The organism is Spirillospora sp. NPDC049024 (assembly GCF_040649235.1).
Taxonomy (GTDB): domain Bacteria; phylum Actinomycetota; class Actinomycetes; order Streptosporangiales; family Streptosporangiaceae; genus Spirillospora.
The window spans coordinates 111,906-167,811 of the sequence record NZ_JBEZFD010000021.1 but is presented as its reverse complement, the minus strand read 5'-3'; the positions used below and the strand labels follow the sequence as shown (position 1 = coordinate 167,811).

Here is a 55,906-nt window from a genome sequence, read left to right as displayed (position 1 = left end):
TCCAGCTCTGCAACGCCCAGACGGGCCGTCCCCTGACCGACGACGAGCTCCGCCTCATCGCCGCCTACCCGCGGGAGCTGGCGCTGCTCTTCCCCGGTCAGCTCCCCTGATCGCGGATCCGCTCTGATTTGTCGGTACTTAGCCCTACGTTTCCCGGCATGGCGAGCAGCACGGTGGCGGCAGGGGCCGCGCAGTCGTACCGGTACACGAGGCCGTCCGGCCTGGACGAGGGGCTCCTGGGGCTCTCCACGTCCGGCGGGACGACGAGCAGCGGGCCGCAGGCGAACCCGCACTTCTTCAGCGGCGTGCTGACGCAGGCGGCGCCCGCGGCGGCCGGCCTGCTCGCGCTGGCCGACGTCGCCCAGACGAGGTACCACCAGCCGCGTCCCACCGCGTTCCGGGATCCGGTCGTCACGTGCAGCGGCGACCGGATCCGGATGGAGTCCTTCTCCGCCTGCGGCGGCGTGTACGCGCGGCTGGACGTCCTCCAACCGGCACTGGACGGCGAGGTCCACGAGCGCGGCACGACGAACGTGGACGTGAACGGGCCCCTGCGCGAGGCGCTCGCCCGGGTGGGCGGGTCCGATCCGCTGCACCTGGCGGTCGGCGCCGGGGAGATGGCCGTCACCACGCTGGACGGGGCCGTGGTGGAGAAGAAGGTCCCGCTGCCCGACCGCTGGCTCCGGGGCTTCGCCGAGGTCCAGGTCATCACGGCCGGGTTCGACCCGCGCGGGGAGCTGAGCGCGGCCGACGCGGTGCGGTTCCTGCGGTCGCTGCCGCGCGGGGGGCGCGAGCCGCTGTGGGCGGTCCCGGCGGGCCGGACGCTGCGGGTCGCGGCGCGCCCGTCCCCCGGCGCGGTCTGCCTGGCCGGACCCGACCGGCTCCGGACGATGCAGCCGCTGCTGCGCTTCGCGAAGGCGCTGCGCGTCTACGGGCCGCCCGTCACCGCCCGGAGCGGACCGGTGACGAGCGTCTGGGAGCTGGAGCTGCCCGGCATGCGGTACGTCCTGACGCTGTCGCCGCAGCACTCGCGCGGCTTCTCCGGGGAGGGCGCCGTGCTGGACGCCGTCTCGACCGACGAGGCGGCGGCGGACGCCGACCTGCTCGGCGCGCTGCTGTCCTTCGAGCCGCGGGTGGAGCCGGGCCTGCTGGCCGAGCGGTCGGGGCTCACCCCCGCGCGGACGAAGGCGGCGCTGGTCCAGCTCGGGACGTCCGGCCGCGTCGGCTTCGACGCCGCCGAGGCCGCGTTCTTCCATCGCGAACTGCCCTACGACCCGGCGCGGGTGGCCGACCTCAACCCGCGGCTGCGTTCGGCGCGCGCGCTGGTCGCGGAGGGCGCGGTGCGGTTCACCGCCGAGGACGCGGCGGTCGTCCTCAGCAACGGAGGCGAGCGCCGGGTCCGCTTCGACGGCGACCGTGCCACCTGCACATGCCCGTGGTGGTACGACCATCGGGGCGAGCGCGGCCCGTGCAAGCACGTCCTCGCCGCCCGGATCGTCCGCCGCGAGAGCGCTGTGGAGGCCGTCCGATGAGGGCCCCGGACGACTTCCAGAAGGCGATCGACGCCGGCGACCTGGCGCAGACGGTGCGCCTGGTCGGCGAGCTCGACGAAGCCGGCCGCCGCGCCGTCGCGAAGGACCTGCCCGACCGGCTGAAGGCGATGCGCGCCGCGACGGAGTACGGCTGGCTGGACCGCGAGACGTTCGGGCCGCTGCTGGTCCTCGGGGCGGGCACGTTCGGCGGTGCCGCGGCCGCGGCCGCGTGGCTGTGCCGCCGGGAGCTGCGGCTGTGGTGGACCCGGGACGACTTCGCCGACTTCCGCGGGGCCCTGTGCGCGGTCACCGCCGCGCGCCCGGACGAATGGCGCGCCGACGTCGCCCACCGCGTCGCCGCCCGCATCCGCGTGTCCGGCGGCGAGCGGGCACAGTGGCACATCGCGGCGGCCCTGGCCGAATCGGCCGGGACCGTACCGGACTCAGACGGTTTCGTCGTCGGCTGGGTGACCGGGCGCGCCCTTCCCCGGGCCGACGACCCGTTCCTCGACGTGCTCGCCCCGAGGCTGTTCGAGGTCGATGCCGTTGGCGGCGCCCTCGCCGAGGACGAGGCGAGACTCCGGTGGGACAAGGCGCGCAAGGTCACCTGGGCCGGCACCCTTGCCGCCATGGCCCGAGCCGGGCGGCTTGACCGCACCAGCCTGCTGGACGGCTGCGTCAGCCGCTTCCTTCGCGGCGGCACCGCCCGCGACCTGCGCTGGTTCATCGCGCTGCACGACGCCCTGGAGCCGACCGACGACGAGACGGCCGCCCGCGCGCGCGACTACGTCCGCCTGCTCCCGGCCGCGCCCTCGACCGTCGCCGGCCTCGCCCTGCGCCAGGTCCGCCGGGCCGACGACCTGGGGCGCCTCGACGCCGGGCTGTTCGACGAGGCCGCGGGCGCGCTGCTGTTCCGGCCCGAGAAGAAGCTCGTCCAGGCCGCGCTGACCTGGCTCGACCGCACGGCCCGCAAGCGCGGCCGGGTCGACGCCACGCTGCGCGCCGTCCCGGCCGTCTTCGCCTCGGACACGCTCGACCTGCGCGAACGCGCCATGGCGATCGCGGTCAGGCACGCGGGCCACGCGAGCGAGGCCGTCCACGAGGAGATCCGCGCCGCCGCCGTCGACCTGCCGGCCGTGCTGCGCGAGCCGATCGCGGGGGCGTTCGGCGAGGTCGAGGCGGCGGCCGCTCCCGAGCCGTTCCCCGGCCCGCCGCCCTTCACCCCGCGCGAGGCACCGGCCCCCATCGGCTCCCTCGCCGAACTGGCCGAGGAGTTCGCGGTCCTGTCGCGGGCCGGCGAGGAGTGGCGCACGTCCGAACGCTTCCTGGCCGCGCTCGTCGAGTTCGCCTACCGCGACCCGGAGGGGACGCGCGCGGCGCTCCGGAAAACCGCCGCCGACCTCGCGCACTGGATCCTGGACGGCGATGACCACGGGTATTGGCGCACCCATGTCCGGGCGAGCTGGATCGCGTTCCCGGTGCAGAGCCTCCTGCGTCCGCCGAGGTCGCACGGCCTTGTCGAGGCGCTCGCCTCCCTGCTGAAGGGGCGGTCGCGCAAGGCCGGGACGGTCTTCGAGCCGCAGATCGAGCGCTTCCTCACCCTGCGCAGGCACGAGATCGCGTCCGCGGTGGGGAAGGTGCCCGTCCTCCTCGCGACCCCGACCGAGGGCAGCGGCCACGTCGACCCCGGCGTCCTGGTCGCGCGGCTCGAGAGGATCGAGGCGGCGGGCGCCGAGCCGGGGCGCGCCGACCTGATGCAGGCGATGCTGCGCGTGCCCCGCGAGATCGACCCGGCCGCCGCGGCGCGCGCGGGACGGCTGGAGTCCAAGGCCGGCCAGACCCTCGCGGCGTGGCTGGCGGGCGGCGGGCTCGCCGACCCCGCCGTCGAGTGCGCGGTCCTCGACGAGCCCCTCGCGAGCGTCCGCGGCCGGACGATGCGGCTGCCGAGCCGGGTCCTGTCCACGGTGGAGGTCGCCGGCGACTCCGACATCGCCCACCTGTGCGCCTTCCCCGAAGCCGGCTGGACGGACTTCGGGACGCCCGGCCGCTTCAAGTCCAGGGTCTTCTGGCCGTCGGTCCTGCCGTCCCACCGCGAGGTGGCCGCCGCGCATCTCGTCCCCCACCTGCCGGGAACGGACGAGATCGACCTGGACCAGGGCGCCGTCATGCTCGACCTGGCGGAGGCCGACGGGCCCACGGGCGCGGCCACCGGGACGCTGCTCGCCCACGTGCTCGCCCACCGGAGCGAGAACGAGCGCGCCGACGCGGTCGAGGCGCTCCTCGTCCTCAGCGCCCGGGGCGCCCTGCCCGCCGCCGAGACGGGAACGGCCCTCGGACGCCTCGCCGCGCTGAAGCGCCTCGTCCTCCCCCGAGCCGTCAAGGCCCTCACGGCCGCCGCCGACGGCGGCGGGCACTCCGACGTCTGGACGATCCTCGCCGCGGCGCTCCCGCACGCGCTGCCCGCCCCCGGCGAGCGCGCCGCGACCGGCATGCCCGACCTCCTCGCCCTGGCGACCCGCCTGGCGGAGGCGACCGGCGCCAGGGGCGTGATCCCGGCCGTCCAGGACGTCGCGGCGCGCGGCGGCTCCAGCCGCCTGGTGAAGGAGTCCGCCCGCCTGCACCGCACGCTCGCAACGTGAGGGCCCGCGGCGGTGTTGACCCGAGTACCGGTGTTGACGGAAGCGCCGGTCCGATATGGGACGCTGAGCCCGGCGGGAAGGAGCGCTGAACAATGACCGAGACCCTTGCGTTCGGCACGGTCGACACCGTGCTCGGCCGCCTGCTCGTCGCCGAGACCGAGACGGGCGTCGTCGCGCTCCACTTCCACGACACCCCGGCCGCCCGAGCCCGCACCGCCAAGGCGGCCGGGCTGCCGGTCGTGGACGCCCCCGGCCGCCTGGCCCCCGCCCTGGCGGCGCTGCGCGACTACTTCGCCGGCGACCTGAAGCACTTCGAACTGCCCATCGACTGGCGGCTCACGTCCGACGTCCAGCGGCAGGTGCTCTCGACGCTGTACGAGACCGTCCCGTACGGGCGGGTCCTGACCTACGGCGAGCTGGGAGAGCGCAGCGGCACCGGCGTCCACGCCCAGGTCATCGGCCAGGTGATGGGAAGCAACCCGATCCCCCTGATCGTCCCGTGCCACCGCGTCGTCGCCTCGAACGGCCTCGGCGGCTACAGCGGCGGCTCCGGCGTGGAGGTCAAGCGCTGGCTCCTCACCCTCGAAGGCTCCGTCCCCGCCACCCTCGACTGGGACATCACCCGGGGTCCGTGACCACCTGCCGCGCTAGGCGGGCGTCTCGGCGTAGGTGACGCCCGTGAGGGCCTCGGACACCTCCCAGAGGCGCTCGCCCAGGCCGGGCTGGTCCGCCTGCTTGGGCGTGGCGACCTTGGCCGGGGCGCCGCGGTACTGGAACAGGCGGGGCCCGTAGCAGGCGCCGCCGCGCACGTCCGGCGCCGTCGCGGCGTAGAGGGACGGGAGCGCGCCCGCGGCGGCGGACTGCGCGAACACCGCGTTGCCGAGTCCCGTGGCCTTCTCCATGAGGCTGCTGCCCTGCATGCGCGGCCCCGTCTGCTGGAGGTTCGTCGCGGCGTACCCGGGGTGGGCGGCGACGCTGGTCACCTCGGGGACGCGCCGGTCCAGTTCCTTGGCGAAGACGAGGTTGGCGAGCTTGGCCTGGCCGTAGGCCGCCCACTTGCGGTACCGGCGCTCGCCCTGCAGGTCGTCGAAGTCGAGGCGGCCCGTCCAGGCGAAGGCCGAGGTGACGGTCACGACGCGGGCGGACGGGGCGGCGCGCAGCGCGGGAAGCAGGAGCCCGGTCAGCGCGAAGTGGCCCAGGTGGTTGGTGCCGAACTGCATCTCGAAGCCGTCGGCGGTGGGGCGGCGCGGGATCGCCATGACCCCGGCGTTGTTGACCAGGATGTCGAGCGGGGCCTCGCCGTGCCGGGACGCGAAGTCCCGGACGGACGCCAGGTCGGCGAGGTCCAGGGAGGCGAGGACGAGATCGGAGTCCGGCGCGGCGGCCTTCATCCGCTCGACGGCGGCCTGGCCGCGCTCGGCGCTGCGGCAGGCCAGCACCACGGAGGCGCCGTGCCGCGCGAGCTGGAGCGCGGTGTGGTAGCCGATGCCGCTGTTGGCGCCGGTCACGATCGCCCGCCGCCCGCGCAGATCCGGGATGTCGCGGGCCGTCCATCCGCCCATGGGGGCACCTCCACGTCATATCGCGAACCCACAAGCTAGACGCGCCATCGAATAGGAGGCAACGCCTCCGCGCTGTGGCGCGATTCACACCCGGACGCATGCCCCCGCTCGCCGAGACCACGCCCGCGCAGTCCCCTCGTCACTGACCGGGAGGCCGCCCCAGAGCACGTCTGCGCTCCGCGCATGCCGAACCCGCGCACGGACCCTGTCCGTGCGCGGGAGGCGGTCCCTGCACGGGACGCGGCCCGTGCGCGGGAGGCGGTCCCTACACGGGACGCGGCCCGTGTGCGGGGACGCGGCCCGTGCGCGGGGACGCGGCCCGTGCGCGGGGACGCGGCCCGGCGCGGGGAGCGGGTGGTCAGGCCGGGAGGGTCTTCTCGATGGCGGCGACGACCTCGGCGGACTCCGGCTCGGTCTGGGGCGCGAAGCGCGCCGCGACGGCGCCGTCCGGGGCGATCAGGAACTTCTCGAAGTTCCAGCGGATGTCGCCGGTGTGGCCCTCGGCGTCCGGGACGTCGACGAGCTCGCGGTACAGCGGGTGGCGGCCCTCGCCGTTGACCTCGACCTTCTCGGTCATCGGGAAGGTGACCCCGTAGGTCGTCGAGCAGAACTCGGCGATCTCCTCGGAGCTGCCGGGCTCCTGGCCCATGAACTGGTTGCAGGGGACGCCGAGGACGGTGAAACCGCGTCCGGCGTACGTCTCCTGCAGCTTCTCCAGGCCGGAGTACTGCGGAGTGAGGCCGCACTTGGAGGCGACATTGACGATCAGCACGGCCTTGCCCCGGTACTGCCCGAGGTCCGCGGGTCCGCCCCGCAGGGCCTCGATCTCTACGTCGAAGACAGACATGTGGCCGATCCTAGGAGATCGCTCCGCGGATCGGCCCCGTCCACGCCGTCGATGCCGGCGGCGGCCGGGGTGCCCGCGCCGCCGGCCGCGCTCACGCGCCCAGGGCGCCCGTCACTTGCCCAAGGCGTTCACGAAGGCGGCGAGCTGGTTGCCCGCGTTCCCCAGCTGGTCGAAGGCGTTGTTGACCACTCCTGCCGCATCCGTCGGTGAGCTCAGCAAGTAGAAGATGACGAAGGCGATCGCCACATAGCGGAGGTTCTTCTTCATCCGTAACGCCGTCCCTGTTTGTAGCGCGCGACACAATCGACCCGATCCCATTGTGCCCCGCCGCGTCTGCCCGCAAAGCGCGATTTTACTGTGACGCGCGGGCAACCGCTTGGTGGCGTCCCGTTGAGAACCCCCGCACCGGCGGGGGATGGCGCCGGAGAGCCGGCCGTCAGTTCGGAATGGCGCTCATGAACTGCGACAACGACTCGGCGGCGTTCCCGAGCCCGCTCAGTGCGTTGTTGACGAGGTGCGCCGCCCCCTGGGGGCGGCTGATGACGTACCACGCCACGAAGGCGATGGCGGCGACCTTCATGTACTTCTTGTTCACTACGACCACCCTCTGCACTGGATCACTTACTCTCCGTGATTCCCCAGGGTGGCCGATGAGAGATCAAGAGGGGACAAAGGGCGGGTCAGGTCCCCTTGGCGTGCCGGGCGAGGTAGTCGATGTAGAAGGGCCGCAGCGCGTCCGCCATCTCGCCCTCTCCGGCGTGCGTGAACTCCTCCAGCAGCGACAGGCCGTGGAAGAGGTCGAACTCGGCCCGGTCGACCTCACCCGTGGCCGCCGCGGCGGCCGGGATGGCGCGCAGCAGGTCCCACAGGAAGCCGACGTCGTGCCGCTCCTTGGCGAGACCCATCGCTCGCTCGTACAGCTCCTTGGACGTCAACTCGTCCAGGTTCCCGCCGTCTGGCGTCGCTTCGGACATGCCCCGACTCTATTGCAGCGCCCGACCCGTCACTCCGCGCCGGGCGCTGCCCGTCACTTCGTGATGACGTTCGGCGGGATCTCCTGGTCCTGCTTCAGCGCGCCGAACAGCGTGGACGCCTTGGACCTGTCCCACGTGATGTAGGAGCCCGCAGCGGCCGAGCTGCCGCTGCCGCCGATCGGGACGGTGGTCGTCACGCCGCTCCCGCCGCTGACGCCCTTCATCGCCCACATCATGCGGACCAGGTCGTACAGGTGGTCGCCGTCGTCCACCAGGAAGTTGCTGGTGGCGTTCATGGCCAGCGGGACGCTGCGGAACGGGTTGAGCATCGTGCCGGGGCTCGTCGCCTTCTTCATCAGCGCGCCGAAGAACTGCCGCTGGTGCTCCACGCGTTCGAGGTCGGCGCGGGCGAAGGCGCGGGTCCGGACGTAGCCGAGCGCCTGGCCGCCGTTCAGCGTCTGGCACCCGGCCTTGAGGTTCAGCCCGGCCTTGCGGTCCTTGATGTTCTCCTTGACGCAGATGTCGACGCCGCCGACGGCGTCCACGACGCCCACGAAGCCGCCGAAGCCGATCTCGGCGTAGTGGTCGATGTGCAGCCCGGTGGCCTTCTCCACGGTCTGGACGAGCAGCTTGGGGCCGCCGAAGGCGAAGGCGGCGTTCAGCTTGTTCGAGCCGTGCCCGGGGATCGGGAGGTAGGAGTCGCGCGGCAGGCTGATGAGCGACGTCCCGCCGGAGCCGTAGTGCAGCAGCATCATCGAGTCGGTGCGGCGCCCGGAGGCGAATCCGGTCGCGAGGCGCTTCTGGTCGTCCTTGGACAGGCCCTCGCGGCTGTCGGACCCGACGATCAGCCAGTTCGTGCCCGGGGTGTCGGCGACCCGGCCCGGGTAGTCGACGAGGACCGACTCGCGCTTCAGCCGGGAGTCCAGGTAGAAGTAGCCGCCGACGACGACCACCAGGAGCACGGCCAGCAGGGCGCCGAGCACGCGCGGCCAGCGCCGCCGGCGCCGCCGCCGGTAGGGCGCGCCGCCGTAGGGGCCGCCCTGCTCGACCCGTCCCCCGGCGAGCTGGTCGCCTGCGTACGGGTCGTCGTACGGGTCCTCGTAGGTGTCCCGCCCGTAGGCGGCGTGGTGGTGCTCCGCGCGTGCGGAGTGGTCTCTGCTGCGCGCCACGCGGCCGCCCTCCTTACGTGTCCGGCCGTCCGGCCAGCCGTCCGTCATGGCGTAGACCCTAGACAACCCGGGCGCGCGGCGCGTCCGTCCGGCGCATGATTGTCCACACCCACAAATCACCGCCCTCTGTGAGAAAAGAAGCGGACATCGTCCCCCTAAGGGCGCACACTGCCCGTGGCCGGTAGTACGCGCGGAGGGGCGGCGCATGGGCACACGACGGCTTTCTCCCAGGGGATCCAGGCCGCGCCGGACGTTCCGGCGCCGCCGCCACCGCCCGGAGGCGGTCCCCGACCAGGGGTTCCCCGAGGTGATCCTCACCTGGCACGCGAAGGACAGGGAACTCACCGAGACGGGGATGGCCACGATCGCGCGGCGGCTCCCGTCGATGATCGTCCAGGCCGCGGGGCTGGCCTGGCGGGCGAGCCGCGCCGACGCGCTCGCGACCGTCTCTCTCAACATCGCCGCGGGGTTCTTCACCGCGTTCTGGCTGCTGGCCACGACCGGCGTGCTGACCGCGCTGTTCAGCGAGGCGCCGACCCCCTCGCGGGTCCGCGACGCCCTGCCGTCGCTGGCGATGGTCGCGGGGGCGGTGGCGCTGCGGGCGGGGCTGCTGGCGGGCGCGGGCTGGGCGCAGTCCCGGCTGGAGCCGCAGGTGGAGCGGCTGGTCGAGCTGCGGCTGTACGAGACGACGACCGCGGTGGACCTGACCGCGCTGGACGACTCGGACTTCCTGGACGACCTGAAGCGGGCGGAGGGGCGCGGCATGATGTCGGCGCCCCAGGTGGTCCGGCACGCCGTGGACGTCCTGACGGGCCTCATCGGCATGGTCGCGGCGGCCGGGACGCTCGGCGTGCTGCATCCGATCCTGCTGCCGCTGCTGCTCCTCACCGCCGTGCCGGAGGGCTGGGCGTCGGTCCGCAGCGCGCGGATGCGGTACCTGATGATGCTCTCGCTGATCGGGGTGACGCGCCGCAAGTGGATCCTGTCCGACCTGATGGTGGAGCGGCGGCACGCCGCCGAGGTGCGCTCGTTCACGATGCGGCGCTTCCTGCTGGACCAGTACGACCGGTCCGCCTCCCACCAGCGGCGGGTCGAGCTGGACGTGGCCCGCAGGCAGACCGTCGTGAAGGTCACCGGAGACGTGGGCAAGGGCGTGGCGACGGCGCTGGTCTACGTCGCGCTCGGCGTCATGCTGTGGAAGGGGGCGGTGCCGCTGGCGGTCGCGGGCACGGCGGTCCTCGCGATCCGCTCGGGCCAGTCGTCCCTGGCCAACCTCGTGTTCGCGGTCAACCGGTGCTACGAGGAGGGCCTGTACTTCGGCGACTACCTGGCGTTCTGCGAGGCCGCCGAGCGGCGCATCCCGCGCCGCGCGCTGCCCGCCGCCGCGGCGGAGCGGCGCGCGCGGCTCCCCGACGACTTCGGGCTGATCAGCGTCCGGGACGTGGAGTTCACCTACCCGGGCGCCGAGACGCCGTCCCTCAGGGGCGTCTCGCTGGACCTGCGCAAGGGCGAGGTGGTCGCGCTCGTCGGCGAGAACGGCTCCGGCAAGACGACCCTCGCCAAGATCATGGCGGGCCTGTACGACCCGGACGCCGGCGAGGTGCGCTGGGACGGCGTGCCGCTGGCGGAGGTGGACCCGGCCGAAGTGTGGGACCGCATCGCGGTCATCGCGCAGGAGTACACGCACTGGCCGATGACCGCGCGGCAGAACATCACGATGGGCCGCGGCGGCGAGCCCGCCGAGGGCGGGGACGAGGACCCGGCGATGCTCGGCGCCGCCCGCGCCTCCGGCGCCGACGAGGTCGTCGCCGGGCTCGCCCTCGGGTACGGCACGCTGCTGGACCGCCGGTTCAAGGGCGGCGCGGAGCTGTCGGGCGGGCAGTGGCAGCGGCTCGCCGTGGCCCGCGGGTTCTACCGGGACGCGCCGCTGCTGATCTGCGACGAGCCGACCGCCGCCCTGGACGCCCGCGCCGAGCACCAGCTGTTCGAGCGGATCCGCACGCACGCCGACGGCCGGACCGTCCTGCTCATCACCCACCGGCTCGCCAGCGTCCGCTACGCCGACCGGATCTACGTCCTGGAGCACGGCGAGGTGATCGAGGAGGGCGGCCACGCCGCGCTGATGGCCCGTGGCGGCCTCTACGCCGACCTGTACTCGCTCCAGGCGTCGGCCTACGGGGCCGACGGCGTGGCGGCCGGGCCGCCCTAGATGTAGGGGCCGTAGCCTCCCTCGTCCTCGCGGGGCGGCGCCTCGGGCAGGTCCTCGGGGCGCAGCAGCGCCACCTCGGCCGGGTCGATCTCGCCGGGCGCCGCGTCCTCCTTGGCGGTGATGCGCTGCGCCTGCCGGGAGATCGCCGCCTCCAGCAGGTTGCGGACGAGCCGGGCGTTGCCGAACGAGGAGCCGCGCGGCTGGGCCGCGACGAGGCGGCGCAGTTCCTCCAGGATCCCGGGGGCGAGCGCGAACCCGTCCTCCGCCGCCATGAACTCGAAGATCGTGACGAGCTCGTCGTCGGTGTAGTCGGGGAAGCGCAGCCGCTTCGGGAACCGCGACTTCAGCCCCGGGTTGGCGTCCAGGAACCGCTCCATCTCGGCGTCGTAGCCCGCGACGATGACCACGAGGTCGCCGCGGTGCTCCTCCATCAGCCGCAGCAGCTCGGCGATCGCCTCGTGGCCGAAGTCGCGCCGGTCGCCGCCGCCGGAGGCCAGCGTGTACGCCTCGTCCACGAACAGGACGCCGCCGAGGGCGCGGCCGACCGCGTCCCGCACCCGCGGCGCGGTCTGCCCGATGAACTCGGCGACGAGGTCGGCGCGGGTGACCTCCACCAGGTGCCCCGACGACAGCAGGCCGAGGCGGGCGAACACGGCGGCGATCAGCCGCGCGATCGTCGTCTTGGCCGTGCCCGGGTTGCCGGAGAACACCATGTGCCGGGCCGGCGGCGCCGGCGAGACCTTGGCATCGCGCCGCAGCTGCTCCGCGCGGACCTCGGCGACCAGCGCGGCCACCTCCCGCTTGATGTCGGCCAGGCCGATCAGCCGCTCGATCTCCGCGAGCGGGTCGCCGGGGACGTCGTCGCGGCCGCGGGTGAGGGTGTCGGGGACGTCCTCCGTCAGGATCACGTCGAGGGACTCGTCCTCGTCGACGATCCCGTCCGCGAGGACGCGGCGCCCCTGCATCGCGACGGCCCGCTCCAGCAGGTTCGTCATGATGCGGACGTTGCCGATCCCGCGCTCGCGCGGCGCCGCCTCGACCAGCGCGCGCACCTTGTCCAGGACGCCGGGGGCGAGCTCGAACCCCGAGTCGGCGGCCTTGGCGGTGAACACCTCCACCAGCTCCTCGTCGGTGAGGTCGGGGAAGCGGAGCGTGCGGGGGAAGGCGGCGGCGAGGTCGGGGTGCGCCTTCAGCAGCCCGTTCATCTCCGCCTCCGGGCCGGTCAGCACGACGACGAGGTCGTCGGTGTGCGCCTGGACGCTGGTCAGCAGCACGTCCAGCACCTCGCGGCCGCGCGCCGCGTCGGCCGCGGCCGACACCAGGGCGTGCGCGTCCCGGACGACCAGGACGCCGCCGTGGGCCTGCTCGACCGCCCGGCGCACGCGCAGCACGCTCTCGCTGGCGTACTCGCCGAGCAGGTCGGCGCGCTCCACCTCGACCATGTGGCCGGACGACAGCACGCCGATGTCGGCGTAGATCCGGCCGAGGATCCGCGCGACCTTGCCCTTGCCGGTGCCGGGGTTCCCGGTGAAGACCAGGTGCCGCAGCCGCGTCCGCGCCGTCATGCCCGCCTCGCGGCGCAGCCGCGCCGCGTTGGCCTCGGCGATCAGCGCCTCGACCTCCCTCTTGACGGGCTCGATGCCGACGCAGGCGGCCAGCTCGGCGAGCGGGTCGGACTCGTCGGGACGGCCCGCGATGAGCCGCTGCGGCAGGTCGGCGGCGGTGACCTCCAGCGGCCCGGCGTCCGTCCCGTCCGGTCCGTCCGGTCCGTCCTGTCCGTCCGGTCCGTCCGGTACATCTGATACATCCGGTGCGTCCGCTTCTTCCTGGCGGGCCCGGCGGTCGGCGGCGGCGACGGCCTGGGCCGCCATGTGCTCCACCAGCCGGGCGCCGCGCAGGTTCAGCAGCGGCGGGGTACGGCGGAGCAGGGCGCCCGCGGCCGCGGCGACCTGCTCGCCGGCCCGCGCGCCGCGCCGCGCGACGGCCAGGGTGAACAGCTCGGCGAAGTCGTCCTCGGTGAAGTCGCGGGTGCGGGCGGCCTCGAACGCCCGGACCAGCGCGGGGTTGGCGTCGAACAGCCGCCGGTCGCCGCCGGGGCGGCACAGCGCGACGACGTTCAGGGACGGCGAGCGCGCCATGAGCCGGCGCAGCTCCTCGGCCGCGGCGGCGCCGCAGCGCTCGTGCGCGGCGAGCTTCTCCAGGTCGTCCACGACCAGGAGCATCCGGTGCTCCAGGCACTCGCGGACGCGGGCCTGCAGCCACAGGACGGCCTCGCTCACGCCGAGCGAGGCGAAGACCTGGTCGGAGATCCACAGCGCCTCGCGGACGGCGCCGCGCCCGGCCAGCAGCTCCTCGACGATCTCGGCCGCGGTGCCCTTCCCGGTGCCCTCCGGCCCGGCGATCAGCAGCCGGACCGGCCGCTGGTCGGCCAGCCGCGCCGCCACCGCGTCCTGCACCGCCCGCGCCAGCTCCGGCTGCCCGACCAGCCGCGCCCCGCCCTCGGTCACGGGCTCGGGCTCGGTCCCGGTCCCGGACGTCCGCTCGTCGCCCTCGCCGCCGCCGAACTTCAGGGTGTTGAAGACCCGGCGGACGGTGAACAGGCGCCGCAGGTCGACCTGGAACGGGCGCACCGGCACCCGGCAGCGCGGGCTGACCGGCGCCTCCGGCAGGCCCTGCACCGCGCCGGTGAACCGCACCGCCATGTCGAGCCAGGCGCGGGCCGCGTCCGCCTCGCCCGCGACCAGGCCGCGCGCCAGCCACGCCCGCACGTCGTACTGCCATGCCTCGGCGGCGAAGCCCTCCCGCGCCGCGCGGAACCGCTCCTCCACGTTCTCGTAGCGGGGGCCGCCCAGCACGACCGCCAGTTCGGCCGGGACGACCGCGGCGTCCGCCGCCAGCAGCAGGCGCGCCAGGGCGTCGTCGGGCCCTTCCCCGTCGGCCACGGCTCCGGCCAGCCGCTCGTGCGCGGCGTCCAGCCCCTCGCACACCCAGCCCAGGTAGCCCACCGGACCGGCGAGCTCGGGCAGGACGGCCAGCTCCTCGTCGGTCAGGCCGGAGACCCACACCTCCTCCAGCCGCCGGTTGGGGACGGTCATGTCCGCCTCGCGCAGCGCCGGGTCGGCGGCGCGCCGGTCGAACAGGCCCATCAGCGCCCGCCGGCGCCGCTCCAGCGGCTCCAGGCCCTCGAAGACCTCCAGCCCCGCCCGCGCCAGCTCGTACATCACCGCGCGGCGCTCCCGGTCGTCTCCGGCCGGCTCGGGCAGCCACAGGCCCGGCGGACGCCACCGCCCGCCCTGGGTGAACCACGCCACCGGGTCCCGCACCGCCGACTCGGGCGTCGCCAGGAAGTCCGACAGGAGCTCGTAGTCAACATCTCCGCGCGACCCGCCGCGCACCGCGGACGCGCCCAGCAGGAACGTCAGCAGCGACCACTGCTCCGCCCCCGCGGCGCTGGTGTCGCTTCCGTAGAAGTCGCTGAGCTGCCGTGTCAGCACGAGAGCGCGCTGGTCGGTGTTGTAGGCGACCGCGCGCTCGCGCATCTTCTCGTACAAGCCGTCAGGCACGCGCCAGGGGCCGTACGCGTACACGTCGAGGACCGGCTCCTCAGTGAGCAGCACTTCGAGATGGTCCGGCAGCCGGGGGGAACTCACCTGGGGTCGTCTCCTACGCAGCGGATCGAGGCAATCACATCCGACAGCACCTTACGGCGCGTCACGATCACGCACACCCCCGTTGCGGCGGGTTGGCAGGCGGCCCGGCGTCCGCGATAGTTGTCGGACGGAAACTATTCGCCGGACGAAGTCCGGCCAAGGCAGCACACAAGAGGGGAACCCCCCGTGTCACCTTTGGAAGTGACCACACGGTCGGACGGTGGACGCGCCGTCCTCAGGCTGTGCGGAGAACTCGACGTCGCCGGCTCCGAGGAGCTGCGCGTCCGACTGGAGGAGGCGCGCCGCGAGCACGGCGACCACCTCGTGCTGGACCTCACCGACCTCGAGTTCATGGACTCGGGCGGGCTCTCGGTCATCGTCGCCTGCTACAAGGCCGCCACCGCGGCGGGCGGCAGCCTCGTCCTCGCCGGCCCCCGGCCCATCGTCCGCCGCGCCCTGGAGATCACGGGGCTGCACCGGCGCATCCCCGTGAAGCGGACCCTCCAGGAGGCCCTCACGGCCGAGCCCGACCCCGCCTGAGGCGACCGGCCCGGCGGCGGCCGGGCCGGCGGGCCCCCGCCTAGAGCGGCAGGGGGGTGGGGCGCTTGGGTCCGCGGCCGTCGCCCGAGGAGCGGCCCGTGGCCCGGCGGCCGATCCACGGCAGGAGGTAGGTCCGGGCCCAGTGGACGTCCTCGCGCCTCATCGTGAGCCAGTCGGCGCGGTCCAGGGGCGGCCAGGGCTCGCGCCAGTCGCCCTCGACCGGGACGCCGATCGCCTCCGCCACGTAGAGCGCCATGCGCCGGTGCCCCTCGGACGACAGGTGCAGGCGGTCCTCGTACCAGGCCCGCGGGTCGTGGAAGACGCGCAGCGGCCACAGGTCCACCACCGAGCAGCCGCGGTGGTCGGCGATCGCGCGCAGGTGCATGTTGTAGGTGGCGGCCTTGCCCCGGATGCGGCCGCCGGAGCGCAGCCCGCGCGGATCGAACCCGGTGAAGACCACGACGCGGGCCCCGGTGCCGCGCAGCCGCCGGACCGCGTCGTCGAACACGACCGCGGCCGCGTCGGGATCCGCGCCGGGACGGATCATGTCGTTGCCGCCGGCGCAGAGCGTCACCAGGTCGGGCGCGAGGTCCACGGCGATCGGCACCTGGTCGTCCACGATCTGGCGCACGAGCTTGCCGCGGACGGCGAGGTTGGCGTAGCGCAGGCCCGGGTTCAGCACGGCGATGTGCTCGGCGAGCCGGTCCGCCCAGCCGCGGAAGACGTCGTCCTGGCCGGGATAGGGGTCGTTCATGCCCTCGGTGAAGCTGTCACCGATGGCCACGTACTTGCCGATCTGCTCCACTTCGCTCATCGCAGCCCCCAACGCGGATTCATGGTCGATCACGACGAACAATCATGCATCGTGCACACGACCTACGCGACCGTAGCCCGGCGGCCGGGCCGCGCCGCGCCCCCGCGCGCGGCGCCCGCGTCACTGGGAGGACGGGCCTAGGTCCAGCTCGGAGACGTGGTGCCGAGCTGACCGCCGGGCGCGCCCGGCGCGGGGGCGCCCGGCGCGGGCGCGGCGGCGTGCGCTCCGGCGGCGTGCACCGTCATCGCGTGCTTGACCAGCGTGATCAGCACCTGCTTGGTGGACTCGCGGCTGCGCGCGTCGCACTGCACGATCGGCACGTGCGCGCTGATCGACAGGGCCTCGCGGATGTCCTCCACGGCGTACTGGAACTCGCCGTGGAACCCGTTGACGCCCACCACGAACGGCAGGCCGAGCTCCTCGAAGTAGTCCACCGCGGCGAAGCAGTCCTCCAGCCGGCGGGTGTCGACCAGGACGACGGCGCCGATCGCGCCGCGCACCAGGTCGTCCCACATGAACCAGAAGCGGTGCTGCCCCGGGGTGCCGAACAGGTAGAGGATCAGTTCGCTGTCCAGCGACACGCGGCCGAAGTCCATCGCGACCGTGGTGGTCGTCTTGTCCGGGACGGCCGACAGGTCGTCCACGTCGGCGCTGGCCGCCGTCATCACCGCCTCGGTGGTCAGCGGCATGATCTCCGAGACGGAGCCGACGAACGTGGTCTTGCCGACGCCGAAGCCGCCACCGACGACGATCTTGACCGAGGTCAGCTCGGCCTCCCCGCCGTGCGGCCCCGGGACCTGGTCAGAGCTTCCGAAGGCCACTGAGCACCCTTTCTAGCAAGCGGAGGTCCGGCTGTCCGCCGGCGGTGGTGGGGGACTGCGACTGGTGCAGGCGCAGCAGCCCCTCGACGGCCATGTCGGCGACGAGGACCCGCGCGACCCCGAGCGGCAGGCGCAGCAGCGCGGAGACCTCGGCGACCGAGCGCGCCGAGCGGCACAGGTCCATGATCGCCCGGTACTCCGGGGTCAGCACGGCCACGTCCCGCGGCGGGTAGGGCGCCGCGGTGACCAGCGCCTCGATGGCCAGGTCGTAGCGCGGCCTGGTGCGCCCGCCGGTGACCGCGTACGGGCGCACGAGCGAGCTGCCCTCGCTCTCCTCCCGCTCCGGGGGCCGGCCCTGCACGGGGACGCGCCCCTGGTCACCCGGCCAGCGGCCGCCGCCTCCGGGACCGCCCCCGAAGGGACTGCCTCGATCCATGTCGCCGACCTCCGTCAGAGTCAGTCACGGTCAGTAGCGGGCGGGCCCCGCGCCCATCTCGGTCACGGAAGGCCCCGAGTACGGGGGCTGCTGCGGCCCCTGGGCGCGCAGGGCGGGAGTCAGCACCCGCCCCACCCGCTCCACCAGGAGCGTCATCTCGTAGGCCACCAGTCCGAGATCGCAGTCGGGGGCCGCAAGCACCGCGAAGACCGACCCGTTCGTGATGGACATGACGAACAGCAGTCCGCGGTCCATCTCCACGACGGTCTGGCTCACCCCGCCGGCGTCGAAGATCTTCGCTGCGCCCTGCGTCAGGCTCATCAGTCCCGAGGCGATCGCCGAAAGCTGGTCCGCCCGCTCGGGCGGGAAGCCCGCCGAGTACGCCATCGGCAGTCCGTCCGAGGAGACCACGACGGCGTGCGCGACCTTCGGGACACGGTCCGCGAAGTTCGTCACCAACCAGTTGAGATCCTGCCCGCTCACCGGGTGCCTCCTGTCTCGCCGTCACCCTGTGACGGCGCCTCACCTGACGTGCCTGCGCCGCGAGCCTCGTGGCGTCCGCGGTGGACGCCCCGCTGCAGGCTCGCGAAGCGGTTGCGTACAACGTCGGCCGACTGGCCGTGGCCCTGCGCCTGCTGCCCCTGCGGGATCTCGGGCGGCAGGCCCTGCGCCTGCTGCCCGAGGACCGGCTGCCCCTGCGGCCGCCGGGCGCCCTGCGGCGGGCCCGCCGGCGCCTGGGGCGCGTCCTGCGGCACGCGGCCGACCGCCCCGGGGATGCGGTTCTTGCCGGGCACCCGCTTGGGCAGTCCGACGGTGGTGCGGGTCGCCGCCACCGGCTCGCGGGCCGCCTCGGCCGCGCGGAAGCCCGCGTCGGCCGGGGACTCCCAGCCCTTGGACGGATCCTCGCCGCCCGCGTCGCCCGACCTGCGCTGGAACCACTCCGACTGCATCGCGTCGAAGATGGGCGAGCGCTCGGGCAGCCGCGGCGGGGCCTTCGGCTCCGGCTGTGCGGCCGCCGCGGCCCGCACGGCCGGTTCGGGACCGGACGGTGGTTCGGGTATGAGGCCCTCCGGAACGTTCGGAGCGGACATCGGCGGGACGTCCTCGGCGTAGGGGTCGGACACCGCCGGGTTCGGGTCGACCTGCTCCAACGGCCCGGTCTCCCAGGGGATCTGCCGCGCGCCGCCGGACTCGGGCACCATCGGCTGCGCCTCCGGGACGACGGACTGCGGCCCGGTCCGTCCGCCCGGCCCGTAGGCGCCGTTGGCGTCGGCGTCCCCGGCCTCCTGCGGGCGCTCGTTGCGCGGCTGGAAGAGCCCGTTCGAGGAGCCGCCTCCGGACGGGCGGTTCTGCAGATGGGTGCCCGGCTCGCGGACCGGCAGCTCCCCCGGCCTGCGCGGCGCCTGCCGCTCGGCGGTCCCGTAGGGATCGTCGGACGGGCTCCGCCGGTCCCGCGACGGGCGCCGCTCGGCGGGCGGGACCGCGGGCTGCGCGCCGGTCGTGTAGGGGTCGTGCATGCCCTGGGCCGGGATCGGCCCGGTCTCGGTGACGCTCGGCTGCGGGCCGGTGGCGCCCCGGACCGCGCGCAGCGGACCGGTGCCGCCGACCATGGGGTGGGCGCCCGTGCCGCCGGCCATGGGCTGCGGACCGGTGCCGCCCCCCATGGCGGGGGCGGGCCCGTAGTCGTCCTGCCGGAACGCGCCCGCGGGCGGCTCGCCGGCGGTCGTGAGCGCGGCGAGCTGGTGGGAGCCCGCCTCGCGCGGGGCGAGGCCGGGCCGGGTGCCGATGCCGCCGGACTCGCCCGGCGTGACCACCGCGTCCGGCAGCACCACGAACGCGGTGAGGCCGCCGCCCTGGGCGGCCCGCAGCTCGACGCGGATCCCGTGCCGGACGGCCAGGCGGCCGACCACGAACAGGCCCATGCGGCGGGCCGCGGAGAAGTCGATGACGGGCGGGTTCGCCAGCCGCCAGTTGGCCTGCTCCAGCTCCTCGGGCGACATGCCGACGCCGTTGTCGGTGATCTGCAGCATGCAGCCGCCGCCGCTCAGCATCTGCCCCGACACCGTCACCCTGGTGTTGTCGGAGGAGAAGACGGTGGCGTTCTCGACCAGCTCCGCCAGCAGGTGGACGAGGTCGTTGACGACCGGGCCGGCGACCGTCATGTCGCCTTGAACCCGCAGCGCGACGCGCTCGTACTGCTCCACCTCGGACAGCGACGCGCGGACGACGTCGATCAGCGGGACGGGCTGGTTCCACCGGCGCACCTGCTCCTGGCCGCCGAGGACGAGGAGGTTCTCGTTGTTGCGACGCATGCGGGTGGCGAGGTGGTCCAGCCGGAACAGGTTGCCGAGCTGCTCCTCGTCGCGCTCGCTCTGCTCCAGCTCCTCGATCAGCCGCAGCTGCCGCTCGATCAGGGACTGGCTGCGGCGGGAGAGGTTGACGAACATCGCGTTGATGTTGCCGCGCAGCACGGCCTCGTCGGCGGCCAGCCGGACCGCCTCCCGGTGGACCTCGTCGAAGGCCCGCGCGACCTGGCCGATCTCGTCGGTGGAGTCGATCTCGATCGGCTTGACCTCGATGCCGCCGGCGGCGGCCTCGGGATCGCGCAGCCGGTCGACCAGGCCGGGCAGCCGCGCGTTGGCCACGTCGAGCGCGCCCGACTGCAGCCGGCGCAGCGGCCGCACCAGCGACCGGGCCACGGCGATGACGGTCACCAAGACGATCAAGAGGACGAGGAACAGCAGGACGCCGTCACGTATCGCGGCCGTCCGCGCGTCGGACTCGGCGTCGTGCGCCGAGGCGGCGAGGTCGGCGGCGATGCTCTGCTCCACCGCACGCAGCCGGTCGACCCGGGTGCCCGAGTCGGAGGTCCACCCGTGGGCGTTGCGCGCGCCGAGTTTCACCTGCAGCTGCGGGGACTCGTCGGCGACGGCGAGCGCGCGCAGCCGGGTGACCTCCGCGCGGTCCAGTTCCGGACCGGTGACGGTGTCCTCGAAGAGCCGCAGCTGCGCCGGTGTGGCCGAGCTGCGGAACGCGTCGATGCTCGTGCTCATGTCCGCGCGGGCGCCGTCGACCGCCGCGCGGTCGAGCGGCTCGAACCGCCCCTGCCAGAGCGCGGCGGCGATGAGGGCGCGCTCCCGGGACGCCGCGTCCTTGGCCCTGGCGAGGTCGGCGAGGGCCAGCGCCGACTGCGCGAGCTCCGGGGTCGGGGCGTCCTGCGAGATGAGCAGGTGGAAGCCGGTGAAGTCCTCGATGAACTCGGAGTACTTGTCGGTGATCGGTCCGGGCGCGAGACGCACGGCCAGGGAGCGCAGCGCGGGCAGCTCGTTGACCCGGTTGACGATGTTGCCGACGGCCAGCCGCAGCCCGGGCGTGCCCTTCGGGATGTCCGCGGCCGCGACCCGCACCTTCCGCGCGGCGGCGTCCACCGACGCCTGCTGGGACTTGAGCGCCTCGTCGCTGACGGCACGCGTGCCGCCCGCCGACCGCTCGGCCATCGCGTCGCGCTCGTCCTCGAGCTCCTGCGCGAGCACGGTCAGCTGGTTACCCAGCGTAGCCATCTGGCCCGTCTCCGCGTACGCCTGCGCGTTGTCCATGGACACCGAGACGCGGTAGCCGGCGAGGAGCGCCGCCACGATCGTGGGCACCGCGATGACGGCGAACAGACGCGTGCGCACGCGCCAGTTGCGCAGCCTGAACCGGCCTCCCAGCGAGCCGCCCCCGGAGGCGTCTTTGCTGGCAGGCATGGTCGGCTGGGGGGACTGCGGGGCCGACTCGGCCCCTTCGGCTTTGCGCACTGCCCTCCGCTACCTCTCCGTGGGTCGACCGCTCGCGGCGCACAGTGACCAGAACAAGATTCGGGTCGTGACGCCTCCCCGCACCTCTGCGGGCAAGCGCCGAACATTGCAACACAGAGCCACCACCATGGCCAACCCGAATGATCACACAAGTCTGGGAGTTGTGATGTGAAAGACACAAATGTCACAGCTTGTTTACGCATGTGCACATACGTGCACGTGAAGCTCGTATCTCCCCCATGGTGGGCTTCCGGTGCGCTACGCTCCCCGCTCGTTGAAAGATCCTTTCGACCGGCTTCCCCCCGCAAATGGAGCGTTGCTCATGTCTGCTTCCCACCGCCGTGCCGCGATCAGTGGCTCGCTTGCCATCGCGCTGGCGCTTTCCGCGGCCGCCTGCGGAGACTCGGAGGACAAGTCCGCCAACGGCCTGGAGAAGTCCCAGATCACCCTCGGTGTCATGACCGTCGCCGACACCGCGCCCGTCCAGCTCGCCATCTCCAAGGGCCTGTTCAAGGCCGAGGGCCTCACCGTGAAGACCCAGGTGATCCAGGGCGGCGCCGCGGGCATCCCGCTGCTGAAGAGCGGCCGCCTGGACTTCAGCTTCGGCAACTACGTGTCGCTGCTCACCGCCGCGACCAAGGACCCCGGTTTCAAGCCGAAGATCGTCGCCGAGGGCTTCAACAGCGCCTCGAAGACCCACACCCTGATGGTGCGCGGTGACTCTCCGTACCACACGGTCAAGGACCTGGCCGGCAAGAAGATCGGCGTCAACACCAAGCGCAACATCAGCACGCTGCTGGTGCGCGCCGCCGCCAAGCCCCAGGGGATGGACCTCGACGAGGACAAGAACTTCGTCGAGATTCCCCCGCCGGCCATGGAGCAGGCCCTGAAGTCCAAGAGCGTCGACGCCGTCCAGGCCATCGAGCCGTTCGGCACCCAGATGCAGCAGTCGATGGGCGCCCGCATGGTCGCCGACCTGTCCAGCGGCGCCACCGCCGACTTCCCGATCGCGGGCTACGCCGCCACGGAGAAGTTCACCAAGGAGAACCCGAAGACGGTCGCCGCGTTCCAGCGCGCGCTGACGAAGGCGCAGGGCATGGCCGCCGACCGCAAGGTCGTGCAGGACATCCTGCCGACCTACGCCAAGGGGATCGACGCCAAGGTCGCCTCCACGATGAGCTACGGCTCGTACCCGACCACGCTGAACGCGACCCGCATCCAGCGCGTGGCCGACCTGATGCAGCAGTTCGGCTACGTGACCCAGCGGATCGACGCCAAGCAGTACATCGCCTCGCCCGCTTCTTCATGAACCCACGCCGAATCGTTCTCGGCGCCGCCGGGGGCGCGGGGGTGATCGCCGTCCTGGAGCTCGTGAGCCGCACGGGCCTCGTCGACGCGACCGCCCTGCCCCCGGCGTCGACCGTCCTGCGGGAGGCCGGGAAGCTGGCGGTCGACCAGGAGTTCCTCGTCGACGTCGGGGCCACGCTCAAGGCCTGGTTCGGCGGGCTGGCGCTGGCGGTGCTCGTGGCGGTCCCGCTGGGCATCCTGCTCGGTTCGGTCCCGTTCCTCGGCACCGCCGCCCGCGCCCTGGTCGAAATGATGCGGCCCATCCCCTCGGTCGCACTGATCCCGCTCGCCATCATCCTGTTCGCGGATCCCCTGCAGATGAAGATGTCACTGATCTTCTACGCCTGCCTGTGGCCGATCCTCATCAACACCCTGTACGCGCTTCGCGACGTCGACCCGGTGGCCAAGGACACCCTGCGCAGCTTCGGGTTCGGAACCCCGTCGGTGCTGTGGCGGGTCTCGCTGCCGAGCGCCGCGCCGTTCATCGCCACCGGCGTCCGGATCGCCGCCTCCGTCGCCCTCATCGTCGTGATCAGCACCGAGCTGCTGGCGGGCGGGTTCGACGGCGTGGGCATCTACCTCGGCGACACCCAGGCGGGCGGCGGCCAGACCGACCTCATGCTGGCCGGCGCCGTTTGGGCCGGGGTCCTCGGGCTGCTGGCCAACCTCGCCCTTCTCGGTGCTGAGCGGATGGCGTTCCGATGGCGGACGGCGCGCGTGGAGGGCGTCTCATGAGCGAAGCCCACCTGAATGCGCGGGAAACCGCTCTCGGGAAGAGCGCGCGTCCGAGCGCGCTGAGGGCACTGCGCGCGTTCGCCGAACGCGCCTGGCTCGTCGTCCTCGCCGTCGTGCTCTGGGAGCTCGTCACCCGTGCGGTGAAGGAGACCTACTTCCCGCCGCCCACGACGATCGTCAAGGCGCTGCACGAGCTGTGGTTCTCGGGCTCGGCCTCGCGGCTGTTCCTCACCGAGAAGGCGGTCGACGACTTCTCCACCAGCCTGGCGCACCTGTTCCTCGGCTGGGCCGCGGCCGGAGCCGCCGGCGTCGTCGTCGGCGCGGCCATCGGCCGGTCCAGGACGCTGAACGACCTGTTCGACCCGGTGCTGCAGTTCCTGCGCGCCGTGCCGCCCCCGACGCTGGTGCCGTTCTTCATCATGGTCTTCCAGCTCGGCGCGACCATGCAGGTCGTCACGATCGCGTTCGGCGTCGTCTGGCCGGTGCTGCTCAACACGGCGGACGGCGTCCGCACGGTGGACCCCCTGCACCTGGAGACCGCCCGCGTGTTCGGCGTCGGCCGGCTGCGGCGGCTCGTGACGATCATCCTTCCGGGGGCGGCGCCGAAGATCTTCGCGGGGCTGCGCGTCGCGCTGTCCTTCGCGCTGATCCTCATGGTCATCTCCGAGCTGTTCGGCAGCACGTCCGGCATCGGGTCCGAGCTCATCGGCGCGCAGCGCACCTTCGAGCTGCCGCGCATGTGGGCGGGGATCGTGATGCTGGGCGTCCTCGGCTTCCTGTTCAACACCGTCTTCATGCTGCTGGAACGGCGCCTGCTGGCCTGGCACGCCGGTGCCCGGCGGCTCGCGGGTTGACGGTGGCCCGCATGCCGACGAACCTCATGACGTACACACAGAAAGGGCGGCCGCGATGCTCCAGATAACCGGCCTCACCCACTCCTACGCCGACGGTCACAAGGCTCTCGACGGCCTCGACCTCACCGTCCCCGACGGTGAGCTGATCAGCATCGTCGGCCCGTCCGGCTGCGGGAAGTCCACGCTGCTGCGCTGCATCGCCGGACTGATCCGCCCCACCGGCGGGACCCTCACCCTCAACGGGACGCCCATCGTCGGTGTGCCGGACGACCTGGCCGTGGTCTTCCAGGACTACAGCCGCTCCCTGTTCCCCTGGCTCACCGTCCGCGACAACGTGGCCCTGCCGCTGCGGCGTCGCGGCAAGTCGCGCTCGGAGCGGCGCGCCGCCGCGCAGGAGGCGCTGGAGTCGGTGGGGCTTCCCGACGCGGGCCGCAAGTACCCCTGGCAGCTGTCGGGCGGCATGCAGCAGCGCGTGTCGATCGCGCGGGCCCTGGCCTACCGTCCGTCGCTGCTGCTGATGGACGAGCCGTTCGGGTCCGTCGACGCGCAGACCCGGGAGGACCTGGAGGACCTCGTCCTGCAGGTCCACCGGACGGAGAAGATGACGATCCTGCTCGTCACCCACGACATCGACGAGAGCGTCTACGTCGGGGACCGGGTGGTCGTGCTGAACCGCTCGCCCGCCCGGGTGCACGCCGATCTGCCCGTCGACCTGCCGACCGCCCGCGACCAGATCGAGACGCGCGGGCTGCCGGAGTTCGTCCGCCTCCGGGCCGAGGTCGGGCGGCTCGTCCGCGGCGGCGCGAGGGTGGCCGGCGCGGCCCCCGCGGGTTCGGTGCCCTCGCTGGACAAGTAGGGGCGCACGTAGGAACGAGACCGGGATCGGACGGGCGGCCTCACCAGGCCCGGTCCGGTCCCGGCACCAGTGAAGGGACGATTCATGCGCGTACTCATCGTGGGGGCCGGCATCGGCGGGCTCACCGCCGCGCTGAGCCTGCACGAGGCGGGCATCGAGGCGCTCGTCGTCGACTCCGCCGCCCGGCTCCGGCCGCTCGGGGTCGGCATCAACCTGCTCCCCCACGCCGTCCGCGAGCTCACCGAACTCGGACTCGGGGACGAGCTCGCCGAGCTCGGCATCCCCACGGCCGAGATGGTGCACTTCGACCGGCACGGCGGCCGGATCTGGGGGGAGCCGCGCGGCCGCGCGCTCGGCTACAACTGGCCGCAGTACTCGATCCACCGCGGTGAGCTGCAGGTGGCGCTGCTCGACGCCGTCCTGCGGCGGCTCGGCAAGGACGCCGTCCGCACCGGCACCGTGTTCGAGGGCTTCGAGCAGGACGCGGAGCGGGTCCGGGTGCGGCTGCTCGACCGGGCGTCCGGTACCGCCTCCACCGCCGAGGCCGACGTGCTGCTGGGGGCCGACGGGCTGCACTCCGCCGTCCGGGCGCAGCTGTACCCCGAAGAGCGGGCACCGCTGTGGAACGGCATCCGGATGTGGCGCGGTCTCACCGAGGGCGAACCGTTCCTGACCGGGCGGACCCTGGCCGTCGCCGGCAGCAACGCCGCCTCCAAGATGGTGGTCTACCCCATCTCCATGCGCGCGGAGCGGGAGGGCAAGGCACTGCTGAACTGGGTCGCGGAGGTCAAGCTCCGCGACGACAGCCTGGACCACACCGCCGACTGGAAGCGCACCGGGCGGCTGGAGGACGTGCTCCCCCACTTCGCCGACTGGAAGTTCGACTGGCTCGACATCCCGGCGATGCTGTCCCGCTCCGCGGAGATCCTGGAGTACCCCATGGTGGACAGGGACCCGCTCGACCGCTGGACGTTCGGCCGCGTCACCCTGCTCGGCGACGCCGCCCACCCGATGTACCCGATCGGTTCCAACGGCGGCTCCCAGGCCGTCCTCGACGCCCGGGTCCTGGCGCACCGGCTGGCCGGGGCGGCCGACCCCGCCGACGGCCTGCTCCAGTACGAGAGCGACCGCCGCGAACCGGTCAACGCCATCGTCCTGGCCTGCCGGGACATGCCGGCGGATCGCGTGCTGCACACGGTCGGCCAGCGGGCCCCCGACGGTTTCACGTCGATCGAGGACGTCCTGGACCCCGACGAGTTGAACACGATCACCAACGCGTACCGGCAGACCTCGTTCTCCGACGTGGAGGCCCTGAACTCCCGCCCTTCCTACACGGTGGCGAGCTGACGGCCGCACCGGCGCGCCCACGACGACGGGCGCGGCGAGGCGGCGGCCTCGCCGCGCCCTCGGCTTTCGCGGAACCGGCCGGCCGCGTCGGAGCCGCGCACCGGCGCCCTTGCCCGCGCGGCGCGGAGGCCGGCCTCCGGCTCAGGCGGCGGTAACGGCGGCCAGCCGCGTGTTCACGGCATGGGCGGCGCGGTCGTAGAGGGACGGGTCGTCGTGGAGCAGCGCCTGCGCGGCGCCCGTGCGGCAGAGGGCGTCCAGCTCGAAGGCGAGCTGCGGGACGTCGGCCGCCGCGTCGATCTCGCCGAGGTCGCGCGCCTCGCGGAGGCAGCGCTCCACGAAGGCGCGCCAGTCGAGCTGCGAGGCCGCGATCGCGTCGCGGACGCGGCCGGGCCGGGCGTCGAACTCGGCCATCGTGGAGTGGAAGAAGCACCCGCCGGGGAAGACGGGCTCGCGCTGGTAGCGCTGCCAGGCCTCCAGGAGCGCGCGGACGCGGCCAATCCCCTCGGGCACCGCGAGCGCGGGCTCGGTCACGTGCGCGCGGAACACCTCGACCGCCTTGCGGACGGTCGCCAGCTGGAGCTCCTCCTTGGAGCCGAAGTGGGTGAACACGCCGCTCTTGCTGATCCGCAGCTCGGTGGCGAGCCGGCCGATCGACAGGCCCTCCAGCCCCTCGGCCGAGGCGATGTCGGCGGCGCGGGACAGGATCGTGCCGCGCGTCTGCTCTCCCTTGAGAAGCCGTCCGTCGATGGTCACACCGATTAATCTGCACGACCGTTCGTTCAAAGTCAATGCGGCGAACCCCTTGACGCGGACCCCTCGGCCAGAAGAGTGTACGACCGTTCGTTTATTTTTCTGGAGAGGTCCGCCCATGACCACCGAGACCGAGCCGACCGGGACCAGCACCGCCGGGACCAGCACCGCCGGGACCAGCACCGCCGGGACCGGCGCGCCGCCGGGGCCGACCGCGCGGCGGGACGTCCCCTGGCTCGCCGCCGGGGCGACGTTCCTGGCCATGCTCGACGCGACCGCCGCCAACCTGGCCGTCGCCGACCTGCACGCCGACTTCCCGGGCAGCACGCTGTCCGGCCTGACCTGGGTGATCACCCTGTACGCGGTGCTGTTCGCGGCGCTGCTCGCCCCCGCCGGCCGGTTCGCCGACCTGGTCGGGCGGCGGTCGCTGTACCTGTGGGGCACCGGGCTGTTCACGCTGGCGTCGCTGGCGTGCGCGGTCGCGCCGAACGTGCCCGTCCTGCTGGCGACGCGCGCCGCGCAGGGCGCCGCCGCGGCGGCCCTGATCCCCGCCTCCCTCGCGCTGCTGCTGCACGACACGCCCCCCGAGCGGCGCGCCCGCAGCATCGGGCTGTGGAGCGCGGCGGGCGCGTTCGCCGCCGCGATCGGCCCGGGCCTCGGCGGGGTGCTCGTCGACCTGTCCGGCTGGCGGTCCCTGTTCGTCATCAACGTGCCGATCGGGCTGGCGATGCTGCTCGGCGGCCGCCGCCTCCCCCGGGCCGAGGGCGGCGCGGGCCGGCTGCCCGACCTCGCCGGGACGGTGCTGCTCGCCGCCGGCGTGGGCGGCGTCGCGCTCGGTGTGACGCAGAGCCGGGACTGGGCGTGGACCGACGCCCGGACGCTCGCACTGCTGCTCGGCGGCGCCGTCCTGGCCGCCCTCGCGCTGTGGCGCTCGGCGCGGCATCCGGTGCCCGCGCTGGAGATCTCGCTGTGGCGCGACCACCGGTTCGCCGCCGCGAACGCCGCCTCGTTCCTGTACGGGACGGCCCTGTACGCGTGGCTGCTCGTCGGCGTGCTCTACCTGACGACCGAGTGGCACTACTCGATCGTGAAGGCGGGGTTCGCCTCGACGCCCGGCGCCTTCACCGCCACCGCGGCGGCGATCGCGACGGGACGGCTCACCGCGCGCCTCGGCGTCCGCCCCGCCGTGACGGGCGGCGCGCTGATCATGGTCGGGTGCGGGGTCTGGGCCGTCGCGGCCCTGCCCGCCGAGCCGCACTTCCTGACGTTCTGGCTCCCGCTCGGCCTCGTGGTCGGGACGGGGATGGGGATGATGACCACCGGCACCGCCACGGGCGCCGCGCTGTCGGCCGGCCCGCTGCGGTTCGCGGGCGCCACCGGGCTCAACACCACGGCGCGGCAGCTCGGCGGCGCGCTCGGCATCGCCGTCCTCGCCGCGCTGCTGCCGGAGCGGGCGGCGCCCGGCGACTACACCTCCGTCTACCTGTTCTGCACGATCGCCGCCGCGGGCGCGGCCGCCGCCGGCCTGCTCCTCGCCGCGCGCCCGGCGAAGCCCTGAAGGAGGAGACCATGACCGAGACGCTTCCGACCGAGTGGACCGACCCCTCCGTGCTGCCCGCCGCCGACGCCACCGCGCTACTGGCCGACGCCCCGTGGAGCCGGATGGTGACGATCGGCGACAGCGTCGCCGAAGGCGTCCGCGAGCCCGTCCCCGGCTACCGCGACCTGTCGTGGACCGACCGCGTCGAGGAGGCGCTCGGCGCGGTGAACCCCGGGTTCACCGCGCTGAACCTCGGGCGCCGGAACCTCGTCGCCGCGCAGGTGGCGGCCGACCAGCTCCGGCCCGCCCTGGCGTTCCGGCCCGACCTGGCGTTCGTGGTGGCCGGCGGCAACGACATGCTCCGCCCCGACTTCGACGCGGACGGCGTGCGCCGCGAGCTGGCCGCGATGGTCTCGGCGTTCCGCGCGGCGGGCGCCGACGTCGTCACGATCGGGCTGCTGGACATCACGGCCGCCGGGCTCGGGCCGTCCCGCCACCGGGAGGTCATCTCGGCGCGGACGCGGCGGCTGGCCGAGCTCACCGCCGAGGTCGCGGCCGAGCACGGCGCCTGCCACGTCGACAATCCGCACGGACACCCGGTCGCCGCCGACCCGGGCATCTACTGCGGCGACCAGCTGCACCTGAACGCCCGGGGGCACGCGTTCGCCGCCGCCAACACGATCCGCGCGCTGGCCGCTCACTTGGCGTCGGCGTAGCGGTCGACGACGGCGATCTCCATCGGGAAGACGACCGGAGTGTCGCCGAACAGCAGGCCGCGGGCCTCCTCCGCCGCGGCGCGCACGGCGGCGGCGACCTCCTCGGCCAGCTCGGCGGGGCCGTGCACGATGACCTCGTCGTGCTGGAAGAACACCAGGCGGGGCGAGCCGAGGGCGGTCAGGCGGCGGCGCAGGGAGCCCAGGAGCGCGAGCGCCCAGTCGGCGGCGGTGGCCTGGACGACGAAGTTGCGGGTGAAGCGGCCCCGGCCGCGCAGCGCCTGGGCGGCCGTCCCCTGCCGGGGGCCCGGGGCGTCGTCGTCGCCCGCCGAGGTCAGCTCGCGCCACCCGGCCGACGGCGGCGGGCACGTGCGGCCGAGCCGGGACCGGACGAGCCGGCCGCGCTCCCCCGCCCGCGCGGCGGCCTCCACGTACTCGAACGCCTGCGGGAACCGGCTCCGCAGGACGGCGAGGAGCTGCACCGCGTCGGCCGTCCCTCCCCCGTACATGGCGGACAGCAGGGCGATCTTGGCCTTGTCGCGCGCGGTGCGCCCGCCGTCGGCGTCGTCCTGGAAGGCGTCGGACAGGGCCGCGTAGAGGTCGCCGTGCGCGGCGGCCTCGGCGAACGCGCGGTCTCCGGCGAGCGCCGCCAGCACCCGGGGTTCGAGCTGGGCCGCGTCGGCCACGACCAGGGCCCAGCCCGGGTCGGCGACGACGGCCTTGCGCAGCACGCGCGGGATCTGCAGGGCCCCGCCGCCGCTCGTCGCCCACCGCCCGGACACCACGCCCCCGACGACGTACTCGGGACGGAACCGGCCGCCGCTCACCCACGTGTCGAGCCACGTCCAGCCGTGCGCGGTGTGCAGCCGCGACAGCTCCTTGTACTCCAGCAGCAGCGGGACGGCGGGGTGGTCGAGCTGCTTGAGGACGTGCGCGCGGGTGGAGGGGATCGGCAGCCCCGCCGAGGCGAACGCCCGCAGGATCTGCGCCGGGGAGTCGGGGTTGACGTGCACGCGCGCCCCGAACGCGGCGCTGATGCGGTCGGCGAGGTCCTGCAGCCTGCGGGGCCGCAGGCCGCCCGAGGGGCGCGGGCCGAGCAGCTCGGTGAGCAGCGCGTCGTGCTCGGCGGCCGACCAGGGCAGCCCGTCGTGGCCCATCTCGGCGGCCACCAGCGACCCGGCCGACTCGGCCGCCGCCAGCAGCGCGAACCCGTCGAGCCCGGCGATGGCGCGCTGCTGCTCGGCGTGCACCGCGACGATCTGGCCGAGGTCGTCCGCGGCCTCCTCCCGCCCGGCGTCGTCGTCGAACAGCGACGGCTGCGCCGACTCCTCCCGGGACGGCGGCGGGTCGGCCGGGACGGGCTCGCCGCGCAGCCGCGCCCACGCCGCCCGGACCGAGCGCGGCTCCCCGTACCGCCCGGCATGGCCGAGCAGCAGGTTCTCGACCAGTTCGAGGTCATGGCAGCGCGACACCCGCACCCCGGCCTCCAGCAGCCGGGGATAGAGCCGCGCCGTGGACGGCCACACCCACCGCGGCGCGCCGTCGCGCTCCCGCTCGGCGATCGCCGAGACCAGATCGGGGACGTCCTGGACGGGCCCCGCGGGCGCCCCGTCCTCGGCGACCGCCCGCAGCGAGCCCCCGCCCCCCGCCCCGGCCGCAACCGCGATCCTCACGCGCCCATTCTGACCCCGCCCACCGACAAACCCGCCCCCGCACAGGTCCGCACATGCGGAACCCCTCCGTGACAGGCGATCGCGGAGGGGTTCGGCGTGGTCTTCAGCGGGGGGCCAGGGCCGTAGCCCCTACGCTTCTCAGGCCGCGAGCGAGACCTGCTGGCCGGCCGGGGTGTCGCCGTAGCGGTCGGTGACCTTGTTCAGCTGGAGCTGGTAGTACAGCACGCCGAAGCCGAAGATGCCGAGCAGGAAGCCCATGCCGCCGCTGCAGCTCGGCTGGAGGCCGGCCGCGCGCTGGGCCTGGGCGATGCGCCCGCCGAGCTTGACCCACATGACGAGGGGCCAGATCCCGAGGGTGATGCCGCCGAACAGCATGGACAGCAGCGCGCTGGTGGCGGCGTTGTCGATGCGGCGGTCGTACTCGTGCAGCTCGTTGTGGACCTTGAAGAACCAGACGAGGCCGTAGATGCCGAAGGTGATGATCGGCAGGCCGAGCCAGGCGCCGACGGGGTTGCGGCGCTTCATGTTGAGGCCGGTGCCGACGGCGGCGGGCGCCTGCTGCTGTGCCGGGGCGGGCGAGTAGCCGCCCTGGTACGCCTGCTGCTGTTGCTGGCCCTGACCCTGCTGGGGGTAACTCATTTGAGAAGCTCTCCTGAAGGACGCGGTCGTTCTCCGGCCGACCGTCCGTTACCGTTCACCGGTGTGGTGAGCCACGACTGTAACGGCATCGGGGCACGTCGCGAGGCAAGATCGCCTAGATTTCATCTATTACTGGCGGAATCTCCAAAGCGTTCGGGCTAGCGCAACGGGATCGTCACCTCGTCCTCGCACGGCGGCGCCGTCTCGTGGTCGCCGCACCCCGTCGCGGCGAAGCAACGGATGCGCAACCGCGACTCCGTCACGTCCAGGCGGAGGAAATTCTTGAAGAACGGCGGCCGGTCCCAGTCGGCCAGCTCCGAGCGGAACCGCTGCGGGATCCTCCGGACGGGGAGCCGCAGGAGCCGGCGGCGGCCCCGGGCGCTGCGCGGAACGCCGAGGACGGCCGCGACGAAGCGCGCGCGGCGGGACGGGGCGGGGCCGTCGTACCCGCGCCCCGGCCTGATGCCGAGCCGGCGCTGGACCGCGGCGGTGGCCTCCTCCGGGGTGAGCTCGAAGAGCCCCGGCATCCGCAGCCACCGGCCGTACAGCTTGCTGTAGCGCGACAGGGAGTCGCCGCGCAGCGGGTAGCAGCGGAACTCGTCCTCCTCCACCGTCCGGGTCCGCGGGATGACGTGCGTGGCGTGCATGAAGGCCCCGCCGCCGCCCGAGACGATGTACTGGATGGTCCGGCCGTCGCCGGTCCGCACCGGGTAGCGCTGGTAGTTGTGGATGTCGCCGCCGATCGCGGCCACGTAGTGGTGCGCCGGGTCCTGGACGATCTCGTCGACCGTCCCGCCGCCCTCGATCGGCCCGGGACGGTGCTCGTCGTCCACGTACAGCGGCTTTCCGGTCACCAGCAGCTTGGGTTTCGGCCCCCCGGACACCTCGCGCAGCCAGCGGCCCTGGGCGCGGTCGAGCCGGCCGGTGATCCCGGTGTCGATGCCGATGATGCGCAGCGAGGGGGTGTCGATCGCCCAGTACGGCCCGGGCTGCACGGCCTGCTGGCCGGGCGCCCCCCGGTACAGCCGGCGGGCCTCCGCGAGCGCCTCCGCGTCGACCTCCCCCGAGTGGCGCCACAGCGTGCGCGGGACGAACGCGAGCGGGCCGCGCCACGGCGGCGGCGAGCAGTTCTCGTCCAGACCGCAGAAGACGTGCAGGAAGCCCCGCAGCCCGTCGTACCAGTCGTGGTTGCCGGGCACGGCGTAGATGGGGGCGGGGTAGTCCTTGTAGGGGCGGAAGAACTTCTCGGGGTAGTCCGCCGCGTCGCCGGTCGGGTAGATCACGTCGCTGGCGATGACCATGAAGTCGGTGCCCGCGGCGGCGTGCAGCAGCGGCGGGACCACCGCGTACTGCGACCGGTCGCCCTCGCCCGTGTCGCCGACCAGCGCGAACGAGAACTCCGGCGCCGGGCGGTGCACGGTGAACGCCGCCGGCGTGCCCCGTTCGCGCAGGGCCGCCACGCAGCGGCGGCGGATCGCGTTCGTCGGGTCGCCGAACAGCCGCGCCAGCACGTCGTTGCGCGAGCGCCACAGGACCGAGGGGCGGCGCCAGGAGAAGTCGGGGACGCGGGCCGGGAGCAGCTCGTTGAAGCCGCCCGGCCTCCCGCAGGCCCAGCCGGCTCCCTCCTCCGAGCTGCGCGAGTTGGCGGGTCCGGGGGGGACCTCGGCAGACACAGAATGCCTCCGGGCTGTGAGGGGGTCCTCACAGCCTTTCCAGAGGCAGGTTCGGCGTCAAGCCGACACGACGCCAGGTAGCCGACAGACCGTCAGCCGAGCGCGGTTGACGCCGGCGCCACCCCCAAAGACGCCGGCGCCACCGCGACGAGGGGGCCTGCGGTCATCATGAGTCCCCCCAGAACGGCGAAAAGTCGCCTTCTCATGATGCCTCCACAGACAACCCCAAGGTCCCGTAGCGGGACGTAACCGACACTATCCGGAGAGCCGTAATGGGCGCGTAAACCGCCCTAAACACGCGGCCAAATCCTCGTCGCGGCCGGTCAGGGCGCCAGGACGCGCAGGGCGCCGGGCAGCACCCGCGCGGTGACGGGAAGCACCCCCGGCAGCTCCCCGTCCGCGCCGTACGGGAGCGTCCTGCCGGTCCCGCCGGCGAGCTCGATGCGCACCTCGCGGCCGCGCAGGACCTCCACCTCGGGCCGCCGGACGTGCGTCCCGGCCTCCAGCTCCCGCATGACCGAGAAGAACAGCGTCCTCGGCGCCTTGCGGATGAGCACGACGTCCAGCAGCCCGTCGTCGACGCGGGCGTCCGGCGCGATGTGCTTGCCGAAGCCGTAGTAGCCGGAGTTGGCGGCGACGACGGTGTAGCCCTCCCGCCGGTGCTCCTCGCCGTCCACCGTGATCAGGTAGTCGGCGTGCCGCCACGTGGCAATCGCGCGCAGCGCCCCGACGTAGTAGGCGGCCGAGCCGCGCAGCAGCCGGGTCCGGTTGGCGTTGTCGTTGGCGACCGCGTCCACGCCCGCGTAGACGCTGCCGAGCACGGCCGTCCCGTTGGCGTCGATGGCGTCGACCTCGCGCGGCTCCCCCTCCAGCAGCAGCGGGGCGAGCCGTTCCGGCTCGGACGGGACGCCGAGCTGCCGCGCGAAGTCGTTGCCCCGGCCGGCGGGGACGATCCCGAACAGGGCGCCCGTCCCGGCGAGGGCCCCGCCGACGCAGCCGACCAGGCCGTCCCCGCCGACGCCGAGCACCACGCGGCCGGCCTCGCCGGCGGCGCGGGCGACGTCGGCGGCGTGCTCCATCCCGCGGCTGTACTCGACGTCGACCTCGGCGCCCGCCTCGCGCAGCAGCCGGGCGAGCGGCATCAGGCAGGAGGCGGACGCGGACCCGCCCGCCGCCGGGTTGACGATCGCGGTGAACGCGCGCACGGCGCTCACTCCCTTCCCGCGGGGGGCACCAGGACCCCCGGGTTGAGGATCCCGGCGGGATCGACCCGGTCCTTGACGGCGCGCAGCACCGCGGCGCCGAGCGGCCCGATCTCCCGGGCGTACCAGTCGCGGTGGTCGGTGCCCACCCCGTGATGATGGCTGATCGTCCCGCCCGCGGCGAGGATCGCGTCGCAGGCCGCGCGCTTCGCGGCGGCCCAGTGGTCGACGGGGTCCTCGCCCTGCGCGGACACGACCGTGAAGTAGAGGGACGCGCCGGCCGGGTACACGTGCGAGATGTGGCACATCACCAGCGGCGGCGTCCCGGCTCCCGACAGCGTCCCGATCAGGGCCTGCCGGACGGCCTCGTACAGCGCGGGGACGTCCGACCAGAACGCGGCGGTCTCCAGCGTCTCGACGAACGCGCCGACGTCCAGGAGGGAGTCGCGCAGGTAGGGGGCGCTGAAGCGGCCGTGCTCCCACTTCTCCCCCGGCCCGGCGCCGAGCGGCTCGCCGCCGGCGCCGCGCAGCACCTCCGCCGCCGCGGCCCGCCGGTCGGCGACCGGGCCGCGGGCGCCCTCGAAGCCGAGGACGGCCAGCGCCCCGGCCGCGGCCGACCCGCCGCCGATCGCCGCCGGATCGGCCAGCCCGACCATGGTCTCGGTCTCGTCCGACAGGCGCAGGACCGCGGGGAGGGGGCCGTCCTGGGCGAGGCGCCGGAGCGCGGCGGCGCCCTGGTCGAAGGAGGCGAAGCGCCAGCCCTCGTACTCCCGGGCCTCCGGGACGGGATGCACCCGCACCCGCACGGAGGTGATCACGCCGAGCGCGCCCTCCGAGCCGAGGACGAGCTGGCGCAGGTCCGGCCCGGCGGCCGACTTCGGCGCGCGTCCGAGGTCGAGGCCGCCCTCGGGGGTGGCGACGGTCAGGCCCACGACCATGTCGTCGAACCGCCCGTACCCGGCCGACGCCTGCCCGCTGGAGCGGGCCGCGGCGAACCCGCCGACCGACGCCCACTCGTAGGACTGCGGGAAGTGCCCGAGCGTGTAGCCGCGCTCGTTGAGCAGGGCCTCCGCCGCCGGGGCGCGCAGTCCCGGCTGCAGGACGGCGGTCCGGGAGACCTCGTCGAGCTCGACCAGCCGGTCCATGCGCCTCAGGTCGAGGGCGACGAAGGAGTCGACGCCCTGCGGCGCCAGCCCGCCGACGACCGAGGTGCCGCCGCCGAACGGGACGACCGCGATCCGCCGCGCGGCGCACTCCTGCAGCACGGCGAGCACCTCGCCGTGCGTGCCGGGCAGGACGACCGCGTCGGGAGCGTCGGAGGCGTCGCCCGCCCGGATGCGCAGCAGGTCGGGCGTGGACTTCCCGCGGGTGTGCCGGAGCCGGGACTCGGCGTCGGCGCGGACGTTCCCGTCGCCCACGACGGCGGCGAGCGCGGTCAGGTCGTCCCCCGAGAGCCGGGGCGGGGCGACCTTGACGCCGGTCAGGTCGGCGGGCGGCGCCTCGGCGGGCCGCACGCCGAGCAGGTCGCGCAGCAGGCCGACCATCGACTCGGGCAGCGGCGCCGCCTTCGCCGGGTCGCCCCAGCCGCTCCACAGCATGTCGCGCGTCTCCACGCCCGCCTCCCTCGCCGCCCCGGGTTCCTGGTGGCTTACACTGTGACACATGACGTCGAATCGTCACAACAGGATGGCGGCGCGGACCGCCGACGACACCGTGCTGGACGCCGCGCGCGACTGCGTGCTCGCGGTCGGGGTGCGCCGCACGACGCTGACCGACATCGCGCGCCGGGCCGGCGTCTCCCGCATGACGCTCTACCGGCGCTGGCCCGACGTCCGCACCATCGTCGCCGACCTGATGACCCGCGAGTGGACGGCGATCGGCGACGCGCTGCAACCCCTCGACGACGGCCGCCCCGTCCGGCCCCGGCTGGTGGACGGCCTGGTCACCGGCGTGCGGACGTTCCGCGACCACCCGCTGCTCCGAAAGATCATCGAGGTCGACCCCGAGCTGCTGCTGCCCTACCTGCTGGACCGCTGCGGCGCCAGCCAGCGCGCCTTCCTCGCGTGGTTCGAGGAGGCGGTCGCCGCCGGCCACCGGGACGGCACGATCCGGGCCGGCCATCCCGCCCGCCAGGCCCGCGCGCTGCTGCTGGTCGTCCAGTCGTTCGGGCTGTCGGCGCAGATCATGATCGACGCACAGGACCCCGAGGTCGACGCCGACGCGCTCGACGCCGAACTCCGCCACATCCTGGAAAGGACGCTCGCGCCATGAACGCAGCCGGACCCGACCCCCGGACCTCGCTCAACGCCGCGCGCCGGGAGCGCGAGCTCGCCGCACTGCCCGGGGAGGTGGTGGACGTGCTGGTCGTCGGGCTCGGCGCCACCGGGGCGGGCGCCGCGCTGGAAGCGGCGTCGCGCGGCCTGACCGTCGCGGCGATCGACGCCCGGGACCTGGCGTTCGGCACGTCCCGGTGGAGCTCCAAGCTCGTCCACGGCGGGCTGCGCTACCTGGCCTCCGGGCAGGTGGACGTCGCGTACGAGAGCGCGGTCGAGCGCGGCACGCTGATGCGGCGCACCGCCCCGCACCTGGTGCGCGCGCTCCCGTTCGTGCTGCCGCTGACACCGCTGGTGTCCCGCTCGCAGGCGCTGCTGGCCGCGGGCGGCATGCGCGCCGGGGACCTGCTGCGGCTCTCCGCCCGCACCCCGCGCTCGGTCCTGCCGGGCCCCCGCCGGCTGTCGGCGGTCGAGACGCTCCGGCTCGCGCCCGCCCTGCGCCCCCACGGGCTGCGCGGCGGGCTGCTGTCGTGGGACGGCCAGCTCGCCGACGACGCCCGCCTCGTCACCGCGCTCGCCCGGACCGCCGCCGGGCACGGCGCCCGGATCCTCACCCGCTGCCGCGCGGTCGAGCTGGCCGGCGACGGCGCGCTCGTCCGGGACGAGACGACCGGCCGGGAGATCACCGTGCGGGCGCGCGCGGTGGTGAACGCCACCGGGGTGTGGGCGGGCGGCCTGGTGGACGGGGTGCGGCTGCGCCCCTCCCGCGGCACCCACCTGGTGCTGCGGGCCGAGACCCTGCGCGGGCTCACCGCCGCGATGCACGTCCCCATCCCGGGCGAGAGCAACCGGTTCATGCTGGTGCTGCCGCAGGGCGACGGCCGCGTCTACGTCGGCCTCACCGACGAGCCGGCGGACGGGCCCGTCCCGGACGTGCCGGAGCCGACCGAGGGCGAGATCGGCTTCCTGCTCGACGTCCTGGACTCGGCGGTGGACGTCCCTGTGCGGCGCGCCGACGTGATCGGGGCGTACGCCGGGCTGCGGCCGCTGCTGGACCTCGGGCGCGGCGGCGACACCGCCGACATCTCCCGCCGGCACGCCGTCCTGACGTCCCCGGACGGGATCGTCACGATCGTCGGCGGCAAGCTGACCACCTACCGCCGCATGGCCGAGGACGCCGTGGACGCGGTCGTGCGCGCCCGCGGCCTGGCCGCCGGCCCCAGCCGGACCGCGCGTCTGCCCCTCGTGGGCGCGGCTCCACGCGCCCGCCTGGACGCCCTGGACGCGCCGACCCGGCTCGTCCAGCGGTACGGCACCGAGGCGCCGCTGCTGGCCGCCCTGGGGAGGCGGGACGCGTCGCTGCTGGAGCCGGTCGTCCCCGGGCTCCCGGTGACCGGCGCGGAGCTGGCCTGGGGCGTGCTGCACGAGGGCGCCTTGGACGCGGGGGACCTCCTGGACCGCCGCACCCGGATCGGCCTCGTGGCGGCCGACCGGGAGGCCGCGCTTCCGGCGGCCGAGGCGCTGCTGGCGACCCCGCCCGGTTTGCCCGTCACCCCTTAGGTTACCCTTACCTAATCGCTCGGCGCGGACCGGCGACATCGACGGGGATGACGAGGATCGGCGGGGGGAACGCGTGACGCGCGGCAGAAGCTGCGGACACTGCCCGGGGAGCCACACCGGCGAGCGGCCGTGCCTGGCGACCGCGACCGCGAAGGCGGGCGCCTGGCTGCTCATCGAGCATCCCGGCCCCTGGCCCGAGCGGGTCGAGGACCTCGCCGGCCCGGGCCCGGTGGCCGAGGCCGTCCGGGCCGCGAAGAAGGCGGGCGTCCGGCCGCAGCTGATCCGCCGGCCGGGCCGCCGCCGCGCCATCCCGCCGCTCCAGGTCTACGCCGCCTCCTCCCGCGGGGACGAGGTCTGGATCGAGGGGCGCGAGCTGGCCGATCCGGCCGAGCTGGCGGCGCTCGACCTGGCCGCCCTCGCCGGGGGCCGGTCCCCCGGCCTCGGGGAGCGGGTGGCGGAGCCGGTCCTGCTGGTCTGCACGCACGGGCGCCGCAACGCCTGCTGCGCTCGCACCGGCGCCCCGCTCGCGCGTTCTCTCGCAACGCGTTTCGACCGCCTTATCTGGGAAACCACCCATGTCGGCGGTGACCGATTTGCGGCGAATTTGGTATGTCTTCCCCACGGATTCCTGTACGGCGACCTCGGCGAGGCGGAGGCGAACGCGGCGGCGGACGCCTACCTGCGCGGCGAGGTCTTCCTGCCGAGGCTGCGCGGACGGGCGGGCACGCCCGAGACCGCGCAGGCCGCGGAGCACTTCGCCCGCGCGCACACGGGCCGGCTCGGGGTGGACGACGCGACCGTGGTGTCGGTCACGGCGCTCCAAGGAACAACCCGGTACGAAGCCGTCGTTCTGTTGAGGCGGAGCCGTTACCGGGTGGTCCTCGAAGCCGTCCAGCAGCCCGACCCGTGCGGGGCCGACTGCGGGGAGAACCAGAGAACCTACGTTGTTAGGGAACTCACCCTTCTCAACGAGGCGGCCCTCGTGTAATCTCTCTGAGGCCCCATTCGAGGGTCTCCTGTCGCACGTCCCCAGGTTTCCGGAGTAACCGGACGGGGAACAGAGCGGCAACTCCAGACGTTGGAACATTCGGCGCTTCTCTGACTCTGTCATCCGAAGTACGTCGAGCGTCCATGTCCCGATTTTGTTCGAAACCAATCAAGGTGGGTGTTCCATGGCTCAGGTACGTCGGCAGGCAAACCTCCCTCGTCCCAGCTGGGGCTGGCAGGACGCCGCGGCGTGCCGGGGGGAAGACCTCGTCCTCTTCTTCGGCCCCGACGGCGAGCGCCAGCCCGAGCGCGAGATCCGCGAGCGCAAGGCCAAGCAGATCTGCATGGGCTGCCCGGTCCGTACGGACTGCCTGGACTACGCGGTGTCCCGGCCCGAGAAGTACGGCACCTGGGGCGGCCTGAACGAGGACGAGCGCGCGTCCGAGCGCCGTCGCCGCATGCGTCGCGCCAACGCCGCCTGAGCGAGAAGGCACAGGCCGCCAGAACGCTCCCATCGCGATCCCCGGCACGCCACCTAAAACGTCACGGCCCCGCTCCGCGGGGCCGTTTGCGTTGCCCGGGCCCGGTCCATCACGACCGGGCCCGGGCGCTTCGTCACATCTGCGTTACGACCCGGTCACATCGGACCGCGGTATTCCCCCGGCGCCTTTTACCGCACCGGCCTCGCCGATGAGGCCATTTTCTTGAAATCCACGTTCCGGAAAATCCACGGGGCGCCATTCACGCGGCGCACCCGGCGGCTCACTCCGGACCCGGTTCCGCGGAGATCACGCCCGGCCCGGTTCGGGGCCCCCGCCCCGGGCCCCGCCGCCCGCCCGCGCGGCGTGCTCCAGCCAGGCCGTCACGTCGGCGTCGGTGAGCTGGTCGAAGTCGCGGTACCACTGCCCCACGGCGCGGAAGTCCGAGGGCGCCGCGGGCACCACCACGTCGTCCACCTCCGGCTCCAGGCTCCGGACGGTCTCGGCGGCGCCCACGGGCACCGCCAGGACCAGCCGGGACGGGCCCCGCTCGCGCAGCGCGCGCACGGCGGCGCGGGCCGTGCCGCCGGTGGCGAGCCCGTCGTCCACGACGATCACCGGGCGCCCGGCGACCCGCGGCAGCGGGCGGCCGTGCCGGTAGGCCGCGACCCTGCGGTCCAGCTCGGCGCGCTCGGCCGCCACGGTGGGGGCCAGGTCGTCCGCGCGGAGTCCGAGCCGGGCGAGCAGGCCGCCGTCGAACACCGGGGCGCCGCCCTCGGCGATCGCCCCGACGCCGAGCTCGGGCTGCCGCGGATATCCGATCTTGCGGGTCACCAGCACGTCGAGCGGGGCCTCGAGGCGCCGCGCGACCTCGTGGCCGACGGGGACGCCTCCGCGCGGCAGCGCGAGGACCACGGCCCCCTCAAGGCCCATCGTGGCGAGGCGGGCGGCGAGCACCCGGCCCGCCTCGGCGCGGTCGGTGTACGGGAGCCGGACGGTGCCCGCGTGCCGGACGCCTCCGCCCGCGGATCTGCTCCAGGGCATTGGGGATACCCCCTTCCGGGGTGTCCCCTACCCACTCAGGAACCCGTGAGCCACCGCAGCGGGTTGTCCTGCAGGACCGCTCCGAGGGTCGCCTCGTCGGCGCCCGCGGCGCGCAGCGCGGGCAGGAACGTGTCGAAGAGGTACCCGAAGCCGGCGCCGCCGTAGCGGGCGACCTGCGCCATCCGGGAGACCCCGGTGCTCAGCAGCACCCGGTCGGCGTGCCCGGCCTCCAGCAGGTCCATGACGCGTCGGACGCCGGCGCCGAGGGCGGCGGGGTCCGTCCCGGCGAGGCCGAGCGTGCCGAACGAGACGTAGCCGCCCAACTCGGCGATCTTGCGGTGCTGGGCCGGGTCGTCCACCCGGTCCTGCTGCCCCACCGCGACGCGGTCGGGGGCCATCCCGGCGGAGGCCAGGATCTCCAACTGCGCGAGGCCCGCCCGCCCGTAGGTCGCGACCGACAGCCCGGAGTAGCGGGCGGCCTGGGCGGCGGCGCGCAGGCACAGCTCCTCGGTCTCGGTCGGCGCCTCGCCCCAGGTGCCGATCTCGCCGATGACGCCGGGCAGCGAGTTCGTGCCGTCCATGCCGAAGCCGACCTCGGCCAGCAGGCGCTCGGCGAGGCGGTCGACGGCGGACGGGCCCCCCGAGTAGTCGTACCGGGGGGCCTGGGGGGTCGCCCCTCCAGAATGACGCTGCTCGTACTGGGGGGGCGTCCCCCCAGACCGACGCGGCTCGGACTGAGGGATCGACCCCCGCGCCTCGTACTGCGGGGTCCCCGTGGGCTGGGAGCTCGTCCCCTCGAAGGGGACCGCCGTTCCGGGGGCGAGGACCTCCCGGACGAACGGGGGGTGGAACGGCTCGGTGAACACGCCCGTCCCGGCCACCACGGCGACCCTGGCGCCCGCGCTGATGCGGGCGAGCGCGGCGGCGTTGCGGCCCATGCCCGAGCAGGTGAGGTCGACGACGAGGCCGAGGCCGTGGTCCTTGCGGAGCGTGTTCAGCTCGCGCTGGACGGCCTTCTCCTCGTCCAGCCACCGGCTGGGGTCGGAGGCGGCCAGCTGGGGCCGCGCCGGCCAGCGCAGATCGAGCTGGAGGTGCTCGTGGGAGAGCACCGGACCGGTGATGTCGGACGTCGCGATCGTGCCGGTCACGGTCCGGAGCCGGCCGGTCTCCTCACGGGGGGTCATGTCACGCGAGGCTACGACATGTTTGCCCTTTTCAGGACCTCATTCGGGGTGGTTTTTACTCGTGGCCCCCTGGTCCCGGGGGACCTGGTCGCCCTGGGCCTCCAGCTCGGCGCGGATCCGGGCGGTGTCCCCGCTCGGCCAGTGCCGGTCGATCTCGGCGTTCAGCGCGGCCCCGATCAGCACCGCGAGCGCCGCCACGTACAGCCACGCGAGGAGCGCGATCGAGGCGGCCAGCGACCCGTACACCGACACCCCGCTCAGCGAGCCGGCCAGGTAGATCCGCAGGACGAAGCTGCCCACGATCCAGATCAGCAGCGCCAGCGCGGCGCCGGGCGTCTGGCGCCACCAGGACGTCCGCACCGGGACGCTCATGTGGTAGAGCAGCGAGAGGAAGATGATCGAGAGGCTCACCACGACCGGCCAGTACAGCACCTGGACGGCCTCGGCGCTCTCCGGCAGCACCTGCCGGACCAGCGCGGGCCCGGCCACCAGCATCGGGATCACGATGATCAGGGTCAGCAGCCCGATGAGGTAGAGCACGAACGCGCGCAGCCGGGTGCGGATCACGCCGCGGACGCCCGACAGCCCGTAGGCGATCGTGATCGTGTCGACGTAGACGTTCGTCGCCCGCGACCCCGCCCACAACGAGATCAGGAAGCTGACCGACACGATGTCGGGGCTGCCGCCCCTGATCACGGAGTCGATCAGCGGGATCACGACCGAGTCGACGGCCGGGCCGGTCAGCACCGTCTGGGCCTGGTCGATCACCCAGGAGCGCACCTCGCGGATCGTCTCGGTGCCGAACAGGCCGCGCAGGTGGCCCATCGTGCCGATCAGCCCGATGACGAGGGGCGGCAGCGACAGCAGGGCGAAGAACGCGGCCTCCGCCGCGAGGCCGGTGACCCGGTAGCGGAACCCGCCGATCGCGGTGCCCTTGACCAGCGTCCAGCCGACGCCCGCCGCGGTCCGCGCGTCGGCGCGCACGCGCGCGGCGAGGCGGTCGCGGCGGTCGCGCAGGCGCCGCCGCGGGCCTTCCGGGTCCTGTCCGGAAGGGGAGTCCCCGGCCCGGGGGGTGCCCGCTGCGTCGGAGACGGTGGTCACACCGCCCCACCGTAGAGGGTTGCGCGCCCGGCGCATGCCGCATCGCCCACTTCACTGGTCCGCTTCGCGCGTGGCATGGCGTTCGCCTCCCCCGCTCGGCCGTCTCGCAGGCGTGCCGCCCGATCCGTGCACATCCCTTGGCCCATACCCGTTGAGACGGTGCGGAACGTCGTCCGGACCATGATCATATGCGCCCTACCACGGAAAACCGGGCATTTGCCTTCATGGGTGACAATAGAAGACATGATCTGCCAGTCGTGCCGCGAACGCCACCACGAGAAGTGCCGTGGCGGGTCGTGGTGCGACTGCCAGCACCACCCGGCGCCCGGCGAGCCGCCGGCGCCCGGGGCCGAGGCGGCCCCGCCGGGCGGGGAATCCGCGACCAGCCCGGAGGCCGAGCCTCGGGTGAACTGGAGGCGGCAGGGATGACGCATGTCACGCGTCCGCATGCCGGACGTAACTGGACAGTCCGCGAGACGGCATGTCACCCTTCAGGTATGAACGCCGCGGACCCGCTGCTGGCCAAGCGCCGGCACGTCGACTTCCTCCGCGTCCGCAGCGCGATCTGTCGGTGACGCTCCGACCACGCCCCTGTACAGCCGGGCGCGTGGCGCATCGGCGTCACCTTTGACTTCATCCTGCTCAGCGTAGAGCCGGCTGCCTCAGAGCGCCGGTGCGCCGCGCGTCCCTCTCGACAACAGATGAGGACGCGCGCCGTGCCAACCGCGACCAGACGCAAGAAGGGCGAGGGCCAGTGGGCCCTCGGCTACCGCGAACCGCTCAACAAGAACGAAGAGAACAAGAAGAACGACGACGGGCTCAACGTCCGCCGCCGGATCATCGACATCTACTCCAAGAGCGGTTTCGACTCGATCGACCCGTCCGACCTGCGCGGCCGGTTCCGCTGGATGGGCCTCTACACCCAGCGCAAGCCCGGCATCGACGGCGGCAGGACCGGTGCGCTGGAGGACGAGGAGCTCGAGGACCGCTACTTCATGATGCGGGTGCGGATCGACGGCGGGCAGCTGAGCGGCCCGCAGCTCCGCACGATCGCCGACGTCTCGACCCGGTACGCGCGCGGCACCGCCGACATCACCGACCGGCAGAACGTCCAGCTGCACTGGGTGCGGATCGAGGACGTCCCGGCCATCTGGGAGGCCCTGGAGGCGGTCGGGCTGCACACGACGGAGGCGTGCGGCGACGTCCCGCGCGTGATCATCGGCTGCCCGCTGGCCGGGATCGCGGCCGACGAGGTCATCGACGCGACCCGCGACCTGCGCGAGATCCACGACAAGTACATCGGCTCCCCGGAGTTCTCCAACCTGCCGCGCAAGTACAAGACCGCGATGTCGGGCTGCACCTCGCACTGCACCGTCCACGAGATCAACGACATCGCGTTCGTCGGCGTGGTGAACGAGGCGGGCGAGACCGGCTACCAGGTGTTCGTCGGCGGCGGCCTGTCGACCAACCCGATGTTCGCGCAGAGCCTCGGCGTGTTCGTCAAGCCGGAGCAGACCAGCGTGGTCTGGCACGCCGTGACGTCGATCTTCCGCGACTACGGCTACCGGCGGCTGCGCAGCCGCGCCCGGCTGAAGTTCCTGATGAAGGACTGGGGCGCCGAGAAGCTCCGCGAGGTGCTGGAGAAGGAGTACCTCGGCTACACGCTTCCGGACGGCCCCGAGCCCGCCGCGCCGCTCGCCCACCGCGACCACGTCGGCATCCACCCGCAGAAGGACGGGAACTTCTACGTCGGGTTCGCCCCGCGCGTGGGGCGGGTGAACGGCGAGCTGCTCGGCGTCATCGGCGACCTCGCCGGGCGCTACGGCTCCGGCAGGGTCCGCACGACCAACGAGCAGAAGATGGTCATCCTGGACGTCCCGGAGGAGAACACCGAGGCGCTCGCCGGCGAGCTGGCGAAGCACGACCTCCAGGTCCGGCCGTCCACGTTCCGCCGCCAGACGATGGCGTGCACGGGCATCGAGTACTGCAAGCTCGCGATCGTCGAGACCAAGCAGCGCGCCATGGACCTCATCGACGAGCTGGAGAAGCGGCTGCCCGACTTCGACCAGCCGCTGACGATCAACGTCAACGGCTGCCCGAACGCCTGCGCCCGCATCCAGGTCGCCGACATCGGGCTGAAGGGCCAGCTCGTCGTGGACGAGGACGGCGACCAGGTCGAGGGCTTCCAGATCCACCTCGGGGGCCGGCTCGGCGCGTCGTTCGGCAAGAAGGTCCGCGGGCTGAAGACCACCTCGGCCGGGCTCACCGACTACGTCGAGCGCGTCGTGCGCAGGTTCGACGAGCAGCGCTCCGACGGCGAGACGTTCGCCGAGTGGGTGCACCGCGCCGACGACGCCGACCTCCAGTGAGCGGGGCCGATCGCGCATGAGCGAACGGATGACGCCTTTCTACTGCCCGTACTGCGGCGAGGAGAGCCTCGAACCCGGCGGGGAGGCGCCCGGGGCGTGGTTCTGCCCCGACTGCCTCCGCTCCTTCAGCCTGAAGTTCCTCGGTGTGGGCACGCCCCGCACCGCGAGCAAGGAGAACCCCAGGTGACCCTGCTGGAGACCGACAGACCCACGCTCGACCTCCAGGACATCGTCGAGTCGGCCGCCGCCGCCCTGGAGGGCGCCCCCACGCTGGAGGTGATCCGCTGGGCGGTCGCCACGTTCGGCGACCGCATCTGCCTCACCTCGTCCATGTCGGACGCGGCCCTCATCCACCTCGTGTCGAAGGTGAAGCCGGGCATCGACGTGCTGTTCGTCGACACCGGCTACCACTTCGCCGAGACGATCGGGACGCGCGACGCCGTGGAGGCCGTCTACCCGGTGAACGTCATCAACGTCACCCCGTCCCGCACGGTCGAGGAGCAGGAGGCGGCGCTCGGCCCCCGCCTGCACGGCCGCAACCCCGACCTGTGCTGCCACCTGCGCAAGGTGGAGCCGCTCGGCCGCGCGCTGGAGGGCTACATGGCCTGGTTCAGCGGCATCCGCCGGGACGAGACCGCGAGCCGCCGCGACCGGAGGGTCGTCGAGTGGGACCGCAAGCGCGGCATGGTCAAGGTGAACCCGATCCTCGACTGGACCCAGGAGGAGATGGACAACTACATCGAGGACAACGGGGTGCTCGTCAACCCGCTGCACTACGACGGCTACCCCTCGATCGGCTGCGCGCCGTGCACCCGCCCCGTCGCGCCCGGCGAGGACCCGCGCAGCGGCCGGTGGGCCGGGATGGGCAAGACCGAGTGCGGCATCCACCTGTGAGCGCCCCCATGGTCGCGGTGGCGCACGGCAGCCGGGACCCCCGCGCCGCCGCGACCGTCGCCGCGCTGCTCGACGCCGTCCGGGCGCGCCGCCCGGACGTGCCCGTGCACGCCTCGTTCCTGGACCACGCGCCGCCCGCCCCCGACCGGGTGCTGGACGGCGTGGCCCGGGACGGCGCGGACGAGGCGGTCGTGCTGCCCCTGCTCCTCACCGCGGCCTACCACAGCAAGACCGACATCCCGGGCGTCCTGAACCGGGTGCGGGGCCGACACCCGCGGCTGGCCCTCCGCACTGCGGACACGCTTGGCCCGCACCCTCTGCTGCTGGACGCCCTGGAGCGGCGCCTGGCCGAGGCGGGTGCGGCGCCCGGCGACCCGGACACGGCGGTCGTCCTCGTCTCGGCGGGCTCCAGCGACCCGTCCGCCAACGCGACGGTCGCGGGCCTGGCCCGCGAGTGGCGTGCCCGGGGCCTGCGCGAGGTGGTGCCGGCGTACGCGACGGCGGCCCGCCCGGGGCCGGGCGAGGCGGTGCGGGCCCTGCTCGCCGCGGGCGCGCCGCGCGTGGCGGTGGCGTCCTACATCCTCGCGCCCGGCCACTTCGCCGACAAGGTGCGGCGGGAGTCCCTGGCGGCGGGCGCCGCCGTCGTCTCCCCCGCTCTCGGCGCGGCGCCGGAGATCGCCGACCTGATCGTCCGCCGCTACACCGGGGCGCTGGAGGCCCCCCGCACGGCGGCCGCGGTCTGATCGGGCGTTCGACACGCCGCCGGCCGGGTATGCGGGTGCCATGACGCGCGAGGAACCCGGCCACGAGCCCCGAGAGACCGACGACCGCCGCTTCGCCCCGGTGAACGAGGGCTCCGACGCCCGCGGCCGCACCGTCCCGGACGGGGAGGAGACCAGCGGCACCGGCACCCCCGGCGTCCGGTACGAGCACCCCGACACCCTGCCGCCGGACGAGGCGGGCGTCGAGGAGGCCGAAGCCCACGACGACACCCGCTGACGCCCGGCTCAGCCGTCGAACGGGCGCGGCGGCTCCGGCGGCGCCGCGAGCACGATCCGCATCTCGTCGCCGGGCGCCTCGGTGATCCGCCCGGCGCCCGCCAGGTAGTCGACGACCTCCTGGGCCTTGTCGTAGTACTGGGGCTGGCGGCTGTTGTACAGGGCGCCGGCGAGCTCCTCGTAGTCGTACTGGGTGATCACGACGCCCTTGCCGAGGATGAAGCAGACCAGCTCGCCGTCGAGCATCCGCCACCAGTCGTCGGCGAGGGCGTCGACCACGCCCCCGTTGTTGCCCAGGGAGACCGCGACCGGCTCGCCCTGGCTGAGGAAGACCGGCACCTGCCGGGTCAGCTTCGCCAGGAACGCGCGCACCCTGCCCCAGGGGAACTTCCTGCCCGACTTGCTGGGGGCGTCGTCGCTCTTGTCGCGGACCGCCTGCACGGCGTCCCTGATGAGCCGGTCCGGGGTCCGGGACTTCTCCCCCACCAGCCGCTCGATCTCGTTGTAGATCCTCTCGCGCAGTTCCTGGAACGGCCCCATGTCGTTCTGCCGCAGCACGTCCACGCACAGGTGCGACAGCGAGCGGGGCTCCTGCGGCGGCGGGACGACATGGGCGGCGGTGGGGACCGGGGGCGGGGACTGGACCGGGGCGGGGGCGGGGGCCAGGCGGGAACGCCCTGCGGGGGTGAGTTCGACGTACGGGTTGTTGTCGCCCGCGGTGGTCGTGGTAATGGCCACCAGTTTTCTCTCCACGGCGAGGGACACCAGGGTGGACATGAATTTCGGCCGCGCCGTGAAAGTGCCGACCTGCTTCCTGAAACGGGGGTCGTGGGCGGCGAGGAGTTTGCGCAGATCGGTCATGCGGACCCGCGCGGAAGAATGGCCGATCACATGGACCAGCGTGTTGACGGCGTCCTCGCGCCGCATCCACGTGTCGTCCCAGTCGAAGGTCTCACCGCCGGTCGAGGGCGGCGCGAACGAACTCAGGTGGACGAATTCGACGCCGCCGTGGACGGCGTCGAGCATCTCCGCCACGTTCTTCACGCTGGCCCGGAACGACGCCACGCAGATGGGGCCGCCGGAGCCGCGGGCCTCGGCCACCCGCTCGTACACCACCTTGGTGACCGCGGCGTCGTCCACCGTCCCGGTGATCTCGGTCCAGAGGTGGTCGTCGGTCCCGGCGGGCCTGGCCCGTTCGGGGACCGTGATGTATTCGGTCGTGGTCGCCGGCACACCCGGGTAGGCGGCTTCGAACGCCTCCAGGATCGCAGTCTCGGTCCCCGCGTGCGCGCGCGTCAGATCGATGAGTCTGTACATCTCGTCCTCCGTTAACACTGGGGACCTCATCATCGAGTAATGAGGTCCCCAGTGGAAGTTAGTGAGCGAGCGCCTCGTGGCTATGCCCGCTTATGGAGGGCCCACTTCAGGAAAGCGCCGGCGACGATACCCAGCAGCAGACTCACGGTCTGCGCGGGAAAGATCGTCGCTGCCACGGCTGTTCCGGTGAGCACCACCGCACAGATCAGGAATTCGGTCTCTCGGTCCATGATCGCCTCTAACGCGTCGTTCTCGGGCGACTCAGACTGGGACAGCGACTTCCTGGCGGACTTCGACTTCAGACGTCGACTGCTGACTACGACTTCATGACGGCAGGACTGAGACACGAACTGGTGACTGGCGACTGGGACTCAGAAATGCGACTGCTCGACTGCGACTGCAGGACTTAGACGCGGACTGGTCAACTCAGACTGGGCGGGCAGCGTAGCTGCCGCAGGGCCAGTGTAGCCCGCGAATCGTCCCCGTGCCACACTCCCGCCGCTCCCGGGTCATGTCCGGTCGTTCCACCAGGTGGTGACGGCGCGGCGGAGCGGGGCGTGGTGCTCGTCGTCGACGATCTTGATGTCGCCCATCACGGCGTTCGCGGTGATGCGGACGACGGGGACGCGGGCGCCGGGGTGCGGGTCGCGGACCGCGACCCGCCGGTCGCCGAGGAAGTTGTGCCCCGACAGCTCGATGCTGACGCCGTCCGGGACGATGATCTTGACGTCGCCCATCACGGCGGTCGCGGAGATGTGCACCTCGCCGGTGGGGACCTGCGCGCCGCGCAGGTCGAGCACGACGTCGCCCATCACCGACACGGCCTCCAGCGGGCCGTCGATGCGGCCGACGATGCGCTCCTTGCAGTCCCCCATGACCGCGGTGAACTTGCGCTTCACCTGCGCGGGCGCCGGGTTGGCGCCGGGCGCGCCCATGCCGGGCAGGTCGGCGGTGATGAGTTCGAGGTCGCCGCGGGTGACGGCCGCGTAGGCGGCCTCCGTGCGCTCGGTCAGCTCCTCGAAGGTGAGCCGCCCCTCCACCGAGGCGATCCGCAGCCGCTCGACCACGGCCTCGCGCTCGTCGTCGGACGCCCGCACCGCGTCGGGCGCGCCGGCCGCTTCGGCCGCCGAGGGGACCGGTCCGGCGTCCTGCCGCCGCTCCAGCGGGCGGCTCGGGCAGGGCCGCTCGGGCTGCGGACTGGACTGACTCATGATTTCGACGGTATGCCCCGCGCGGCGCCGGACAATCCGCCGCGCGGACGAGATCGCCCCACCACCTGAGGAGGATGGACGTCCCGCCACCCCAGAGGCATGATCAAGTTCTTGCCCGAACCCCGTTCTGTATTCTGCGGGTGGACGGCACGAACGTTGGGAGAGCGCGTGACGCACGAGGTGTTCAACCAGGTCCCCCCGCTCGCCGGGCACGACGTGTCCGACGAGGCGGCCCTGCTGGACGGTCTGCACCGCGAGGGCGCCGGATGGGCCGAGGCCGAGGTGCGCGAGCTCGGCCTCCTCGCCGGCACCGAGCGGGCGCAGGAGTGGGGCCGCCTCGCCAACGAGCACCCGCCCGTCCTTCGCACCCATGACCGCTTCGGAAACCGGATCGACGAGGTCGAGTTCCACCCCGCGTGGCACGAGCTGATGACCGTCGCGGTGACGCACGGCCTGCACGGCTCCGCCTGGACCGACTCCCGCGAGGGCGCCCACGTCGCCCGCGCCGCGAAGTTCTACACCTGGCGCGTCGACGCCGGCCACGGCTGCCCCGTCTCGATGACCTACGCCGCCGTCCCCGCGCTGCGCCAGTCGCCGGAGCTGGCGGCCCGGTACGAGCCGCTCCTCGCCGAGCGGCAGTACGACTTCGGCCTGCGTCCCCCGCTCACCAAGACCGCGCTCCTCGCCGGCATGTCCATGACCGAGAAGCAGGGCGGCTCGGACGTCCGCGCCAACACCACCACGGCCGCGCCCCAGCCGGACGGGACGTACCGGCTCGTCGGCCACAAGTGGTTCACCAGCGCCCCGATGTGCGACGTGTTCCTCACCCTCGCCCAGGCGCCCGGCGGGCTGACCTGCTTCCTCGTCCCCCGCGTCCTGCCGGACGGCGGGCTCAACCCGCTGCGCCTGATGCGCCTCAAGGACAAGCTCGGCAACAAGTCCAACGCGTCCTCCGAGGTCGAGTACGACGAAGCGGTCGCGTGGCGGGTCGGCGACGAGGGCCGCGGAGTCCGCACCATCATCGAGATGGTCAACATGACCCGGCTCGACTGCGTGATCGGCGCCGCCTCCGGCATGCGCCTCGGCGTCACCACCGCCGCCCACCACGCGGCGCACCGCCGGGCGTTCGGCAAGGCACTGATCGACCAGCCGCTGATGCGCAACGTCCTCGCCGACCTGGCGATCGAGTCCGAGGCCGCCACGACCACGATGCTCCGCCTGGCGGGCGCCACCGACCGCTCGTTCCGCGGCAGCGAGTCCGAGACCGCCTTCAAGCGCCTGGCCCTGGCGGTCAGCAAGTACTGGATCTGCAAACGCTGGCCCGCCCACGCGGCCGAGTCCCTCGAATGCCTAGGCGGCAACGGCTACGTCGAAGAATCCGGCATGCCCCGCCTCTTCCGAGAATCCCCCCTGAACTCAATCTGGGAGGGCTCCGGCAACGTCGCGGCGCTCGATCTCCTACGCGCAACGCTACGCGAACCGCAAACCCTAGAGGCGTTCTTCGAAGAAGTGGCCCTCTCCGAAGGAGCCGACAAGCGCCTGGACGCAGCCATCAAGGAGACCAAGGAAAGCTTCACCGACACGTCCACAATCGAGTACCGCGCCCGCCGAGTAGCCGAGCAACTGGCGCTAGTCCTACAGGCGTCACTGCTGGTCAGACACGGCCACCCGGCCGTCGCCGACGCCTTCTGTGCAACCCGCCTGGCCGGCGACTGGGGCGGCGCCTTCGGCACCCTCCCGCCAGGCCTGGACGTCACCCCGATCATCGACCGCGCCACCCCGAAGGTCGGCTGACTCCTCACTCACTGCTCGTCGGACGCCAGGTGGCCATGGGGCCAGGATCGTGCCGGTAGGTGGGTTCAGGGGGTGGCTGGTTTGCGGGCGGTGAGCAGGCGGGTCGGGACCCACGGACTGCCCCACCACGCGCGCCAGCCGAGGCCGCGCACGCGGATGTCCTGGGCGTCCAGCCGGGCCAGCACCGCGGCGTATTCGCGGGGGGTCCGCGCCAGGTCGGCGATCAGCAGGCGGCCGCCCGGCCGCAGCACCCGGTACGCCTCGGCGATCGCTTGGGCGCGGGCGTCCGCTCCGAAGATGGTGTGCACCGTCAGGCTGGACACGACCAGGTCGAAGCTTGCCTCCGCGTACGGGAGTCTGCGCAGGTCACCCCCTTGCACGCGGACGCGGTCGGCTACGCCTTCGGCGCGGGCGTTGCGCAGTGTCGCCGCCGGGGTGTTGCCGGACTGGTCCCTGCCGCGCCACAGGTCCACGCCGACCGCCCGGCCCTGCGGGAGGTGCCGGGCGGCGGCCAACAGGACGGCGCCGCGTCCGCAGCCGAGGTCGAGCAGCCGTTCGTCGCCACGCAGGTCCAACTCGTCCAGCACTTCCCGCCAGACCAGGAACTTGCCGCGCAGCGTGGCGTGCAGGCTCAGGGCCAGGCATCCCGCCAGCAGGGTGCCGGAGACCAGCGCGGGCAGCGCGGCGGCCAGATCGGCGGTGACCGCCATCACCAGCCCGGTCACCCAGAACCCCAGCACGACCAGGCCCACGAAGCCGAACCCATAGGGTGCATCCATCCCATACCGCGCACCAGGCATCCCGCCACTCTGCCACGAACCGGCCGCCCGGGGGCTGGCTACGACGACCTGGTTCAGCACATCTGCGACGCCCGAAGTCGGATGAGCAGGTCACGCTTTCCCTTCCCTGCCCTGCGACTCTTTTTACCTTTTGGGCGCGTATGGCCGAATATGCCGGAAAGCACCTTTGGAGGCCGAATAGGGGAAATTCCGGAACGTCCCCCTCCGGTCTCCATCGATGAGCGCTCGTCAGCCAAGATCATGAATCCTCGCGATGAGGGGGTCCTGCACATGCGCAGACTGGTGATGGCCACCGTGGCCGCACTCGCGCTCGCGGTGTCCGCGAGTCCTGCCGCCTTCGCGGCGCCGACGCGGGCCGACCGGATGCCGGGCGCCGCGCAGACGACGGCGACCGTCCGCGTCCTGCACGGCGTGCCCGGCCTGACCGTGGACGTCTACGCGAACGGCAAGAAGGTGCTGTCGGACTTCACGCCCGGCTCGCTCAGCGCCCCGTTGAAGCTTCCCGGGGGCAGCTATGACATCAAGGTGTTCAAGGCGGGCCAGGGGCCCGGCGGCACCCCGGCCATCGAGAAGACCGTCGAGGTGACCGCGGGGACGAACGTCACGCTGACCGCCAACCTCACCGAGAGCGGGAGCCCGGCGCTCAACGCCTACGCCAACGACACCTCCAAGGTCCCGGCGGGCAAGGGCCGGCTGACCGTCCGGCACATCGCCGCCGCGCCCGCGGTCGACGTGCGGGCCAACGGCACCGCGATCGTGAAGAACCTGTCCAACCCCGACGAGGCCGTCACCGAAGCACCGGCGGGAACGGTCAAAGCCGACGTCACCCTCGCGGGAACCGACAACGTCGTGATCGGGCCCACCGATCTGACCGTGGCCGAAGGCACCAACACCATCGTCTACGCCTGGGGCAGCGCCAAGGAGGGGAACCTCAAGCTGGCGGTTCAGACCATCCCCGGCCTGCAGACCGCGCCCAGCGGGGTGCCCGGCGGGACCGGCGGTCAGGCCGCCGGACTCGACGGCGGTCCGCCCGGGTGGCTGGTCGGCGCGACCGGACTGGCCCTCCTGGTGACGATCGGCGCGGGCACGCGGCTGCTCGTCGTGCGCCGGCGCGGCACCCCGCGCGGCGACCACCACTGACCGCCGGGGCGTCCCGATGACCGGATCCTCGCGCCTAGCGCTCGCCCTCGCCGGCACCGGCCTCCTCTTGACCGGCGCCGGCGGGGCCGGGCTCTGGCACTCGGCGACCGAGGACGGCCCCGCGAACAGCGGGCACCGGCCCTCCTTCCACTCCACCTCCGCGACGGGCCGGAGCGCGGGCGGGACGCCCGGACGGGGAACCGCAGTGCCGGCCCGGCCGGCGGAACTCGCGGTGCCGTCCGCCGGGCTGCGCGCGGCGGTGGTGCCGGTGGGCGTCGACTCCACGGGAGCCATGGCGCTTCCAGGCGACGTCTCCCGCGTCGGCTGGTACAGCTACGGCGCCCGTCCCGGCTCGCCCACCGGATCGGCGGTCCTGGCCGGGCACGTCGACTCCCGCGAACGCGGGCTCGGCGCCCTGGCCGCGCTGCGCCGCGTCTCCCCCGGCGACCGGCTCGCCGTCCGCCTCGCCGACGGCCGCACCCTGGCGTACCGCGTGGTCGCGCGCGAGACCATCGGCAAGACGGCGATGCCGCTGCGGGAACTGTTCGCCCGCGACGGAGGACCCCGCCTCACCGTCATCACCTGCGGCGGCCCCTTCGACGCCCGGACCGGCCACTACCGCGACAACCTCGTCATCACCGCCGTCCCCGCCCAGCGCTGAAGCGCCCCGGAAGTGCACCGCTCGGCCTCGACGCCGCCGTCAGGAGAGCGGGAGGCCCTCGGCGAGTAGGGCCGGGCTCGGAGTCTCACTCCACATTTCGCGGAAAGCCCCTTGGCATAGGGGTTTTTCGCATTTTGCTCGGCTTCGCGAAGCTACGATGCGGAGCAAGATCTCCTGAGCCCTGAGGTGCACATGGCCGAGTCGTCCCCGCAGATTCCCACCGGCGTTCCGACCGCGGCACGCGTCTACGACGTGATGCTCGGCGGCAAGGACAACTACGAGGTGGACCGGGTCGTGGCGGAGGCCAGCCTCGCGATCATGCCGGAGCTGCGGGACATCGCCCTGCACAACCGCGCGATGCTGCACCGCGTCGTCCGCCATCTCGCCGCGGACGAGGGGATCACCCAGTTCCTCGACCTGGGATCGGGACTGCCGACCGTCCGCAACACCCACGAGGTCGCGCAGGAGGTCAACCCAGAGGCTCGCGTCGTGTACGTCGACATCGATCCGATCGTGCTGGCGCACGGCCGTGCGATCCTGGCCGACAACGCCGACACCACTGTGGTGACCGCCGACATCCGCGAGCCCGACGACCTCCTCGGCCGTCCCGAGGTCCGCGCGCTCATCGACTTCGACCAGCCCGTCTGCGTGATGCTCGTCGGCATCCTGCACCACCTCGCCGACGACGAGAATCCCGGCCGGATCGTCCAGGTCCTGCGGGACGCGGTGCCCAGCGGCTCCTACTTCTTCATCACCAACTTCACCCGCCTGGGCGACGCCCCCGAATCCGTCGCGCTGGAGAAGCAGCTCCTGGAGCAGCTCGGCTCCGGCCGTGTCCGCACCCCCGCCGAGCTGGCCGGCTTCTTCGACGGCCTGGAGATCCTGCAGCCCGGCCTCGTCCCGCTCCCGCTGTGGCGCCCCGAGGAGCCCGTCCTGGACGCCAGCACCATCGACGTCCGATTCATGACCGGCGGCGTCGGCCGCAAGCCCTGATCCTCTGGGGATTCCTGCGGGAACCTCACGTTTCCCGCCCGCGCAGGCTTTGTGGCACCAAAGTAGGACTTACCGACCACGCCGGCCCGCATGGCCACTCGATCAGCCGGGCACCCGTGAGCGCCGATACCGTTCACCTTCATCACGGCCATCAGCCTCTACTACTGACCACGACCGGATATCTCGCAGGGCTCCTGGAGCGACTCCAGGAAGGCGCGCCCGGAATTGGTTTCGTTTTCTGAAGGGCAGGCAATCTTTGCCAGTTCGATTCGCCAACGGAGCAGCTGGCAGGATATTTTGGCCGGTGAGCGCGTCACGAATCGGCGTCGGCTTGATGAATACCTAAAGTCACATGGAGTTTGGGCGGTCTTGTCACACAATGTCCGATAAGACCACTTTGATAGAGAGCGAGCAGCCGATGCAGGCGGCACATGCCCTTTTCTGGCGAAGAAGTAGTTTCTGTGTTGGTGACGGAAACTGCGTGGAAGCGGCACGCACGCCGGACGGGAGCATCGCCGTCCGGGACACCAAGCGAGGCGAGAACGGACCAGTCCTCACCTTCTCCGCCGCCGCCTTCGACGCCCTGCTCACGCGGGTAAGGACCGAACTTCCTTCGCGGCCCGCATAGTTTCACCCATGCGCATCGCCGAGGCTCTGTCAGAGTTCCTTGACGGCCTCGGCGATGCGCTCTCTGGACTTCTGGGGCGGGAGAGAACTCGCCTTGATGCTTTCCCACGCGAGACGATAGTGCCGAGTGATGCCGGTATCGAGAACCTCTGCCG

The 55,906-nt window shown here is 73.3% G+C and carries 53 protein-coding genes (2 of these 53 only partly in view); 27 read left to right on the top strand and 26 right to left on the bottom strand.

Annotated elements, in window-relative coordinates; genetic code table 11:
• The 4 genes from AB0C21_RS32695 to AB0C21_RS32680 all read left to right on the top strand — a co-directional run.
• Positions 1-110, top strand: the end of a protein-coding gene (locus tag AB0C21_RS32695; protein ID WP_500209464.1) for a LeuA family protein. 1,129 nt of this gene lie to the left of the window's left edge; 110 of the gene's 1,239 nt are visible here — the last part of the coding sequence; its start codon lies off the left edge, out of view; the stop codon is at positions 108-110.
• 48 nt (positions 111-158) lie between these two features.
• Positions 159-1,532 (top strand): SWIM zinc finger family protein, encoded by a 1,374-nt coding sequence (locus AB0C21_RS32690; RefSeq protein ID WP_500209462.1) that lies wholly within the window; start codon positions 159-161, stop codon positions 1,530-1,532.
• Entirely contained in the window at positions 1,529-4,171 is a 2,643-nt protein-coding gene (locus tag AB0C21_RS32685; RefSeq protein ID WP_500209461.1) for a DUF6493 family protein, read from the top strand. Before AB0C21_RS32690 ends, AB0C21_RS32685 begins: the two co-directional genes overlap by 4 nt.
• 92 nt (positions 4,172-4,263) lie before the next feature.
• A complete protein-coding gene (locus tag AB0C21_RS32680; protein ID WP_500209459.1) occupies positions 4,264-4,806 on the top strand; it encodes a methylated-DNA--[protein]-cysteine S-methyltransferase in 543 nt (180 codons plus the stop codon).
• 12 nt (positions 4,807-4,818) lie between these two features.
• Here the strand turns inward: AB0C21_RS32680 and AB0C21_RS32675 are convergent, their stop codons facing one another.
• The 6 genes from AB0C21_RS32675 to AB0C21_RS32650 form a co-directional block, all read right to left on the bottom strand.
• Positions 4,819-5,733 (bottom strand): oxidoreductase, encoded by a 915-nt coding sequence (locus AB0C21_RS32675; protein WP_500209457.1) that lies wholly within the window; start codon positions 5,731-5,733, stop codon positions 4,819-4,821.
• Positions 5,734-6,091: 358 nt separating this feature from the next.
• Entirely contained in the window at positions 6,092-6,580 is a 489-nt protein-coding gene (locus AB0C21_RS32670; protein WP_500209455.1) for a glutathione peroxidase, read from the bottom strand.
• 111 nt (positions 6,581-6,691) lie between these two features.
• Positions 6,692-6,847, bottom strand: a complete 156-nt coding sequence (locus AB0C21_RS32665; protein ID WP_433462616.1) for a hypothetical protein — start codon at positions 6,845-6,847, stop codon at positions 6,692-6,694.
• A 169-nt stretch (positions 6,848-7,016) separates the two neighbouring features.
• On the bottom strand, positions 7,017-7,184 hold the full coding sequence (locus AB0C21_RS32660) for a hypothetical protein (protein WP_500209453.1): 168 nt from the start codon (positions 7,182-7,184) through the stop codon (positions 7,017-7,019).
• Between the two features lie 76 nt (positions 7,185-7,260).
• Entirely contained in the window at positions 7,261-7,554 is a 294-nt protein-coding gene (locus AB0C21_RS32655; protein ID WP_149265023.1) for a hypothetical protein, read from the bottom strand.
• 53 nt (positions 7,555-7,607) lie between these two features.
• The gene (locus AB0C21_RS32650) at positions 7,608-8,723 is read right to left on the bottom strand and encodes an LCP family protein (RefSeq protein ID WP_500209451.1); all 1,116 of its coding nucleotides are present in this window, start codon (positions 8,721-8,723) and stop codon (positions 7,608-7,610) included.
• Positions 8,724-8,928: 205 nt separating this feature from the next.
• On the opposite strand from AB0C21_RS32650, the gene AB0C21_RS32645 reads away from it, so the two are divergent.
• On the top strand, positions 8,929-10,932 hold the full coding sequence (locus AB0C21_RS32645) for an ABC transporter ATP-binding protein (RefSeq protein ID WP_500209450.1): 2,004 nt from the start codon (positions 8,929-8,931) through the stop codon (positions 10,930-10,932).
• Here AB0C21_RS32645 and AB0C21_RS32640 read toward each other — a convergent pair.
• Positions 10,929-14,582 carry an AAA family ATPase gene (locus tag AB0C21_RS32640; protein WP_500209448.1) on the bottom strand — a complete coding sequence of 1,218 codons (3,654 nt, stop codon included), beginning with the start codon at positions 14,580-14,582 and terminating at the stop codon, positions 10,929-10,931. The two genes, AB0C21_RS32645 and AB0C21_RS32640, sit on opposite strands and share 4 nt — an antisense overlap.
• A gap of 201 nt (positions 14,583-14,783) precedes the next feature.
• Between AB0C21_RS32640 and AB0C21_RS32635 the strand changes: the two genes are divergently transcribed.
• Complete coding sequence (locus tag AB0C21_RS32635; RefSeq protein WP_500209447.1) at positions 14,784-15,122, top strand: STAS domain-containing protein; 339 nt, start codon at positions 14,784-14,786, stop codon at positions 15,120-15,122.
• Positions 15,123-15,162: 40 nt separating this feature from the next.
• Here AB0C21_RS32635 and AB0C21_RS32630 read toward each other — a convergent pair whose 3' ends face one another.
• The 5 genes from AB0C21_RS32630 to AB0C21_RS32610 form a co-directional block, all read right to left on the bottom strand.
• Positions 15,163-15,936, bottom strand: a complete 774-nt coding sequence (locus tag AB0C21_RS32630) for an SGNH/GDSL hydrolase family protein (RefSeq protein ID WP_500209445.1) — start codon at positions 15,934-15,936, stop codon at positions 15,163-15,165.
• A 137-nt stretch (positions 15,937-16,073) separates the two neighbouring features.
• A complete protein-coding gene (locus AB0C21_RS32625) occupies positions 16,074-16,703 on the bottom strand; it encodes a GTP-binding protein (RefSeq protein ID WP_500209495.1) in 630 nt (209 codons plus the stop codon).
• Between the two features lie 34 nt (positions 16,704-16,737).
• Complete coding sequence (locus tag AB0C21_RS32620) at positions 16,738-17,193, bottom strand: DUF742 domain-containing protein (RefSeq protein WP_500209443.1); 456 nt, start codon at positions 17,191-17,193, stop codon at positions 16,738-16,740.
• Between the two features lie 30 nt (positions 17,194-17,223).
• Entirely contained in the window at positions 17,224-17,676 is a 453-nt protein-coding gene (locus AB0C21_RS32615; RefSeq protein ID WP_500209441.1) for a roadblock/LC7 domain-containing protein, read from the bottom strand.
• Positions 17,673-20,939 (bottom strand): nitrate- and nitrite sensing domain-containing protein, encoded by a 3,267-nt coding sequence (locus AB0C21_RS32610; protein WP_500209440.1) that lies wholly within the window; start codon positions 20,937-20,939, stop codon positions 17,673-17,675. The genes AB0C21_RS32615 and AB0C21_RS32610 overlap by 4 nt, the downstream gene beginning before the upstream one ends.
• A gap of 373 nt (positions 20,940-21,312) precedes the next feature.
• On the opposite strand from AB0C21_RS32610, the gene AB0C21_RS32605 reads away from it, so the two are divergent.
• From AB0C21_RS32605 to AB0C21_RS32585, 5 genes are all read left to right on the top strand, one after another.
• A complete protein-coding gene (locus tag AB0C21_RS32605; RefSeq protein WP_500209438.1) occupies positions 21,313-22,299 on the top strand; it encodes an ABC transporter substrate-binding protein in 987 nt (328 codons plus the stop codon).
• Positions 22,296-23,072: an ABC transporter permease gene (locus tag AB0C21_RS32600; RefSeq protein WP_500209436.1), complete on the top strand. Its 777-nt coding sequence runs from the start codon at positions 22,296-22,298 to the stop codon at positions 23,070-23,072. Before AB0C21_RS32605 ends, AB0C21_RS32600 begins: the two co-directional genes overlap by 4 nt.
• Positions 23,069-23,926 carry an ABC transporter permease gene (locus AB0C21_RS32595; protein WP_500209434.1) on the top strand — a complete coding sequence of 286 codons (858 nt, stop codon included), beginning with the start codon at positions 23,069-23,071 and terminating at the stop codon, positions 23,924-23,926. Before AB0C21_RS32600 ends, AB0C21_RS32595 begins: the two co-directional genes overlap by 4 nt.
• 55 nt (positions 23,927-23,981) lie before the next feature.
• Positions 23,982-24,782, top strand: coding sequence for an ABC transporter ATP-binding protein (locus tag AB0C21_RS32590; protein ID WP_500209432.1), 801 nt, complete (start codon positions 23,982-23,984; stop codon positions 24,780-24,782).
• 84 nt (positions 24,783-24,866) lie between these two features.
• Entirely contained in the window at positions 24,867-26,129 is a 1,263-nt protein-coding gene (locus tag AB0C21_RS32585; RefSeq protein WP_500209430.1) for a flavin-dependent oxidoreductase, read from the top strand.
• Positions 26,130-26,270: 141 nt separating this feature from the next.
• Here AB0C21_RS32585 and AB0C21_RS32580 read toward each other — a convergent pair whose 3' ends face one another.
• Positions 26,271-26,882, bottom strand: coding sequence for a TetR/AcrR family transcriptional regulator (locus AB0C21_RS32580; RefSeq protein WP_500209428.1), 612 nt, complete (start codon positions 26,880-26,882; stop codon positions 26,271-26,273).
• A 115-nt stretch (positions 26,883-26,997) separates the two neighbouring features.
• Between AB0C21_RS32580 and AB0C21_RS32575 the strand changes: the two genes are divergently transcribed.
• Both AB0C21_RS32575 and AB0C21_RS32570 read left to right on the top strand, forming a co-directional pair.
• On the top strand, positions 26,998-28,437 hold the full coding sequence (locus tag AB0C21_RS32575) for an MFS transporter (RefSeq protein ID WP_500209426.1): 1,440 nt from the start codon (positions 26,998-27,000) through the stop codon (positions 28,435-28,437).
• Between the two features lie 11 nt (positions 28,438-28,448).
• Positions 28,449-29,135: an SGNH/GDSL hydrolase family protein gene (locus AB0C21_RS32570; protein ID WP_500209424.1), complete on the top strand. Its 687-nt coding sequence runs from the start codon at positions 28,449-28,451 to the stop codon at positions 29,133-29,135.
• Here the strand turns inward: AB0C21_RS32570 and AB0C21_RS32565 are convergent.
• The 5 genes from AB0C21_RS32565 to AB0C21_RS32545 form a co-directional block, all read right to left on the bottom strand.
• The gene (locus tag AB0C21_RS32565) at positions 29,117-30,805 is read right to left on the bottom strand and encodes a bifunctional 3'-5' exonuclease/DNA polymerase (RefSeq protein ID WP_500209422.1); all 1,689 of its coding nucleotides are present in this window, start codon (positions 30,803-30,805) and stop codon (positions 29,117-29,119) included. The two genes, AB0C21_RS32570 and AB0C21_RS32565, sit on opposite strands and share 19 nt — an antisense overlap.
• 138 nt (positions 30,806-30,943) lie before the next feature.
• A complete protein-coding gene (locus AB0C21_RS32560; RefSeq protein WP_500209420.1) occupies positions 30,944-31,444 on the bottom strand; it encodes a DUF4234 domain-containing protein in 501 nt (166 codons plus the stop codon).
• A gap of 158 nt (positions 31,445-31,602) precedes the next feature.
• On the bottom strand, positions 31,603-33,117 hold the full coding sequence (locus AB0C21_RS32555; RefSeq protein WP_500209418.1) for a metallophosphoesterase family protein: 1,515 nt from the start codon (positions 33,115-33,117) through the stop codon (positions 31,603-31,605).
• Between the two features lie 323 nt (positions 33,118-33,440).
• Positions 33,441-34,322 (bottom strand): diacylglycerol/lipid kinase family protein, encoded by an 882-nt coding sequence (locus AB0C21_RS32550; protein ID WP_500209416.1) that lies wholly within the window; start codon positions 34,320-34,322, stop codon positions 33,441-33,443.
• A 5-nt stretch (positions 34,323-34,327) separates the two neighbouring features.
• Complete coding sequence (locus AB0C21_RS32545; protein WP_500209493.1) at positions 34,328-35,917, bottom strand: FAD-binding oxidoreductase; 1,590 nt, start codon at positions 35,915-35,917, stop codon at positions 34,328-34,330.
• A 64-nt stretch (positions 35,918-35,981) separates the two neighbouring features.
• Here AB0C21_RS32545 and AB0C21_RS32540 point away from each other — a divergent pair, with 64 nt between their 5' ends.
• The 4 genes from AB0C21_RS32540 (at position 35,982) to AB0C21_RS32525 (ending at position 39,621) form a co-directional block, all read left to right on the top strand.
• Positions 35,982-36,590, top strand: coding sequence for a TetR/AcrR family transcriptional regulator (locus tag AB0C21_RS32540; protein WP_500209414.1), 609 nt, complete (start codon positions 35,982-35,984; stop codon positions 36,588-36,590).
• Positions 36,587-38,152 (top strand): glycerol-3-phosphate dehydrogenase/oxidase, encoded by a 1,566-nt coding sequence (locus AB0C21_RS32535; RefSeq protein WP_500209412.1) that lies wholly within the window; start codon positions 36,587-36,589, stop codon positions 38,150-38,152. The genes AB0C21_RS32540 and AB0C21_RS32535 overlap by 4 nt, the downstream gene beginning before the upstream one ends.
• A gap of 73 nt (positions 38,153-38,225) precedes the next feature.
• On the top strand, positions 38,226-39,140 hold the full coding sequence (locus AB0C21_RS32530; RefSeq protein ID WP_500209410.1) for a sucrase ferredoxin: 915 nt from the start codon (positions 38,226-38,228) through the stop codon (positions 39,138-39,140).
• 184 nt (positions 39,141-39,324) lie between these two features.
• Positions 39,325-39,621, top strand: coding sequence for a WhiB family transcriptional regulator (locus AB0C21_RS32525; RefSeq protein WP_075901375.1), 297 nt, complete (start codon positions 39,325-39,327; stop codon positions 39,619-39,621).
• Between the two features lie 306 nt (positions 39,622-39,927).
• Here AB0C21_RS32525 and AB0C21_RS32520 read toward each other — a convergent pair whose 3' ends face one another.
• From AB0C21_RS32520 to AB0C21_RS32510, 3 genes are read right to left on the bottom strand one after another with little or no spacing between them, the layout of a single operon-like run.
• A complete protein-coding gene (locus tag AB0C21_RS32520) occupies positions 39,928-40,662 on the bottom strand; it encodes a phosphoribosyltransferase (protein ID WP_500209409.1) in 735 nt (244 codons plus the stop codon).
• A gap of 35 nt (positions 40,663-40,697) precedes the next feature.
• On the bottom strand, positions 40,698-41,846 hold the full coding sequence (locus tag AB0C21_RS32515) for a phosphotriesterase family protein (RefSeq protein WP_500209407.1): 1,149 nt from the start codon (positions 41,844-41,846) through the stop codon (positions 40,698-40,700).
• Positions 41,847-41,885: 39 nt separating this feature from the next.
• Positions 41,886-42,947, bottom strand: a complete 1,062-nt coding sequence (locus AB0C21_RS32510; RefSeq protein WP_500209405.1) for a YihY/virulence factor BrkB family protein — start codon at positions 42,945-42,947, stop codon at positions 41,886-41,888.
• Between the two features lie 701 nt (positions 42,948-43,648).
• Between AB0C21_RS32510 and AB0C21_RS32505 the strand changes: the two genes are divergently transcribed.
• The 5 genes from AB0C21_RS32505 to AB0C21_RS32485 are packed head-to-tail and all read left to right on the top strand — an operon-like array spanning position 43,649 to position 47,209.
• Positions 43,649-45,316, top strand: a complete 1,668-nt coding sequence (locus tag AB0C21_RS32505) for a nitrite/sulfite reductase (RefSeq protein WP_500209403.1) — start codon at positions 43,649-43,651, stop codon at positions 45,314-45,316.
• A gap of 16 nt (positions 45,317-45,332) precedes the next feature.
• A complete protein-coding gene (locus AB0C21_RS32500) occupies positions 45,333-45,503 on the top strand; it encodes an Insertion element protein (RefSeq protein WP_149264995.1) in 171 nt (56 codons plus the stop codon).
• Positions 45,500-46,210, top strand: coding sequence for a phosphoadenylyl-sulfate reductase (locus tag AB0C21_RS32495; RefSeq protein WP_149264994.1), 711 nt, complete (start codon positions 45,500-45,502; stop codon positions 46,208-46,210). Before AB0C21_RS32500 ends, AB0C21_RS32495 begins: the two co-directional genes overlap by 4 nt.
• Before the next feature lie 8 nt (positions 46,211-46,218).
• Positions 46,219-46,953: a sirohydrochlorin chelatase gene (locus AB0C21_RS32490; protein ID WP_500209492.1), complete on the top strand. Its 735-nt coding sequence runs from the start codon at positions 46,219-46,221 to the stop codon at positions 46,951-46,953.
• Positions 46,954-46,993: 40 nt separating this feature from the next.
• Complete coding sequence (locus AB0C21_RS32485) at positions 46,994-47,209, top strand: hypothetical protein (protein WP_353819665.1); 216 nt, start codon at positions 46,994-46,996, stop codon at positions 47,207-47,209.
• Positions 47,210-47,217: 8 nt separating this feature from the next.
• On the opposite strand, the gene AB0C21_RS32480 is transcribed toward AB0C21_RS32485, so the two are convergent.
• The 3 genes from AB0C21_RS32480 to AB0C21_RS32470 form a co-directional block, all read right to left on the bottom strand.
• Positions 47,218-48,525: a hypothetical protein gene (locus AB0C21_RS32480; RefSeq protein ID WP_500209400.1), complete on the bottom strand. Its 1,308-nt coding sequence runs from the start codon at positions 48,523-48,525 to the stop codon at positions 47,218-47,220.
• 80 nt (positions 48,526-48,605) lie between these two features.
• Positions 48,606-48,755 (bottom strand): hypothetical protein, encoded by a 150-nt coding sequence (locus AB0C21_RS32475; RefSeq protein ID WP_160161239.1) that lies wholly within the window; start codon positions 48,753-48,755, stop codon positions 48,606-48,608.
• A gap of 279 nt (positions 48,756-49,034) precedes the next feature.
• A complete protein-coding gene (locus AB0C21_RS32470) occupies positions 49,035-49,736 on the bottom strand; it encodes a DUF1707 SHOCT-like domain-containing protein (protein WP_500209398.1) in 702 nt (233 codons plus the stop codon).
• Between the two features lie 168 nt (positions 49,737-49,904).
• On the opposite strand from AB0C21_RS32470, the gene AB0C21_RS32465 reads away from it, so the two are divergent.
• Positions 49,905-51,530, top strand: a complete 1,626-nt coding sequence (locus AB0C21_RS32465; RefSeq protein ID WP_500209396.1) for an acyl-CoA dehydrogenase family protein — start codon at positions 49,905-49,907, stop codon at positions 51,528-51,530.
• Positions 51,531-51,595: 65 nt separating this feature from the next.
• Here AB0C21_RS32465 and AB0C21_RS32460 read toward each other — a convergent pair whose 3' ends face one another.
• The gene (locus tag AB0C21_RS32460; RefSeq protein WP_500209394.1) at positions 51,596-52,309 is read right to left on the bottom strand and encodes a class I SAM-dependent methyltransferase; all 714 of its coding nucleotides are present in this window, start codon (positions 52,307-52,309) and stop codon (positions 51,596-51,598) included.
• Positions 52,310-52,600: 291 nt separating this feature from the next.
• Between AB0C21_RS32460 and AB0C21_RS32455 the strand changes: the two genes are divergently transcribed.
• The 4 genes from AB0C21_RS32455 to AB0C21_RS32440 all read left to right on the top strand — a co-directional run bounded on the left by AB0C21_RS32455 (position 52,601) and on the right by AB0C21_RS32440 (position 55,752).
• Entirely contained in the window at positions 52,601-53,470 is an 870-nt protein-coding gene (locus AB0C21_RS32455) for a DUF4397 domain-containing protein (RefSeq protein WP_500209392.1), read from the top strand.
• A 16-nt stretch (positions 53,471-53,486) separates the two neighbouring features.
• Positions 53,487-54,131, top strand: coding sequence for a class F sortase (locus AB0C21_RS32450; RefSeq protein WP_500209390.1), 645 nt, complete (start codon positions 53,487-53,489; stop codon positions 54,129-54,131).
• A gap of 192 nt (positions 54,132-54,323) precedes the next feature.
• Positions 54,324-55,124, top strand: coding sequence for an SAM-dependent methyltransferase (locus AB0C21_RS32445; protein WP_500209388.1), 801 nt, complete (start codon positions 54,324-54,326; stop codon positions 55,122-55,124).
• Positions 55,125-55,476: 352 nt separating this feature from the next.
• Complete coding sequence (locus AB0C21_RS32440) at positions 55,477-55,752, top strand: DUF397 domain-containing protein (RefSeq protein ID WP_500209386.1); 276 nt, start codon at positions 55,477-55,479, stop codon at positions 55,750-55,752.
• Positions 55,753-55,781: 29 nt separating this feature from the next.
• Here the strand turns inward: AB0C21_RS32440 and AB0C21_RS32435 are convergent, their stop codons facing one another.
• A protein-coding gene (locus tag AB0C21_RS32435) for a helix-turn-helix domain-containing protein (protein WP_500209384.1) crosses the window boundary here: on the bottom strand, positions 55,782-55,906 show its final stretch. 742 nt of this gene lie beyond the right edge of the window; only the last 125 of its 867 coding nucleotides appear in the window; its start codon lies beyond the right edge, outside the window; it ends in the stop codon at positions 55,782-55,784.

Coding starts and splice junctions, on each gene's coding strand:
- AB0C21_RS32690 (WP_500209462.1), top strand. CDS start 159: ATGGCGAGCAGCACGGTGGCGGCAGGGGCCGCGCAGTCGTACCGGTAC.
- AB0C21_RS32685 (WP_500209461.1), top strand. CDS start 1,529: ATGAGGGCCCCGGACGACTTCCAGAAGGCGATCGACGCCGGCGACCTG.
- AB0C21_RS32680 (WP_500209459.1), top strand. CDS start 4,264: ATGACCGAGACCCTTGCGTTCGGCACGGTCGACACCGTGCTCGGCCGC.
- AB0C21_RS32675 (WP_500209457.1), bottom strand. CDS start 5,733: ATGGGCGGATGGACGGCCCGCGACATCCCGGATCTGCGCGGGCGGCGG.
- AB0C21_RS32670 (WP_500209455.1), bottom strand. CDS start 6,580: ATGTCTGTCTTCGACGTAGAGATCGAGGCCCTGCGGGGCGGACCCGCG.
- AB0C21_RS32665 (WP_433462616.1), bottom strand. CDS start 6,847: ATGAAGAAGAACCTCCGCTATGTGGCGATCGCCTTCGTCATCTTCTAC.
- AB0C21_RS32655 (WP_149265023.1), bottom strand. CDS start 7,554: ATGTCCGAAGCGACGCCAGACGGCGGGAACCTGGACGAGTTGACGTCC.
- AB0C21_RS32645 (WP_500209450.1), top strand. CDS start 8,929: ATGGGCACACGACGGCTTTCTCCCAGGGGATCCAGGCCGCGCCGGACG.
- AB0C21_RS32630 (WP_500209445.1), bottom strand. CDS start 15,936: ATGAGCGAAGTGGAGCAGATCGGCAAGTACGTGGCCATCGGTGACAGC.
- AB0C21_RS32620 (WP_500209443.1), bottom strand. CDS start 17,193: ATGGATCGAGGCAGTCCCTTCGGGGGCGGTCCCGGAGGCGGCGGCCGC.
- AB0C21_RS32610 (WP_500209440.1), bottom strand. CDS start 20,939: ATGCCTGCCAGCAAAGACGCCTCCGGGGGCGGCTCGCTGGGAGGCCGG.
- AB0C21_RS32605 (WP_500209438.1), top strand. CDS start 21,313: ATGTCTGCTTCCCACCGCCGTGCCGCGATCAGTGGCTCGCTTGCCATC.
- AB0C21_RS32600 (WP_500209436.1), top strand. CDS start 22,296: ATGAACCCACGCCGAATCGTTCTCGGCGCCGCCGGGGGCGCGGGGGTG.
- AB0C21_RS32595 (WP_500209434.1), top strand. CDS start 23,069: ATGAGCGAAGCCCACCTGAATGCGCGGGAAACCGCTCTCGGGAAGAGC.
- AB0C21_RS32590 (WP_500209432.1), top strand. CDS start 23,982: ATGCTCCAGATAACCGGCCTCACCCACTCCTACGCCGACGGTCACAAG.
- AB0C21_RS32585 (WP_500209430.1), top strand. CDS start 24,867: ATGCGCGTACTCATCGTGGGGGCCGGCATCGGCGGGCTCACCGCCGCG.
- AB0C21_RS32575 (WP_500209426.1), top strand. CDS start 26,998: ATGACCACCGAGACCGAGCCGACCGGGACCAGCACCGCCGGGACCAGC.
- AB0C21_RS32570 (WP_500209424.1), top strand. CDS start 28,449: ATGACCGAGACGCTTCCGACCGAGTGGACCGACCCCTCCGTGCTGCCC.
- AB0C21_RS32560 (WP_500209420.1), bottom strand. CDS start 31,444: ATGAGTTACCCCCAGCAGGGTCAGGGCCAGCAACAGCAGCAGGCGTAC.
- AB0C21_RS32545 (WP_500209493.1), bottom strand. CDS start 35,917: ATGCTGTGGAGCGGCTGGGGCGACCCGGCGAAGGCGGCGCCGCTGCCC.
- AB0C21_RS32540 (WP_500209414.1), top strand. CDS start 35,982: ATGACGTCGAATCGTCACAACAGGATGGCGGCGCGGACCGCCGACGAC.
- AB0C21_RS32535 (WP_500209412.1), top strand. CDS start 36,587: ATGAACGCAGCCGGACCCGACCCCCGGACCTCGCTCAACGCCGCGCGC.
- AB0C21_RS32525 (WP_075901375.1), top strand. CDS start 39,325: ATGGCTCAGGTACGTCGGCAGGCAAACCTCCCTCGTCCCAGCTGGGGC.
- AB0C21_RS32520 (WP_500209409.1), bottom strand. CDS start 40,662: ATGCCCTGGAGCAGATCCGCGGGCGGAGGCGTCCGGCACGCGGGCACC.
- AB0C21_RS32515 (WP_500209407.1), bottom strand. CDS start 41,846: ATGACCCCCCGTGAGGAGACCGGCCGGCTCCGGACCGTGACCGGCACG.
- AB0C21_RS32505 (WP_500209403.1), top strand. CDS start 43,649: ATGAGGACGCGCGCCGTGCCAACCGCGACCAGACGCAAGAAGGGCGAG.
- AB0C21_RS32500 (WP_149264995.1), top strand. CDS start 45,333: ATGAGCGAACGGATGACGCCTTTCTACTGCCCGTACTGCGGCGAGGAG.
- AB0C21_RS32490 (WP_500209492.1), top strand. CDS start 46,219: ATGGTCGCGGTGGCGCACGGCAGCCGGGACCCCCGCGCCGCCGCGACC.
- AB0C21_RS32485 (WP_353819665.1), top strand. CDS start 46,994: ATGACGCGCGAGGAACCCGGCCACGAGCCCCGAGAGACCGACGACCGC.
- AB0C21_RS32480 (WP_500209400.1), bottom strand. CDS start 48,525: ATGTACAGACTCATCGATCTGACGCGCGCGCACGCGGGGACCGAGACT.
- AB0C21_RS32475 (WP_160161239.1), bottom strand. CDS start 48,755: ATGGACCGAGAGACCGAATTCCTGATCTGTGCGGTGGTGCTCACCGGA.
- AB0C21_RS32470 (WP_500209398.1), bottom strand. CDS start 49,736: ATGAGTCAGTCCAGTCCGCAGCCCGAGCGGCCCTGCCCGAGCCGCCCG.
- AB0C21_RS32460 (WP_500209394.1), bottom strand. CDS start 52,309: ATGGATGCACCCTATGGGTTCGGCTTCGTGGGCCTGGTCGTGCTGGGG.
- AB0C21_RS32455 (WP_500209392.1), top strand. CDS start 52,601: ATGCGCAGACTGGTGATGGCCACCGTGGCCGCACTCGCGCTCGCGGTG.
- AB0C21_RS32450 (WP_500209390.1), top strand. CDS start 53,487: ATGACCGGATCCTCGCGCCTAGCGCTCGCCCTCGCCGGCACCGGCCTC.
- AB0C21_RS32445 (WP_500209388.1), top strand. CDS start 54,324: ATGGCCGAGTCGTCCCCGCAGATTCCCACCGGCGTTCCGACCGCGGCA.
- AB0C21_RS32440 (WP_500209386.1), top strand. CDS start 55,477: ATGGAGTTTGGGCGGTCTTGTCACACAATGTCCGATAAGACCACTTTG.